This window comes from Amycolatopsis sp. NPDC041971 (assembly GCF_055588925.1).
In genome coordinates this window covers 133,027-189,120 of record NZ_JBVJCE010000013.1, presented here as the reverse complement: position 1 = coordinate 189,120, position 56,094 = coordinate 133,027, and the positions used below count along the sequence as shown (strand labels likewise).

At 69.2% G+C, this 56,094-nt stretch carries 53 protein-coding genes (1 of these 53 only partly in view); 23 read left to right on the top strand and 30 right to left on the bottom strand.

Annotated elements, in window-relative coordinates; genetic code table 11:
• From ACZ6DT_RS25270 to ACZ6DT_RS25260, 3 genes are all read right to left on the bottom strand, one after another.
• On the bottom strand, window positions 1–339 hold the 5' portion of the coding sequence (locus tag ACZ6DT_RS25270) for a GtrA family protein (RefSeq protein WP_465599505.1). It extends 198 nt beyond the left edge of the window; only the first 339 of its 537 coding nucleotides appear in the window; it begins with the start codon at window positions 337–339; its stop codon lies off the left edge, out of view.
• Window positions 340–501: 162 nt separating this feature from the next.
• A complete protein-coding gene (locus tag ACZ6DT_RS25265; RefSeq protein ID WP_465599503.1) occupies window positions 502–1,002 on the bottom strand; it encodes a GtrA family protein in 501 nt (166 codons plus the stop codon).
• 10 nt (window positions 1,003–1,012) lie between these two features.
• Window positions 1,013–3,283: a sigma-70 family RNA polymerase sigma factor gene (locus ACZ6DT_RS25260; protein ID WP_465599501.1), complete on the bottom strand. Its 2,271-nt coding sequence runs from the start codon at window positions 3,281–3,283 to the stop codon at window positions 1,013–1,015.
• Between the two features lie 309 nt (window positions 3,284–3,592).
• Here ACZ6DT_RS25260 and ACZ6DT_RS25255 point away from each other — a divergent pair, with 309 nt between their 5' ends.
• The 5 genes from ACZ6DT_RS25255 (at window position 3,593) to purE (ending at window position 8,810) form a co-directional block, all read left to right on the top strand.
• Window positions 3,593–4,465: a GGDEF domain-containing protein gene (locus ACZ6DT_RS25255; RefSeq protein WP_465599499.1), complete on the top strand. Its 873-nt coding sequence runs from the start codon at window positions 3,593–3,595 to the stop codon at window positions 4,463–4,465.
• Window positions 4,466–4,546: 81 nt separating this feature from the next.
• Window positions 4,547–5,893, top strand: a complete 1,347-nt coding sequence (locus ACZ6DT_RS25250; protein ID WP_465599497.1) for a glycosyltransferase 87 family protein — start codon at window positions 4,547–4,549, stop codon at window positions 5,891–5,893.
• Window positions 5,868–7,073 carry a glycosyltransferase 87 family protein gene (locus ACZ6DT_RS25245; RefSeq protein WP_465599495.1) on the top strand — a complete coding sequence of 402 codons (1,206 nt, stop codon included), beginning with the start codon at window positions 5,868–5,870 and terminating at the stop codon, window positions 7,071–7,073. The genes ACZ6DT_RS25250 and ACZ6DT_RS25245 overlap by 26 nt, the downstream gene beginning before the upstream one ends.
• A gap of 44 nt (window positions 7,074–7,117) precedes the next feature.
• The gene (locus ACZ6DT_RS25240) at window positions 7,118–8,302 is read left to right on the top strand and encodes a 5-(carboxyamino)imidazole ribonucleotide synthase (RefSeq protein ID WP_465599494.1); all 1,185 of its coding nucleotides are present in this window, start codon (window positions 7,118–7,120) and stop codon (window positions 8,300–8,302) included.
• A gap of 10 nt (window positions 8,303–8,312) precedes the next feature.
• The gene (gene purE, locus ACZ6DT_RS25235; RefSeq protein ID WP_465599492.1) at window positions 8,313–8,810 is read left to right on the top strand and encodes a 5-(carboxyamino)imidazole ribonucleotide mutase; all 498 of its coding nucleotides are present in this window, start codon (window positions 8,313–8,315) and stop codon (window positions 8,808–8,810) included.
• 70 nt (window positions 8,811–8,880) lie between these two features.
• On the opposite strand, the gene ACZ6DT_RS25230 is transcribed toward purE, so the two are convergent.
• Window positions 8,881–10,530 carry a class I adenylate-forming enzyme family protein gene (locus ACZ6DT_RS25230; protein ID WP_465599490.1) on the bottom strand — a complete coding sequence of 550 codons (1,650 nt, stop codon included), beginning with the start codon at window positions 10,528–10,530 and terminating at the stop codon, window positions 8,881–8,883.
• 105 nt (window positions 10,531–10,635) lie between these two features.
• Between ACZ6DT_RS25230 and ACZ6DT_RS25225 the strand changes: the two genes are divergently transcribed.
• The 3 genes from ACZ6DT_RS25225 (at window position 10,636) to ACZ6DT_RS25215 (ending at window position 13,229) form a co-directional block, all read left to right on the top strand.
• The gene (locus ACZ6DT_RS25225; RefSeq protein ID WP_465599488.1) at window positions 10,636–11,808 is read left to right on the top strand and encodes an acyl-CoA dehydrogenase family protein; all 1,173 of its coding nucleotides are present in this window, start codon (window positions 10,636–10,638) and stop codon (window positions 11,806–11,808) included.
• A 169-nt stretch (window positions 11,809–11,977) separates the two neighbouring features.
• A complete protein-coding gene (locus tag ACZ6DT_RS25220) occupies window positions 11,978–12,406 on the top strand; it encodes a hypothetical protein (protein ID WP_465599486.1) in 429 nt (142 codons plus the stop codon).
• Between the two features lie 397 nt (window positions 12,407–12,803).
• The gene (locus ACZ6DT_RS25215; protein WP_465599484.1) at window positions 12,804–13,229 is read left to right on the top strand and encodes a DoxX family protein; all 426 of its coding nucleotides are present in this window, start codon (window positions 12,804–12,806) and stop codon (window positions 13,227–13,229) included.
• Window positions 13,230–13,291: 62 nt separating this feature from the next.
• Here ACZ6DT_RS25215 and ACZ6DT_RS25210 read toward each other — a convergent pair whose 3' ends face one another.
• The 3 genes from ACZ6DT_RS25210 to ACZ6DT_RS25200 form a co-directional block, all read right to left on the bottom strand.
• Window positions 13,292–13,999, bottom strand: a complete 708-nt coding sequence (locus ACZ6DT_RS25210; protein WP_465599482.1) for a TIGR03089 family protein — start codon at window positions 13,997–13,999, stop codon at window positions 13,292–13,294.
• A gap of 10 nt (window positions 14,000–14,009) precedes the next feature.
• A complete protein-coding gene (locus ACZ6DT_RS25205; protein ID WP_465599480.1) occupies window positions 14,010–15,335 on the bottom strand; it encodes an LCP family protein in 1,326 nt (441 codons plus the stop codon).
• Window positions 15,336–15,424: 89 nt separating this feature from the next.
• Window positions 15,425–16,957: an LCP family protein gene (locus ACZ6DT_RS25200; protein ID WP_465599478.1), complete on the bottom strand. Its 1,533-nt coding sequence runs from the start codon at window positions 16,955–16,957 to the stop codon at window positions 15,425–15,427.
• A gap of 151 nt (window positions 16,958–17,108) precedes the next feature.
• Between ACZ6DT_RS25200 and rfbB the strand changes: the two genes are divergently transcribed.
• Together rfbB and rfbD are read left to right on the top strand one after the other, a co-directional pair.
• Window positions 17,109–18,092, top strand: a complete 984-nt coding sequence (gene rfbB / locus ACZ6DT_RS25195) for a dTDP-glucose 4,6-dehydratase (RefSeq protein ID WP_465599476.1) — start codon at window positions 17,109–17,111, stop codon at window positions 18,090–18,092.
• Window positions 18,093–18,096: 4 nt separating this feature from the next.
• Window positions 18,097–18,969, top strand: a complete 873-nt coding sequence (gene rfbD, locus ACZ6DT_RS25190; RefSeq protein ID WP_465599474.1) for a dTDP-4-dehydrorhamnose reductase — start codon at window positions 18,097–18,099, stop codon at window positions 18,967–18,969.
• A gap of 345 nt (window positions 18,970–19,314) precedes the next feature.
• Here the strand turns inward: rfbD and ACZ6DT_RS25185 are convergent, their stop codons facing one another.
• From ACZ6DT_RS25185 to ACZ6DT_RS25175, 3 genes are all read right to left on the bottom strand, one after another.
• Window positions 19,315–20,403 (bottom strand): glycosyltransferase family 4 protein, encoded by a 1,089-nt coding sequence (locus ACZ6DT_RS25185; RefSeq protein WP_465599472.1) that lies wholly within the window; start codon window positions 20,401–20,403, stop codon window positions 19,315–19,317.
• Window positions 20,396–22,909 carry a glycosyltransferase gene (locus ACZ6DT_RS25180; protein ID WP_465599471.1) on the bottom strand — a complete coding sequence of 838 codons (2,514 nt, stop codon included), beginning with the start codon at window positions 22,907–22,909 and terminating at the stop codon, window positions 20,396–20,398. The genes ACZ6DT_RS25185 and ACZ6DT_RS25180 overlap by 8 nt, the downstream gene beginning before the upstream one ends.
• A gap of 128 nt (window positions 22,910–23,037) precedes the next feature.
• A complete protein-coding gene (locus ACZ6DT_RS25175; RefSeq protein WP_465599469.1) occupies window positions 23,038–23,949 on the bottom strand; it encodes a glycosyltransferase family 2 protein in 912 nt (303 codons plus the stop codon).
• Between the two features lie 19 nt (window positions 23,950–23,968).
• On the opposite strand from ACZ6DT_RS25175, the gene ACZ6DT_RS25170 reads away from it, so the two are divergent.
• The 3 genes from ACZ6DT_RS25170 to ACZ6DT_RS25160 all read left to right on the top strand — a co-directional run bounded on the left by ACZ6DT_RS25170 (window position 23,969) and on the right by ACZ6DT_RS25160 (window position 27,245).
• Entirely contained in the window at window positions 23,969–25,057 is a 1,089-nt protein-coding gene (locus ACZ6DT_RS25170; protein ID WP_465599662.1) for a glycosyltransferase family 4 protein, read from the top strand.
• A 37-nt stretch (window positions 25,058–25,094) separates the two neighbouring features.
• Complete coding sequence (locus tag ACZ6DT_RS25165) at window positions 25,095–26,231, top strand: glycosyltransferase family 4 protein (protein ID WP_465599660.1); 1,137 nt, start codon at window positions 25,095–25,097, stop codon at window positions 26,229–26,231.
• A gap of 150 nt (window positions 26,232–26,381) precedes the next feature.
• A complete protein-coding gene (locus ACZ6DT_RS25160; RefSeq protein WP_465599467.1) occupies window positions 26,382–27,245 on the top strand; it encodes a glycosyltransferase family 2 protein in 864 nt (287 codons plus the stop codon).
• Between the two features lie 208 nt (window positions 27,246–27,453).
• Here the strand turns inward: ACZ6DT_RS25160 and ACZ6DT_RS25155 are convergent, their stop codons facing one another.
• The 3 genes from ACZ6DT_RS25155 to ACZ6DT_RS25145 form a co-directional block, all read right to left on the bottom strand.
• A complete protein-coding gene (locus ACZ6DT_RS25155; RefSeq protein WP_465599465.1) occupies window positions 27,454–27,579 on the bottom strand; it encodes a hypothetical protein in 126 nt (41 codons plus the stop codon).
• 77 nt (window positions 27,580–27,656) lie between these two features.
• On the bottom strand, window positions 27,657–28,154 hold the full coding sequence (locus tag ACZ6DT_RS25150) for a hypothetical protein (protein WP_465599463.1): 498 nt from the start codon (window positions 28,152–28,154) through the stop codon (window positions 27,657–27,659).
• Between the two features lie 148 nt (window positions 28,155–28,302).
• Window positions 28,303–28,755 (bottom strand): adenylyltransferase/cytidyltransferase family protein, encoded by a 453-nt coding sequence (locus tag ACZ6DT_RS25145; RefSeq protein WP_465599461.1) that lies wholly within the window; start codon window positions 28,753–28,755, stop codon window positions 28,303–28,305.
• 74 nt (window positions 28,756–28,829) lie between these two features.
• Here ACZ6DT_RS25145 and ACZ6DT_RS25140 point away from each other — a divergent pair, with 74 nt between their 5' ends.
• Window positions 28,830–29,726 carry a DNA-3-methyladenine glycosylase family protein gene (locus ACZ6DT_RS25140; protein ID WP_465599459.1) on the top strand — a complete coding sequence of 299 codons (897 nt, stop codon included), beginning with the start codon at window positions 28,830–28,832 and terminating at the stop codon, window positions 29,724–29,726.
• A 40-nt stretch (window positions 29,727–29,766) separates the two neighbouring features.
• On the opposite strand, the gene ACZ6DT_RS25135 is transcribed toward ACZ6DT_RS25140, so the two are convergent.
• The 7 genes from ACZ6DT_RS25135 to ACZ6DT_RS25105 all read right to left on the bottom strand — a co-directional run bounded on the left by ACZ6DT_RS25135 (window position 29,767) and on the right by ACZ6DT_RS25105 (window position 34,941).
• Complete coding sequence (locus ACZ6DT_RS25135; protein ID WP_465599457.1) at window positions 29,767–29,952, bottom strand: hypothetical protein; 186 nt, start codon at window positions 29,950–29,952, stop codon at window positions 29,767–29,769.
• Between the two features lie 183 nt (window positions 29,953–30,135).
• Complete coding sequence (locus tag ACZ6DT_RS25130) at window positions 30,136–30,486, bottom strand: GntR family transcriptional regulator (protein WP_465599455.1); 351 nt, start codon at window positions 30,484–30,486, stop codon at window positions 30,136–30,138.
• A gap of 21 nt (window positions 30,487–30,507) precedes the next feature.
• Entirely contained in the window at window positions 30,508–31,254 is a 747-nt protein-coding gene (locus ACZ6DT_RS25125) for a hypothetical protein (RefSeq protein ID WP_465599453.1), read from the bottom strand.
• Window positions 31,255–31,285: 31 nt separating this feature from the next.
• Entirely contained in the window at window positions 31,286–31,831 is a 546-nt protein-coding gene (locus ACZ6DT_RS25120; protein WP_465599451.1) for an NUDIX hydrolase, read from the bottom strand.
• A complete protein-coding gene (locus ACZ6DT_RS25115; protein ID WP_465599658.1) occupies window positions 31,828–33,165 on the bottom strand; it encodes a coenzyme F420-0:L-glutamate ligase in 1,338 nt (445 codons plus the stop codon). Before ACZ6DT_RS25115 ends, ACZ6DT_RS25120 begins: the two co-directional genes overlap by 4 nt.
• Before the next feature lie 37 nt (window positions 33,166–33,202).
• Window positions 33,203–34,210: a 2-phospho-L-lactate transferase gene (cofD, locus tag ACZ6DT_RS25110; protein ID WP_465599449.1), complete on the bottom strand. Its 1,008-nt coding sequence runs from the start codon at window positions 34,208–34,210 to the stop codon at window positions 33,203–33,205.
• The gene (locus ACZ6DT_RS25105) at window positions 34,207–34,941 is read right to left on the bottom strand and encodes a GNAT family N-acetyltransferase (protein ID WP_465599656.1); all 735 of its coding nucleotides are present in this window, start codon (window positions 34,939–34,941) and stop codon (window positions 34,207–34,209) included. Before ACZ6DT_RS25105 ends, cofD begins: the two co-directional genes overlap by 4 nt.
• 53 nt (window positions 34,942–34,994) lie before the next feature.
• Here ACZ6DT_RS25105 and ACZ6DT_RS25100 point away from each other — a divergent pair, with 53 nt between their 5' ends.
• The 3 genes from ACZ6DT_RS25100 to dapC all read left to right on the top strand — a co-directional run bounded on the left by ACZ6DT_RS25100 (window position 34,995) and on the right by dapC (window position 36,705).
• On the top strand, window positions 34,995–35,186 hold the full coding sequence (locus ACZ6DT_RS25100) for a hypothetical protein (RefSeq protein ID WP_465599447.1): 192 nt from the start codon (window positions 34,995–34,997) through the stop codon (window positions 35,184–35,186).
• A gap of 110 nt (window positions 35,187–35,296) precedes the next feature.
• Entirely contained in the window at window positions 35,297–35,617 is a 321-nt protein-coding gene (gene fdxA / locus ACZ6DT_RS25095) for a ferredoxin (RefSeq protein ID WP_007031860.1), read from the top strand.
• Window positions 35,614–36,705, top strand: coding sequence for a succinyldiaminopimelate transaminase (gene dapC / locus ACZ6DT_RS25090; RefSeq protein WP_465599444.1), 1,092 nt, complete (start codon window positions 35,614–35,616; stop codon window positions 36,703–36,705). Before fdxA ends, dapC begins: the two co-directional genes overlap by 4 nt.
• A 76-nt stretch (window positions 36,706–36,781) precedes the next feature.
• Here dapC and ACZ6DT_RS25085 read toward each other — a convergent pair whose 3' ends face one another.
• Window positions 36,782–37,390: a TetR/AcrR family transcriptional regulator gene (locus ACZ6DT_RS25085; protein WP_465599442.1), complete on the bottom strand. Its 609-nt coding sequence runs from the start codon at window positions 37,388–37,390 to the stop codon at window positions 36,782–36,784.
• 80 nt (window positions 37,391–37,470) lie between these two features.
• Here ACZ6DT_RS25085 and ACZ6DT_RS25080 point away from each other — a divergent pair, with 80 nt between their 5' ends.
• Window positions 37,471–38,874: an FAD-dependent monooxygenase gene (locus ACZ6DT_RS25080; RefSeq protein WP_465599440.1), complete on the top strand. Its 1,404-nt coding sequence runs from the start codon at window positions 37,471–37,473 to the stop codon at window positions 38,872–38,874.
• Here the strand turns inward: ACZ6DT_RS25080 and ACZ6DT_RS25075 are convergent.
• The 3 genes from ACZ6DT_RS25075 to ACZ6DT_RS25065 all read right to left on the bottom strand — a co-directional run bounded on the left by ACZ6DT_RS25075 (window position 38,850) and on the right by ACZ6DT_RS25065 (window position 41,343).
• Complete coding sequence (locus tag ACZ6DT_RS25075; protein ID WP_465599438.1) at window positions 38,850–39,821, bottom strand: CHAD domain-containing protein; 972 nt, start codon at window positions 39,819–39,821, stop codon at window positions 38,850–38,852. The two genes, ACZ6DT_RS25080 and ACZ6DT_RS25075, sit on opposite strands and share 25 nt — an antisense overlap.
• A gap of 117 nt (window positions 39,822–39,938) precedes the next feature.
• Complete coding sequence (dapD, locus tag ACZ6DT_RS25070) at window positions 39,939–40,925, bottom strand: 2,3,4,5-tetrahydropyridine-2,6-dicarboxylate N-succinyltransferase (RefSeq protein WP_465599436.1); 987 nt, start codon at window positions 40,923–40,925, stop codon at window positions 39,939–39,941.
• A 28-nt stretch (window positions 40,926–40,953) separates the two neighbouring features.
• Window positions 40,954–41,343: a hypothetical protein gene (locus ACZ6DT_RS25065; protein WP_465599434.1), complete on the bottom strand. Its 390-nt coding sequence runs from the start codon at window positions 41,341–41,343 to the stop codon at window positions 40,954–40,956.
• A gap of 48 nt (window positions 41,344–41,391) precedes the next feature.
• Here ACZ6DT_RS25065 and dapE point away from each other — a divergent pair, with 48 nt between their 5' ends.
• Window positions 41,392–42,465: a succinyl-diaminopimelate desuccinylase gene (gene dapE / locus ACZ6DT_RS25060; RefSeq protein WP_465599432.1), complete on the top strand. Its 1,074-nt coding sequence runs from the start codon at window positions 41,392–41,394 to the stop codon at window positions 42,463–42,465.
• Here the strand turns inward: dapE and ACZ6DT_RS25055 are convergent.
• A complete protein-coding gene (locus ACZ6DT_RS25055; RefSeq protein ID WP_465599430.1) occupies window positions 42,458–43,345 on the bottom strand; it encodes an aminoglycoside phosphotransferase family protein in 888 nt (295 codons plus the stop codon). The two genes, dapE and ACZ6DT_RS25055, sit on opposite strands and share 8 nt — an antisense overlap.
• Window positions 43,342–44,595, bottom strand: coding sequence for a helix-turn-helix domain-containing protein (locus ACZ6DT_RS25050; RefSeq protein ID WP_465599428.1), 1,254 nt, complete (start codon window positions 44,593–44,595; stop codon window positions 43,342–43,344). The genes ACZ6DT_RS25055 and ACZ6DT_RS25050 overlap by 4 nt, the downstream gene beginning before the upstream one ends.
• A gap of 111 nt (window positions 44,596–44,706) precedes the next feature.
• On the opposite strand from ACZ6DT_RS25050, the gene ACZ6DT_RS25045 reads away from it, so the two are divergent.
• On the top strand, window positions 44,707–45,534 hold the full coding sequence (locus ACZ6DT_RS25045; protein WP_465599426.1) for a DUF3152 domain-containing protein: 828 nt from the start codon (window positions 44,707–44,709) through the stop codon (window positions 45,532–45,534).
• Window positions 45,535–45,640: 106 nt separating this feature from the next.
• On the opposite strand, the gene ACZ6DT_RS25040 is transcribed toward ACZ6DT_RS25045, so the two are convergent.
• The 4 genes from ACZ6DT_RS25040 to ACZ6DT_RS25025 all read right to left on the bottom strand — a co-directional run bounded on the left by ACZ6DT_RS25040 (window position 45,641) and on the right by ACZ6DT_RS25025 (window position 52,430).
• Window positions 45,641–46,696, bottom strand: a complete 1,056-nt coding sequence (locus ACZ6DT_RS25040) for a chitinase (protein ID WP_465599424.1) — start codon at window positions 46,694–46,696, stop codon at window positions 45,641–45,643.
• A gap of 203 nt (window positions 46,697–46,899) precedes the next feature.
• Window positions 46,900–48,489, bottom strand: coding sequence for a M28 family peptidase (locus ACZ6DT_RS25035; protein ID WP_465599422.1), 1,590 nt, complete (start codon window positions 48,487–48,489; stop codon window positions 46,900–46,902).
• Window positions 48,490–48,574: 85 nt separating this feature from the next.
• Window positions 48,575–50,839, bottom strand: coding sequence for a M4 family metallopeptidase (locus ACZ6DT_RS25030; RefSeq protein ID WP_465599420.1), 2,265 nt, complete (start codon window positions 50,837–50,839; stop codon window positions 48,575–48,577).
• Window positions 50,840–51,116: 277 nt separating this feature from the next.
• On the bottom strand, window positions 51,117–52,430 hold the full coding sequence (locus tag ACZ6DT_RS25025; protein ID WP_465599418.1) for a helix-turn-helix domain-containing protein: 1,314 nt from the start codon (window positions 52,428–52,430) through the stop codon (window positions 51,117–51,119).
• 183 nt (window positions 52,431–52,613) lie between these two features.
• Between ACZ6DT_RS25025 and ACZ6DT_RS25020 the strand changes: the two genes are divergently transcribed.
• The 3 genes from ACZ6DT_RS25020 to ACZ6DT_RS25010 all read left to right on the top strand — a co-directional run bounded on the left by ACZ6DT_RS25020 (window position 52,614) and on the right by ACZ6DT_RS25010 (window position 55,951).
• Entirely contained in the window at window positions 52,614–54,476 is a 1,863-nt protein-coding gene (locus ACZ6DT_RS25020) for a glycoside hydrolase family 9 protein (protein ID WP_465599416.1), read from the top strand.
• A gap of 111 nt (window positions 54,477–54,587) precedes the next feature.
• Window positions 54,588–55,373 (top strand): LOG family protein, encoded by a 786-nt coding sequence (locus tag ACZ6DT_RS25015; RefSeq protein WP_465599414.1) that lies wholly within the window; start codon window positions 54,588–54,590, stop codon window positions 55,371–55,373.
• Window positions 55,373–55,951: an LOG family protein gene (locus ACZ6DT_RS25010; RefSeq protein ID WP_465599412.1), complete on the top strand. Its 579-nt coding sequence runs from the start codon at window positions 55,373–55,375 to the stop codon at window positions 55,949–55,951. The genes ACZ6DT_RS25015 and ACZ6DT_RS25010 overlap by 1 nt, the downstream gene beginning before the upstream one ends.
• Window positions 55,952–56,094 lie beyond the last annotated feature (143 nt).

Sequence of the window (56,094 nt, the reverse complement as noted above, 5' to 3'; positions counted from 1 at the left end):
GCGCGACGTGTAGAGCGGGATGAGGTTGACCACCACGGCGATCCCGCTGATCACGAAGAAGAGCGCCGCCTCGTGATGCCGCTCGCGGCCGCCGCGGGTCCGGAAGGACCACTCGCTGTTCAGGATGTACGACACGATCGTCGCGACGATGATCGCGATCGCCTTCGCCGTGGTCGGCTTCGACTCCAGCACGCTGAGTTTCAGCAGGTACCAGACGCCGTTGTCGACGAGGAACGTCGTGCCGCCCACGATCGCGAACTTCAACAGCTCACGGTGCTTGATCAGCACGGATCGGAACGGCTCGGGCGTCCTCGAAAGGACGGATTCGACCACGGTCACCGGATCAGTCTAATTCGCTCGGCCCGTGGAATGGGCCGGGAGGGGATGGACAGTGCGTTATATGACGCTTTGGGCGGTTGAGAGAACGGCCGATCCGTCCTTCTCGCTCACGCGGTCTGAGCTGCGAAAAGGGAGCAAGGGACCTTTGCTGTCGCGTGCCGTTCAGGCGGCCGGGTCGTCGGGGATGTCGGCAATCTCCGGTCCGCCGCCCCGCAGCAGTCGCGGCCGCGCGTCGGCCTCCGGGAAGACCCACTTCTTGAACGACCACCAGCGGAACACCGTGCCGAGCAGGGTCCCGATGAGCACACCGCTGACGAAGTCGGCGATTTCCTGGGTCAGCAGCCCGACGTGTGGCTGCTCCAGGTCGAACACGTACCGCGAAACCAGCTGAGGAAGCGCGTTGAGGCCGAGCGCGATCGCGCTGAGCAGGAAGAAAAGGGCCGCTTCGTGGGCTCGCTCACGGCCGCCACGGGTGCGAAAGGACCATTCACGGTTCGCGACGTACGAAAAAACGGTCGCCACCAGCGCCCCGATGATCAGCGCGGTCACCGGTTTGTCGGTCAGCACGGTGAACTTCAGCCCGTAGGTGATCGTCATCGTGATGACGAAACTCGCGCCCCCGACCAGGACGAACCGCAGCAGTTCGCGATGCTTCCCCCGCATGCGGGCGACGCTACTGGAAAATACGGTCGGCCACCCCGTTGGGTCGCGTGGACGGCTTCGTCTTGCCGGGCCGCGGTGGCGCGCTCGTGGTCGTGGTCGGCTCCGCGGGGGCGGGCTGGTGCCTCGCGGGCTCCGAAGGCGTCGCTGACGGCGAAGGCTTCTTCGACGGCGAAGGCCGCCCTGGCCGCTCCGGCTTCGTCGTCTCCGGTGTGCCCGAGGGCTTCGAAATGACCGAAGGCAGCGAAGGCACCGTGGTCGGCGGAAGCAGCGCGTTGTCGTCACACCAGTGGTGCCAGCAGCCGAAGTGGACCGCGACCGGCTCCGCTTTGGCAACGCCGAGGGTGGCGTTCACCGTCACCGGGACGTTTTCCGCCGGGCGGCCCTTCAACCGGACCAGCAGGCTCACCTGACGTCCAGGGGTCAGCGAGCCGCGCGAAGTGCACGACGCGCCTTCGCCGGTCGGGGTGCACCGGATGCCGTACACGCTCCAGGCGCTGAGCACGCGGTGGTCGAGAGTGACCGTGACCGGCTTCGTCGTCTTGCCCGTGTTCGTCACACGGATCCTCATCAGTGGATGGGGGTTCCACGGGAACGCCGACAGCCCGTCGCTCTCGGCACTCAGGTCGACGCCGTCCGGCGGCGCGGGCACCTTGACCTTCACCAAGACCGACACCTTGATCCGCGCGCCCGCCGTCACCGAACCGGTCACCACGCTGTCGTCCAGGGCGGTTTCGTCGGCGAGCAGCCGGAACGTCAGTACCGCGGACTGTCCCGGTTCGAGGCCGATGCCGGTCCGGCAGGTCACCGTGCCGGTGCCGCCGGGGCAGTTCACCGCGATCGGAGCGGGCGCCTGCTGCCGGAAGCCGTCGACACCCATCGCGCCACCGCCGGCGGCGGGAACGGCCCGCACGCCCTTCGGCAGGTTCAGCGAGACCGCCACGGGCTCGGACTTCGATCCACCGTCGTTGCGCACGGTGATCGGCAGGTTGGTCTCCTCGTCGGGTCGGAGCTCGACACCACCGGCCGGGGACGACGCCGTCATCACCGGAGGCGCCGGGATCACCGGTGAAGGCGGGGGCGGCTCGGCGGGCGTCGGAGTCGGGGCCGGAGCGGGCGCCGGGGGTGTGGCCGAAGGCGCCGGAGGCGGCACCTGCTGCGCGGGCGGCACGGGCTGCTGAGCCGGCGGCACGGGCTGCTGCGCGGGCGGGACGGCCGGAGGCGCCGCGGGCGGGACCGCGGGGGCGGGAGCGGGTGCGACGACGGCGGGCGGCGGGACGGCCGCGGCGGCCGGTATCTCCTGCGTCCCGCCACCGTTGGCGAGCGCCACGGTGACCGCGGCGACGATGGCCGCGCCCGATCCGGCCACTCCGGCGAACTGGCGCGGTCCGGACGCGGCGGCACCGGCGGCGCCGCCCGAACTCGAACCCGCGGCGGCGGCCGTCGCGGCCGCGGTGACCGCGCCCGCCTTGCCGGCACCGGTCGACGCCAAGTAACCGAGGGCCGCGCCACCGAGCACGATCGGCGCGATGATCCCGCGCAGACCGGTGTTGACGTCGGCCAGTTCCGCGGCCAGCGCGCGGCAGTTCTCACATTCGTCCAGATGGCTCTCCACCTGGGCACGTTCGCGTTTGGACAACCCGTCGCGGGTCCACGCGCCGAGTTTGTCCGCACTCGCCCGGCAGCGTTCGGCGGAGTTCTCGGCCAGGTGGACCTGAAGATAAGCCTGACGCAGACCTTCACGCGCGCGGTAAGCGAGCGCGGAGACACCGTTCGCGGTCAGCCCCAGCAGCGGCGCGACCTCGGCGGGTGTCTGCCCTTCGATCTCGGTGTGCCACAGCACCGCCTGCCACCGCTCGGGCAGCCGGGCGAACGCCTTCGCGGCGAGCGTGCGCTCGAGCCCGGCGACGGCGGTGTCGGAGAAGGGGACCGTCAGCGCTTCGCCGACGGCACCGCCGACGTCGGACATGTCCTCGTTCAGGTCGACGCGCTTGTCCTTACGCGTCTTGTCGTAGGCGGTGTGCCGGAGCGCGGTCAGCAGGTACGCGCGGAACGCGGCGTCGGGGCCTTTGCCGACGCGCAGCGTGTCCAGCACCTTCGCGAAGGCTTCCGAAACGAGGTCGTCGGCTTCGGAACTCGAACGGGCGAGCTGGCGGGCGAGGTTGTGCGCCGCGCCGGAGTGGCGCTCGTAAAGGGTTCCGTAGGACGCGATCTTCCCGTCACGCACCTCGGCGATCAGCTCGGCGTCACTCTTACCGGAGAGATCGGCGGGAACGGTGGACACGGGGCTCCTTCATCTGCTGGTTCGGCGGGTCTACTGTCTTAAACGCCCGAACCCGCTCAGTGTGACGGACTGGGCGACGCACGTCACCTCGCGGTCCCTCCGATGACCCGGAGAGCGCAACAGCTTCACCCGGCCTGGGTCGGATTTGATCCTCGCGCGCAGCGCGTCCTTTGAGGGCGGCGGCGGGGGCATGGATGGAGAGTTTGGAAAGATCCTTGGAAAACGCCGTCACGCCCGGCGTGGACCGGCGTCCCCACCGTGAAGCGATCGCAAGATCGAAAAGATCGGAACGGAAAGGGGCGGTGGGCAGTGGACGTACCGGCCACCGGTGCGCCGTCCGGGGGATCCGACGGGCCACCCGCCTGGAACCGGTTCGAACGAGATCGCACGCTCCGCGCACTGCGGGCCCGCTGGCGGACGGCCAGCCTGGCCGCGGGCTGGCGTTTCCCCAGTGACTGGGGCCTCCCCGAGGTCGACGCCGTCTGCGCCGCGGTGATCAAGAACGGCCGCGTCGCTCCCACCGAGGTGGCGGAGACCGCCCTCGCCGGGCTGGGCCGGGCACGGGCCGCCGCGGGTGCCGGGCTGGCCGAAACCCTCGCGGATCTCGCGGCGTTGCACGCCGTGCTCGCCGATCCGGACGCGGTCGACGGCTTCCTCGAACCGGATGTCGACTCCACCCCCTCCCGGTTACTACGGGTGACGGCGCTGGCGTGGGCGGACGTCGCGACCGATCAGCTGGTGAACACCGAGGTCACCGAACCGCTCACCGGACTGCCCACGGCCGCGTACCTGAGGACCCGGTTGGGTGAGCTGTACCGCCAGGCCCGGCGTGACGAGCGGTCGGTCGCGGAGGCGCACACGCTGCTCGTGGTCTCGATGGACTTCAGCTCGGTCGCGGGCTGGCCCCGGTTGACCGGGATGATCCTGGTCGCGGACGCCTTGAGGCAGGTGTTCGACGGCGGGGAGAGCGTCGCCTCGATCGGGCCGTCCGTCGCGGGCGTGCTCGTACCGAAGGACGTGCGGCTCGCTTCGTCCGGCGTCGCGCTGCGAAGGGCGCTCAACGAGCGGCTTTCGGTGGACGCGCAGCTGCGGGACACCGGCCGCCCGCAGATCTCGGCCGTCCGGCTCCCGGCGACCTACGATCTGGCGTGTGACCTCCTCGGTGGCCTCGCGCGCTCCTGAAGCGGGGTAGCGTAAGACGTTCTCCAGGTCACGGCCGACCCAGTCGAGGTGGCACGACCCGGTTCATGATTTCCTGTTTGCGTGACCCGGACTGTTTCCGCCGACGCCAACGGCGACGTTTCGGCGAGCCGCCCGCAGCATCGTCTCTCGCTGCGGAAGTCGCTCGCCCGCTTGTCCGTCCGGCCGAGATCGATCCTCATCCTGTCGGTGATCCCGCTGGTCGCGATCGGTTTCGGGATCTGGGGCTGGCAGCACGAATGGGTGCTGGGCGTGGACAGCGCGGTCTACCGCGCCGGCGCCGAGACGCTGTTGAACGGCGATCCGCTGTACGACGCGAACACGCTTCCGGTGGAGCCGTGGTGGGCGCTGTTGCCGTTCACCTACCCGCCGACGGCCGCGCTGCTGTTCATCCCGCTCGCGCTGGTCCCGACTCAGGTCGCCTGGGGGCTCCTGACCGCGGTTTCGCTGCTCGCGCTGGCGCTGTGCGTCCGCATCGCCATCGGCGCGCTGCCGAAGCCCACGACCGACGGCCCCCGCTGGTGGGCCTCGCCCGCCCGGTCGACGATCGCGTTCTTCCTGGTCTTCCTCGGCCTCGAGCCGGTGTGGCGCACGGTCTTCCTCGGCCAGATCAACATCATCCTGATGGCGCTGGTGATGCTCGACATCCTGGTCATCGGGGCGAGGGGCAGCCGCTGGGGCGGCGTGCTCGTCGGCGTCGCGGCCGCGGTCAAGCTCACCCCGATCGTGTTCCTGGGGCATCTCTTCATCACCGGCCGCCGGATGGACGCCATCCGCGGGCTCGTCACCTTCGTCGTGATGCAGGGCCTGATGTTCTTGATCATCCCGCACGACGCGGCCCGGTACTGGACCTACACGCTGCCCGACACCGGCCGCATCGGCCCGGTGCACTGGGCGGGCAACCAGTCGCTGAACGCGCTGATGAACCGCTTCACCGAACTCGCGCCCTGGGCGTCGAAAGCGGCGATGGGGATCGGCGCGCTGCTCGCGATCCCGGCGATCTGGCTGGTGCTGCGCTTCCACCGCAAGGGCCAAGCGCTCGCGGCGATGCTCGTGACGGCGTTCTGGATCCTGCTGATCTCGCCGATTTCCTGGACGCATCACTGGGTGTGGGTGGCCCCGCTGGTCGTCCTGCTGGTTTCGCGGCTGCCGAAGACCACGCCCGCCACCGCGTGGAAACGCTGGCTGGGCACCTTCGCGGTGTTCTTCGTCTTCATCAGCTGTGTCCTGCTGATCCTGCCGAACGGCCGGAATGTCGAGCTGCACTGGCAGGTGTGGCAGAACATCCTCGGCAGCGCGTACATCTTCATGCCGCTCGTGCTGGCGCTCGCACTCGCCGGGCGCTGGTGGTACTTGCGGCGGAAGCGGAGCGACGACGACAAGCATGTTGAAGTCACGGCCGGCGGCTGAACCCCGGATCGTCGGGGTCACGCTGGCGGGTGCGCTCGCACTGGCGATGCTCGCGCTGGGCGTCGTCGCCTGGCTCGGGGAATGGCACCTCGGCGCGGACAGCGCCGTCTACCGCGCCGGTGCCCTCACCCTGCTGAAGGGTGAACCGCTCTACACCCGCGAGGCGCTGACGACGCTGCCGCCGTGGGTGTTGCTGCCGTTCACCTACACCCCGGCCGCCGCGCCGCTGTTCCTGCCGCTCGCGATCGTCCCCGCCGGGCTGACCTGGGGTGTCGTCGGCGCGCTCTCCCTGGTCTGTCTGAGCGTCGTGATCTCCGTGGTCGCCCGCGCCTGCGGCGCCCCCATCACCCGGTGGTGGGTGCTGCCGCTGGCCACGGCGGGCGCGCTGGCGCTGGAACCGGTCTGGAAGACGCTTTTCCTCGGGCAGATCAACCTCATCCTGATGGCGTTGATCGTCCTCGACGTCCTGGTGCTCTCGGCCCGTGGTTCGCGCTGGGCCGGGGTGCTGATCGGGATCTCGGCCGCGATCAAGCTGACGCCGCTGATCTTCGTGCCGCATCTGCTGTTCACCGGCCGCTGGAAGGACGCGCTGCGGGCGCTCGGCACGTTCGTCGCACTCGAAGCCGTGATGTTCGCGGTGATTCCCGGTGACGCCGTCCGGTTCTGGACGAAGTCCGCGACCGACCCCAGCCGGGTCGGCTCCGTACACTGGATCTTCAACCAGTCACTCAACGGACTGGTGAACCGCGCTTCGGAACTCGCGCCGTGGTCGCTGACCGTGGCCATCGCGATCGCCGCCGTCCTCGCCGTCCCCGCCGTCTGGCTGGTCGTGCGCCTGCATCGCCGCGGCGATCCCGTCGGCGCGCTGCTGGTGACCGCGTTCTACGGGCTGTTGCTCTCGCCGGTGTCCTGGTCACACCACTGGGTGTGGACGGTGCCGCTGCTCGTCCTGCTCGTCGTCCGCCGAGCGTGGGTTCCGGCCGCGGGTGTCGCGGTGCTGTTCGCGAGCGGCGTGATCATGTTCGTGCCCAACGGCGGGGACACCGAGTTCGGCTGGGGAATGGGCTGGTCGCTGCTCGGCAACGGCTACGTCCTCACCGCTGCGATCGCCATCACAGGCCTGGCCGTCCGGGAGCTGCGACGCGGGTCCGCCCAGGTCGTGGCCGTGGCGGCCAAGTAATCTCATCCGCGGAATCGGCTTTTGAGCGGGAGTGTGCGGCAGTAGTGGACAAACGAACCGGTCTTCCGATCGTGGGCATGGTGGGCGGCGGACAGCTGGCCAGGATGACCCACCAGGCGGCGATCTCCCTCGGCCAGTCCCTGCGCGTGCTGGCCGCCGGGGAGAACGAATCCGCCGGCCTCGTCGCGGGTGAGGTCGTGCACGGCCACCACACCGACCTCGAAGCGCTGCGCTCGTTCGCCGCCGAGGTCGACGTGCTGACCTTCGACCACGAGCACGTTCCCGGCGAGCACCTGCTGACGCTCGCGATGGAAGGCGTCACCATCCGGCCCGATCCGGCCGCGTTGTCGATGGCGCAGAACAAGCTCGTCATGCGCGAGATGATGGCCGGACTGGGGATCCCCGGCCCCGCGTTCGCCGAAGTGTCCTTTGTGGACGACGTGATCACCTTCGGCGACAAGCACTCCTGGCCGGTCGTGCTCAAGGCTTCGCAGGGCGGCTACGACGGCCGCGGCGTCTGGATGCTCGACACCGCACAGCACGCCCGCGAGACCGTCCCCGAACTGCTCGACGCCGGAACTCCGCTGCTGGTCGAGGAAAAGGTCGTCATGCGGCGCGAACTGTCCGCGCTCGTGGCCCGGTCCCCGTTCGGGCAGGGCGCGGCGTGGCCGGTGGTGGAAACCGTGCAGTCCGGCGGGATCAACACCGAGGTGCTCGCCCCGGCGCCGGGGCTGAGCCTCCAGCGCACGCAGGAGGCGCAGGACCTGGCGCTGCGGATCGCCGCGACGCTGAACGTGACCGGCCTGCTCGCCGTCGAGCTGTTCGAGACCGACGAAGGCCTGCTGGTCAACGAACTCGCCATGCGCCCGCACAACTCCGGACACTGGACCCAGGACGGTTCGAAGACGTCGCAGTTCGAGCAGCACCTGCGTGCCGTGCTCGACTACCCGCTCGGCGTGACCGACCTGATCGCCCCGGCCTGTGTGATGGCGAACGTCCTCGGTGCCCCCGAGGCGCCAGGGATGGGACCGGACGAACGGCTGCACCACCTGTTCGCGCGGTACCCGGACATCCGCGTCCACCTGTACGGGAAGGGTGAGCGTCCCGGCCGCAAACTCGGCCACGTCAACCTCGTCGGCGAACGCATGGAGGAGCTGCGCGACCGCGCGCTGCTCGCCGCGCACTGGCTTTCCCACGCCGTCTGGCTCGACGGCCACGAAATTCACTAGGAGAATCAGTATGGCGCCGCAGGTTGGCCTGATCATGGGCAGCGACTCGGACTGGCCGACGATGGAAGCGGCCGGGCAGGCGCTGGCCGAGTTCGGCGTCGAATACGAGGTCGGTGTCTACTCGGCGCACCGCACTCCGCAGCGGATGCTCGACTACGCGACGTCGGCCGCTTCGCGCGGTGTGCGCGTGATCATCGCGGGCGCCGGCGGGGCCGCGCATCTGCCGGGCATGGTCGCGTCGGCGACGGTGCTGCCGGTGATCGGGGTGCCGGTGCCGCTGAAGTACCTCGACGGTATGGACTCGCTGCTCTCGATCGTCCAGATGCCCGCCGGTGTCCCCGTCGCGACGGTCTCCGTCGGCGGCGCACGCAACGCGGGCCTGCTCGCGGTGCGCATCCTCGCCGCGTCCGACGAGGGCTTGCAGACGAAGATGGCCCGCTTCCAGGCGGATCTGGAACAGCTGGTGCTCGACAAGGACGCCGCACTGCGCAAACGCGTCGAAGGCTGACCGCGTTTCGTCCTCTGAATGCGGTAGTTCGACGACGAACCACCGCATTCAGAGGACGAAACGCGTGGCGTCAGTCGGCGAGTCGCTTCCGCAGCTCTCGTTTGAGCACCTTCCCGGCGGCCGAGACCGGGATCTGGTCGACGAAGTGGATCGCGCGCAGCCGCTTGTACGGCAGGACACGAGCGCCGACGGCCTCCAGGAGTTGCTCGGCGGTGACGTTCTCGTCGCTGCGCACCACGAACGCGACCGGCAGCTCGCCGACCTCGGTGTCCGGTTCGCCGACGACGGCCGCCGCGGACACGCCGGGCAGGGTGATCAGCAGCTCTTCGAGTTCACGCGGAAAGACGTTGTACCCCTTGTACAGCAGCATGTCCTTTTTGCGATCCACAATGGACAGATAACCGTCCTCGTCGAGGATGCCGATGTCGCCGGTGTGCAGCCAGCCGTCGACGAGCGCGGCCGCCGTCTCCTCGGGGCGGTTGCGATAGCCGGTCATCACCTGCGGGCCGCGCAGGCAGACCTCGCCGCTTTTCCCGGCGGGTAACGGATCCTCGCCGCCCTCGGCCGCGACGATCTTGATCTCGGTGTCCGGGAGCGGAAGGCCGACCGAGCCGACCTTCCGGGTGGCGGAGCGATACGACGGCGCGATGACGGCGCCCATGGTGACCTCGGTGAGGCCGTAGCCCTCGGTGATGATCACGCCGGGGAAGCGGTTCTGCAGGGCGCGGATCATCTCGTGGTTCATCGGCGCCGCACCGGAACCGATGGTCAGTACCGAAGACAGGTCGGCCGTGTGAAAATCGGGGCAGGCGAGCAAGGCGGCGAACAGCGCGGGCGCCCCGCCGATGGTGGTGACCCGCAGCAGTTCGGCGTCGGCCACGTACGCGGCCGGGTCGAAGCGGTCGTGCAGGACGACCGTGCCGCCGTCGAGCAGCGGGACGTTGAGCGCGGCGATAGTGCCCATGGCGTGGAACCACGGCGTCAGATTGAGGGCGATCCCGGTGCCGATCCTGGACGGCCATTCGTCCGGGCCGCCGAGCTGGTCGACGATCACCTCTCCCGAGTCGTCGAGGGCGGGGATCGCGCCCAGCCGCCGGCAGGAACTCTGCAAACTGTTGACCACGACGTTCCGATGCGGCAGACAGACGCCCTTCGATCGTCCGGTGGTGCCGCCGGTGTACGCCAGGTGGGCGAGGTCGCGGTAGATGTCGATCTCGACGTCCGGCCGCTCGTCGGAGTGACCGGCGTGGAACACCGTGAACTCGACTTCGTTCTCGCTCACTTCCTCGGGCGGGTGAACGACGATGCTCAGCCGGACCGCTGTCCGGTCACGGACCGCGGCGAGCACGCGCGCGACCGGGCCGACGGTGACGGCGGCGACCGCTCCGGCGTCGGCCAGCTGGAAGGCGAGGTCCTCGGGCGGCAGCAGGGGGTTCGCCGGGCTGAAGGTGGCACCCGCGAGCAGCGTGCCGTAGTAGGCGATCGGGTACGCCAGGCAGTTCGGCAGGTGAAGGGCCACGACGTCGCCCCGGCCGACGCCTTCCGCGCGCAGGGCGTTCGCGAACCGGCAGGCCGCGCTGTACGTCTCGGCGAAGGTGAGGCTCTGGTCTCCGTAGGCGAAGGCGGTTCTGGCGCCCCAGCGAGCAGCGGCGCCGACCAGCACCGAGCCGGCCGGGACCTGGGGATAGTCCAGCGACCGGGGGAACGGGGTGAGCTGCATCACTCGAACGTACGGACTTTGCGGTCAAAGACACAAGCGCTCTCGATGTCGCACGATGTGAACGAGCGCTAACATCGGTCGAACTCCCAAACGCGCTTAGAAGAGGTGACGAAGGTGTCTGAGGGCCCGGGTCTGTACCAGCTTGCCGAAGAGCACGAGGAGCTGCGGGCCGCGGTGCGTGCCCTCGCGGAGAAGGAGATCGAGCCCTACGCGGCCGAGGTCGACGAGGACGAGCGCTACCCGATCGAGGCGTACAACGCGCTGGTCAAGTCGGGTTTCAACGCCGTCCACATCAGCGAAGCCTACGACGGCCAGGGCGCGGACGCCATCGGTGCCTGCATCGTGATCGAAGAGGTCGCGCGCGTCGACGCGTCGGCGTCGCTGATCCCGGCCGTCAACAAGCTGGGCACCCAGCCGATCATCATTTCGGCGTCGGAAGACCTCAAGAAGCTCGTGCTGCCGTCGATCGCCTCCGGCGAGACGTCGGCGTCGTACGCCCTCTCGGAGCGCGAAGCCGGCTCGGACACCGCCTCGATGCGCACCCGCGCGAAGCTCGACGGCGACCACTGGGTGCTCAACGGCACCAAGTGCTGGATCACCAACGCGGGTGAATCGTCCTGGTACACCGTGATGGCGGTGACCGACCCCAACGCCGAGAAGAAGGCCAACGGCATTTCCGCGTTCGTCGTGCACAAGGACGACCCCGGCTTCACCGTCGGCTCGAAGGAGCGGAAGCTCGGCATCAAGGGCTCGCCGACCCGCGAGATCCACTTCGAGAACTGCACCATTCCGGCCGACCGCATCATCGGCGAACCCGGCACCGGCCTGAAGACCGCGCTGCGCACCCTCGACCACACCCGCCCGACCATCGGCGCGCAGGCACTGGGCATCGCACAGGGCGCACTCGACGCGTCGATCGCGTACGTCAAGGAGCGCAAGCAGTTCGGCAAGTCGATCTCGGAGTTCCAGGGCGTCCAGTTCATGCTGGCCGACATGGGCATCAAGATCGAAGCCGCCCGGAACCTCGTCTACGCCTCCGCCGCGGCGACCGAACGCGGCGACAAGCGCGGCGGCTACATGGCCGCGGCCGCGAAGGCGTACGCGTCGGACATCGCGATGTCGGTGACGACCGACGCCGTGCAGCTCTTCGGCGGCGCGGGCTACACGCGCGACTTCCCGGTGGAGCGCATGATGCGCGACGCGAAGATCACCCAGATCTACGAAGGCACCAACCAGATCCAGCGCATGGTCATGGCGCGCGCCCTGCTCAAGGGCTGACGTCTCGAGTACATGAAGGCCCCCTTCCTTGCGCCTGACGCAAGGAAGGGGGCCTTCATGTACTTCCGGGTTCGCGATCGGGTGACGAAATGCGCAGGTGAGATCGCCTCTCGGTGAAATGCTTCACGGAAGTACGGCGATCATGGCCGCACGCTGTCACTCTCGAAGGATGTTCTGGTTCGCTCCGGTGTCGTGGACACCGCACGACGAGGCCGAGCTGGTCGCCGGTTGGCGGTTGTGGCTCGAACTCGGGGATCGGATGTGGCCGTCGGCCGCGTGGGACGGGACGGCGGCCGACGTCGTCAAGCCGCTGCGCGAGCTGGTCGCGGCGTGCGATGACATCGAGACGGGGTACCGCGAGGTTGTCGACGAACCGTCGGAGGAGTTCATCCGGATCATCCAGTTCCTCGTGTGGACCGTGAGCACGGTGATCGAACTGTGGGCAGACGACGAGGTCCCGCTCGACGCCGAGCGGACAGCGTTGCTGCACAGCGATCTGGCCGGGTTCGCCGAGCAGGCCGAGCGGGTGCTTGAGGTGTTGGCCGTCAGCGGGGGCTGGAGGGGGCTGGCCGCGGAACATCGGCGGACGGGTCGCTGAGCGATTCCAGTCTTTCGACACACGCGAACCGCGAGCCCGCCAGGTGTTTGGTCGGCAGGTGGTCCAGCGAGAGCAGGGGTGCCGTACGTGCCCTTGAGGGCGCGATGGAAGTTCAAAGCCCGGATGAAGCGCGACCCCGTGAACTCGGTGCTCCAGCTCACCCAGTAGAGCCGTCCGGGTCCGAGCACAGGCCGGTCAGCCGTTCCTCCGTCACCGAAGAGATTCTGTCGTGCGGGGGATAACGTTCGCGGCCTTCCGCAGAGGACATGCCGCCGACCGGGGTCCGCTTCCTGTCGGGTACCTGTCGATCACGCTCCGGAGGTGCCATCGGAAGCGCCCGGTGCCTTACCGTGATCCGGGTAAGTTGAATTTTCACCGACCAGAAAGCTGATACCCGATGTTCGCTCGTTTCAAGGATGTCGCCCTCCTCCTCGGCCGGATCGGTGTCGGTGTGGTCTTCCTCGCACACGGCCTGCAGAAGTGGGAAAACGGAATCGACGGGACCGCGAAGTTCTTCGAACAGACCGGAATCCCGCTGCCGACGCTCGCGGCGATCTTCGCGATCGCGGTGGAGATCGTGGGCGCGATCTTGTTCATCGTCGGTTTCCTGACGCCGCTGGTGGGCCTCGGCTTCGTCGTGGTCTCCGTCGGTGCGCTGCTCTCGGTGCACCTCGACAACGGCCTCACCGGCCAGGGCGGTTACGAACTCGTCCTCGTCCTGGCGGTCGCCGGGCTCGCGCTCGGCTTCAACGCCGGCAAGCTGTCGATCGACCACGTGCTCTTCGGGCGCAAGCGTGAGGCGAAGCAGCTCCAGGACGCCTGACTCCGGTTGCCATGAAGGGACCTTTCCTCGCGAATTCGCCAGGAAGGTCCCTTCATGGCACGTCAGGAGGGGAGATCCGCGGTCGTCCGCTCGGCTTCGCGCCGGGAAGCGAGTTTGGCCGGATCCGCGTCGGTGACCTGGACCAGATGTGCGCCGGCCGCGAGCGGCGTCAGGAATCCCGAGAGAATCCCTTCCTCGCCAGTCCATTCCACAGTGGACAGAACGCGGTCCGCCGCGGACAAGCCCGCCGAGGAAGCGCGGGAACGAGCTTCGGCGAGGGCTTCATCCACAGTGGACGAACCCAGCGCGGGAGTGTCACCGGGCACGGGGAACAGCGAGCTGAACCGGTCACCCGCGAGCCTGGCTTCGGTCAGGTAGTCCAAAGCCCCGTCGGGTACGGAACCGGCGGGCAGCCCGAGACCCATCGGGTGCAGCGAGACGACGGCCGTCGCGGACGCGTCGGAACCGCCACCCGGCGCGACGAACGCCACGCGCGCGCCGGCGGTCTCCGTCACCACCCTGGCGCCGCACCACCAGGCGCCCAGCAGGACGCCGGCGGTCTGCCAATGCGACGGCAGCACGACGGCGACCTGGTCTCCCGGTTCGACGTCGAACTCGTCGACCAGCCAGTTCGCCGTCTTGGCGGCCCAGTTCACCGTGGTCGCCACGGACAGTTCGACCCGGCTGCCCTGCTTGTCGTCGTAGTGCGTGATCAGCGGTTTCGCGGGCGACCCGAGCAGGGGTCGCAGCAGCAGTTCGGTGAGGCTCACGTCCCCAACGCTAGTTCACGCAGGGAACACTCGACGCGGCGAGCAGTGGAGCCGCACCGGGGGCCCCGCCCCCACCGCTCCGGCCCACCAGGCCGGACACGAAGGTCCGCACGGCGGCGGGGTCGATCTCGACGATGCTCTGGCTGTCCGCGCTGCGGCCGTTGATGTTCACCACCGGGATGGTCGTGAAGGTCAGGTCGCCGGACGCGATCCCCTTCGCCTGCTGCGCGAACTCCAGCAGGTCCAGCCCTTCGTCCAGGACGATCGACCGGCGCACGACGTCCATCAGGCCCGCCATCGTCGACGGACTGGTCAGCGTGCCCGCCGAGAGCACCTGGTTCAGCGCCGAGGACAGGAACGTCTGCTGCCGCACGATGCGGTCGAGATCGCCACGCGGCAGGTTCTTCCGCTGCCGCACGAACGAAAGTGCCTCGCCACCCGACACGGTCTGTTCGCCGCGCCGGAAGTTCGCGCCGGAGTCCTTGTCCTCGGTGGAGTGGTTCAGGCAGACCTTGACGCCGCCCAGCGCCTCGGTCAGCAGGTAGAACCCGAGCAGGTTGACCTCGGCGTAGTGGTCGATGCGGATCTTCGTCAGGTCCTGAACGGTCTGGACCAGTGCCTTGCGGCCTTCCTGATCGGAATCGCGTTCGAGTTTCGCCTGATCGGCTTCGCCGCGGTGCGCGTTCGCGTAGTCGGCCTTCGCGGCGCCGTATGCCGAGTTGATCTTGCCTGGACCGCGGCCGGGGATCTCGGTCCAGGTGTCACGCGGGATCGAGACACCGGACGGCTTCCCGCCGTTCTTCGGGATGCGCAGGATGATGATGGTGTCGGTGTTGACGCCCGGCTTCTCCTCGGTGCGGAGTTGTTTGAGCACCTTGAGCGGCAGCGGATTGCCCTGCGCGTCGGTCCGCGCGTCGCTGCCGACGAGGAGGATGTCGTTCGCGCCGTCGTCGGCGGGCGGTGCGGCGGGATCGTCGGACTTGCTGAGGGCGTTCGTCGTGGGGACGTTGTTCTGCAACTGGTCCTTGGTGACGTACGCGTAGCCAGTCGTGCCGAGGGCGAGCAGCGACACGAGGCCGAGCGCGATCCGGCGGGTGATCCGGCCGGCGCGGCGCAGCGGCCGCTCGGGCACGGCGAGCACACCCGAGACGGATTCGTCTTCGTCGTCGGCCGGGGCGGTCGGCTGGGGGAGCGTCGGATTCCGCGGATACGGCGTCGGGACGAACCGGGGCTCTTCGTCACTCTCGGTGTCCGATTTGGTGTCCTCTTCGGACTTCGGCTCTTCGTCGTCCAACTGCTCAGAACGTTCGTTGACGCCCTTGTCCTCGTCGCCCATCCCTGGTCACCTCCCCTGGCGCTGCCACTCGTCCGATCGTAGGAGAAGGCTAGGCCACCGTGAGGTCGGCCACGCTCAGTACCCGGGCATTAATTGACGCAGGGCACATTGCCCGCGACGATCGGCGTCGTGGTGGGAGCAGGCGGAGCGCTGGAGGGCGGCTGAGCCGGCTTCGAGGGGGGCGACGGCTTCGACGGGGCCGTGGTCGGGGTCGCGCCCTTGAAGTCCTTACCGAGCAGCACTCGCATTTTGCCGGGTGCGACGTCGCGGTCCGCCTCGGCCTGCACCGTGGTGCCGAAGACCTGCTTGATCAGGGCCAGCGCGGCTTCGTCGCCCGGCGCGTGCCGGATGGCCGTCGAGTTGCGGATGCTGAGCTTCGTGTCGGGCGCGAGTTTGAAACCCTTGCTCTGCAAGAAATTCCGGGCCTCGGTGGCCAGCGTGGGGGCGCCGGATCCGTCGAAGAGCTCGACTGTCACCGCCTCCGCGCCCGGCAGGGTGGCCGGGGTCGAGGTGGGTGCGGTTTCGCCGTCGGCGGTGAGGCGGCTGACTTCGGCCTGCACCTGCGCCGGGTCCACCCGGAGCACGGCGGCACCGCCGATGATCGCGTCGCCCTGGGTCGGGATCGTGTGGAACTCGACGTTCCCGCTGCTCAGCCCGCGCATCTGCGCGGCGAACTCCGGCAGATCCCAGCCCGCCGACAGCACGACCGACTTCTTCACCGCGTCGATCAGGCCCGCGATCTTCGCCGGGTTGATCAGGACGTCCGACGAGAGCACCTTGTTCGCCAGCCCCGACAGGAAGGCCTGCTGTCGCGCGATCCGGTCGAGGTCGCCGTTCTGCAGGTCGTAGCGCTGCCGGACGAACGCGAGCGCCTGGACGCCCTCGACGGTCGATCTCCCGGCGGGCAGGTCCACGCCGGATTTCTTCTCCTTGACCGCGTTGTTGAGGCAGACCTCGACGCCGCCGATCGCCTTGGTGATCTCGTAGAAGCTCGACAGATTCACCTCGGCGTACCGGTCGATCATCTTCGGTTTGCCGATGAACTTCTCCAGCGTCGCGATCAGGTTCTTGCGGCCGGCGTCCTTGGCCTTGGCGTCGACGTCCTTGAGGTCGGAGTTGCCCTGCTGCTGCAGCGTCTTCGACGTGTCGTTGTAGGCGTACACGTACGCGCTGTTGAGCTTGTGCTTGCCGAAACCGCCGGTGATCTCGACCCAGGAGTCGCGGGGGAAGGAGATCGCGACCGCCTTCTTACCGTTCTGGGGGATGTGCACCAGGATCATCGTGTCGGTCTGGCGCTCGCCGTCCGAAATTCCGGCGTGCAGCATGTCGAGGACCTCGCGCGGGAGCGGGTTTCCCTGCGCGTCGGTGCGGCTGTCCTGCCCGACGAGCAGGATGTCGATCGCGCCGTCCAGCGGTTTCGCCGGCGGGTGACCGTTGTCCTCGAAGATGTTCGTGGTCGCGAAACCCCGCGAAGGGTCGCCGATGAACTGCCAGCCCCACCAGCTCAGCGCCAGGATCGTGATCGAGACCAGGCTGAACACGACCTTCACCCCACGGCGGGCGACCATGAAGACACCGCCGTCACGGCGCGCCGGAATGGGTGGCCCGGGCCACTCGGTCACGTGCGGTCCTCCACGAATCTCCCCAGGGCACCCGCGTGCCTCGCCGACAACTCTACTGACCTCCGTGTTAGACGTCCGTAGGCTGGTGAAAGGTTGTCCCGGTCGTGACACACTCGGCCGGTCAGGGAAGTCGTAAAGGGAGGATCGCGGCATGCGAGTGCTGGTCACCGGGGGTGCCGGGTTCATCGGTTCGCATTACGTCCGGCAGGTGCTGACAGGGGCGTACCCGAGCCTGGCCGACGCCGAACTGATCGTGCTCGACAAGCTGACCTACGCGGGCAACGAAGCGAACCTGGAGCCGGTGCACGAGAACCCTCGATACCGCTTCGAGAAGGGCGACATCTGCGACGCCGCCCTGGTCAGCCAGCTGATGCGGGGCATCGACCTGGTCGTCCACTTCGCCGCCGAGTCCCATGTGGACCGTTCGATCACCGGGGCGGCCGACTTCGTGCTGACCAACGTGCTCGGCACGCAGACCCTGTTGCAGGCCGCGCTCGAGGCCGAGGTCGGAAAGTTCGTCCACGTGTCCACCGACGAGGTGTACGGCTCGATCGACGAGGGATCCTGGGCCGAAGACCACGCCCTGGAGCCGAATTCGCCGTACTCGGCGTCGAAGGCGTCCTCCGATCTGCTGGCACGTTCCTTCTTCCGTACGCACGGGTTACCTGTCTGTGTCACGAGGTGCTCGAACAACTACGGTCCGTACCAATTCCCGGAGAAGGTCATCCCGCTCTTCGTGACCAACCTGCTCGACGGCAAGAAGGTCCCGCTCTACGGCGACGGGCTCAACGTGCGTGACTGGCTGCACGTGGATGATCACTGCCGCGGCATCCAGCTCGTCGCCGACGGCGGAAGGCCGGGCGAGGTCTACAACATCGGCGGTGGCACGGAACTGACGAATCGCGAGCTGACCGAGCGGCTGCTGACCGCGGTCGGCGCCGGCTGGGAGAGTGTCGAGCCCGTCGAGGACCGCAAGGGACACGATCGCCGGTACTCGGTCGACATCACCAAGATCTCGCGGGAACTCGGTTACACGCCGCGGAAGTCCTTTGAGGACGGTCTGGCCGACACGGTCGCCTGGTACGGCGGAAACCGAGCGTGGTGGGAGCCGCTGAAGAACCGTGTGGGAGCCTGACGAAGTGCTGAGCATTCTCGTACCGGGCGGATCCGGTCAGCTGGGGCAGGACATCGCGGCACTGGCGGCGGACGCTTCGGCGCCGCCGTCGTCGGAGCTGGACGTGTGCGACGCCGGCCAGGTCGTCGCCGCGGTGGCCGACCTGGCCGACCGGGCGCGGGCGGCGGGCAAGTCACCGGTGGTGATCAACGCGGCCGCCTACACCGCGGTGGACGCGGCGGAAACCGATGAGGCGCGGGCGTTCGCGGTGAACGCCGACGGCCCCCGCGTGCTCGCCGCGGCGTGCTCGTCGCGCGGGGTTCCGCTCATCCACGTGTCCACGGACTACGTTTTCGCCGGTGACGCGACTTCACCGTACGAGACCGGTGATCTGCTGGGACCGCTCAACGCCTACGGCCGGACGAAAGCGGCGGGCGAGGACGCGCTTCTCGGGTCGGGCGCCCGGTCTTGGATCGTGCGGACGTCCTGGGTGTACGGCAAGACCGGGTCGAACTTCGTGAAGACCATGGCGCGCCTGGAAAAGGAACGCGACGAACTGTCCGTAGTGGACGATCAGACCGGTTCACCGACCTGGTCCCGCGATCTCGCCGCCGGACTGCTGGAACTGGCCGGTCGCGTTGCCGTCGGCGAAGGACCCTCGCAACGGGTTCTGCACTGCACGGGCGGCGGATCGACGACGTGGTGCGGTTTCGCGCGCGCGATCTTCACGGAACTCGGCGCGGACCCCGCGCGGGTGAAGCCCTGTACGACGGCGGAATTCCCGCGTCCCGCGGCGCGTCCGGCGTACGGGGTGCTGTCGAACGCGTCGTGGCGCGAGGCCGGTCTCACGCCGCTTCGGGACTGGTCTGACGCGCTCAAGGCTTACTTCGCCTCCTGAGCTGCTTCGCCCTTTGACGCTGCTTCATTTCTGGACACGTTGAGTTCGCCGCCCAATCACTCGAGTTCCGTCTCTGATCACGCGAGTTCGCCATCTGATCACGCGAGTCGCGCGGCCAGGCACGCGAGTTCGCCGCCCAGTCGCGTGAGCCCGCCCTGCCGAGCGCGGGTAGGTCGGGCATGGATGGCGATCACGCGTGATTGGGGCGCGAACTCGCGTGATCAGGGAGCGATCTCGCGTGATTGGGGGCGGAACACGGTCCCGACGTCGCTAGCGGCGCTAGGAAAGCTAGCGATACTAAAGGTCCCTTGCTTCGCTCTGGAGTGGCGCGTGGGACTGCTGTGGTCAGTGTTTCGTACTGGCCCGGCGGTACGCGGCGACGGTGAGGTCGGCGCAAGCGCGCCAGGTGAAATTCGCGACGTGGGCGCGGCGCGCGGCCGAGGTGGCGACGGCGTGCGGGTCGCTGACGGCGATCCGCAGCGCCTCCGCTAGTCCGTCGACGTCTTCGTAGGGGACCAGGCTCGCGCAGTTCCCCGCGACCTCGCGCAGCGCCGGGATGTCCGTGCACACCACGGGCACGTCCGACGCCATCGCTTCCAGCACCGGGAGCCCGAAGCCCTCGTCGCGCGACGGCAGCACCAGGGCGCTGGCCCCGGCGACGACCCGCCGAAGGTTCACGTCCGACAGGTAACCCACGTGTCGCGAACGAGGGCCCACGGCGAACGAACCGGGACCGACGAACACCAGCTCCGGCAGATCCGGCGCCGCCTCGTGCGCCTGCTGGAGCCAGTGCAGGCCCTTGCGGGGCCCGGGAGCGCCGGCGAAGAGCAGATACTTGTCCGGAAGACCGAGTTCGTCGCGGCGTTCCTTGTCCGGCGGGCGCGCGGTGAACCAAGCCGGGTTCACGCCGAGCGGGGTGACGATGATCTTGCCGCGGTCCACGTCGAGCCGTTCGGCGACCTGGTCCGCGACGGCGTTGGTGGGGGTGCAGATCGCGTCGGCGAGCCGGGCGCCGCGCCGGACCAGGCGCGGTAGTTCGTGATCGCTCGGCGCGAGTTCCCCAGGAGCGTCCAAAAAGGCCAGATCGTGGATGGTCACCACGCCCGCCGCGCGGAACCGGCCGGGCAGCACGAAGTTGGTGCCGTGCACGACATCCGTCGGCCCGGCGAACAGTTCCACCGGCGGCAGTTGCGAACGCAGCCACGCCTTCCGCAGCAACCGCGCCGCCACCGGCATGCCGCGAGCGCGGACGCCGTGCGGGAGCACGTGCCGCAGCCGTCGCCAGCCGCGCAACGTGAACGCGACCGCGCGAGTGTCCACTTCGGACATCGACGCGAGCTCTTCGGACAGCGCGACCGTGTACCGGCCGATACCCGTCCTGGCACCGAGAAGCGGGGTCCCGTCGAGCAGGACGCGCAAGGGGCGGTCAGCCACGGCCGAGCCTCTGCTTGGCGACCTTGACCACGCGGCCGCCGACGCGCCGCACGAGTTCCTTCGGGCCGCCGTCGGCGAGGTACTCGCGGATCAGGTCGACGTCGCGGCGCACCATTTCCTTGCCCCGCACCGGCGCCGTGACCACGAGGTCCGCCGAGCCCGGCAGCCGGTCCGCGGCGGGCCGTGGGTTCCGGCAGAACTCCACCAACGGTTTCAGCGCCTCCGGCCAGGCGTAACGCCGGGCGACGGCGGCCATCCGCTCGACGCAGCCCGCGGCGAATTCCTCGTCGTACAACGCCTTTTCCAGGGCGTCGGCCAGCGCGTCCACGTCCTCGGCGGGGACGACGACGCCGAGCCGTTCCTCGCGGACCAGGTCGGCGAACGAGTCGCCGTCCGTGGTGACGATCGGCAGCCCGGCCCACAGGTAGTCCAGCACCCGGGTGCGGAAGGCGAACGTCGTCTCGACATGCTCGTAATGCGTGGTGACGCCGCAATTCGCGTCGAGCAGCCAGTTCTGGCGCTCCTCGTACGGCACCCACTGCTGGTTGAAGAACACGTGCTTGCCGGTGAGCCCGAGCGTGTCGGAAAGCAGCATCGTGCGCGCGCCGATGTCCATCTCGGTGACCTCGGGGTTGGGATGCTTCATCCCGAGGAACACCAGGCGGACGTCGCCGCGACGCTGCCGCAACCGCTCGATCGCCCGGACCAGCGTGAGCGGGTCGAACCAGCTGTAGACCCCGCCCGCCCACAGTACGACGTGATCGGTCTCGCCGATTCCGTCCAAAGTGGACCGAAGGCCGGGACCGGTGCGGACCGGCGCGCTGGGGGAGAGGCCGAACGGGACGATGGAGAGCAGCGATTGGGTGGTCGGGTCCGCGTCGTACAGCCGAGGTGAGAGCCTGCCCATCGCCGCGAGGTGGCCCAGCCAGAAGTGGCGCTGACGCTCCGAGGCGCACAGGAAGAAGTCTCCGCGTTCCATCTGCGCGTCGAGAACCTTCGTGACCCCGATGAGGTCGAGAGCGCGTTTGTCGTCGGGGACGCCCTTGCCCTGTTCGAGCAGTTCCAGGTGCATCGGATCGTACAGGTCCGCGACCACGATCTTGTGCGCGTACTGCTTCTTGAGCGAAGGCGCGAGTTCCAGCACGTGACCCTGCAGAACGATGATGTCGGCCCAGGCGATCGGGGCCTCCAGCTCGCGCCGGGTCGCCGCGCTGACCCGGAACGGCGCGGGCGGCGGATCGGCGAGGGGGTTGACCGTCACCAGGTGGACGTCGTGTTCGGCGGCCAGGGTCGCGGAGATGTTCCACGCGCGGATCGCCGGGCCCGCCATCCGTTCGGTGATCGCGTCGCCGGTGATCACCACGATCTTGCGGCGCTGCCCGAAGAGCGCGTCGATGCCGAACGTCTCGACCAGGATGTCGTGCGCGGCGAGATAGCGCGGCAGCGGATACGCGGGCTCCAACGCCTTGCGCAGCAAGGGAAGCAGGTCGGCGTCGGTGCGGACGCGAGCGGCCTGCTCGGCGGCACGCGACTCGGCCAGCGACGGCAGCAGCTCGACGAACTGGTCGATCGCCAGCACACCGGCCAACGTCGTCCTCGGCACTTCGACCGGACCGGTTTCGGCCGGGCCGGCGCCCTGGGCGAGATCGAACCGGGTGGCGTCGAGGTCTCCGCGAGCGGTCGCCCGGCGGACGGCCAGTGCCAACGCGGCGGGCAGGGCACGCGAAAGTGTCTCGTCGGAGAGGTTCTTGTACAGCGCGGCCAAGGCATTGCGTTCCAGCAGGAACGTCTCGCGGCCGGAGTCGGGGGCGTCCACTGTGGACATGGTGGCGTGGTGCTTGTGGTAGGTCAGCGACTCCGGCACGTAGCGCACGCGCCAGCCGCGCAGGTTGAGCCGCCAGCCGAGGTCGACGTCCTCGTAGAACATGAAGAACCGCTCGTCGAACCCGCCGAGTTCGGCGAACACCCCGGCGCGGACGAACATCGCCGAACCGGTCGCGAACAGGACGTCCTTGGCGACCTCGTGTTCGGCGGCGGGAACGTCGGACAGGGGGCTGCCCGCGTGGCGTTTGTAACCCATGCCGAACCAGGTCAGGCCCGCGTCGACGAAGTCGGTGCCGGTGCCGTCCCAGTCGAGGACCTTGCTGGCCACCGCGGCGACCGTCGGCTGTGCGCGCAGTTCGGCGACGGCCGCGCCCACCCAGCCGGGAGCCGGGCGGGCATCGTTGTTGAGGAAGGCGAGCACAGTGCCTGTCGCGTGCTTCGCGCCGAGGTTGCAGCCGCCCGCGAAACCGGAGTTCACCGGGGACTCGACGAGCTTGACGCCCGGCGCGGCGGCCTTGATCTCGGCGACGTCGGAGCCGCCGGAGGCGTTGTCGACGCAGATGACCTCGAGGTTCGGGTAATCGTGTTCGGCGAGTGCGTGCAGGCAGGTGACGGTGTCGGCGGCTCCCCGGTAGTTCACCACGATGACCGAGACGACCGGTTGCGTTTCCCCCTGCGCCAAAGCCGTACTCCCTGCTCTCGATTGAGCCCGCGACCGCATCGCCACCACGAAGCGGGGCCTTCGGCCGGGGCGGGCTCCCGCGAGGGCCCTTTTCGGACTCAACCTACAACTCCGTCTTTTGTCAGAGCTTAAATGCCCGCCCACGCGTCCCAGACCGCGCCTCGGCCGAGTGTCGCGCGTCGCCCGATGGCCCGCCGCTCGAGCAGCGTGCGCGGCAGGCGGGCGGCGACGGCACCCAGCACCCGGCACCGCAGGCCCGGACGGAAGTTCGGCGCCGCCGGTTTCCCTCGAAGGGGGAGTATCGCGGTCAGGGCGGCGAACTTCAGCAGCTGCCGGATGGCCACCTGCCTCGGCGCACACCGGAGGAGGGTCAGCAGACGGTTGCGTTCATTCCACAGGTGGAACCGGACCGAACCCGGTCGAGTGCTCGCGCCATGCCGATGGGTGACCTCGGCTTCGGCACCGACGACGTCCCAGCCCGCCAGCCGGAGCCGCCACGCGGTGTCGGTGTCCTCGTAGTAGCAGAAATAGGACGCCGGGACGCCGCCGACGGAGCGGAGCGCCTCGACGTTCAGCACGGCCGCGCCCCCGCAGAAACCGAAGACCTCGTCGGCGGGTTCCGGCAGGTCGGCACCGTGACCGTCGGCGGTCAGGCGGACGCCGGTGGACTGGACGGTCCCGTCGGCCAGCGTCAGCCGGGCGCTCACGGCGGCGGCGAGCGGAGCTTTGGCGAGGGTGTCTTCGCAGGTCGCGAGCCAGTCAGGGGTCGGCGCGGCGTCGTCGTTCAGCCACGCCATCAGCGGGGTGTCCAGTTTGTCCAGTGCGGCGGCCATGGCACCCGCGTAACCGGTGTTGCGCCGCAGCCGGAGCACCTCGGGCTTCGACGGATGGGCGGCGAGCAGGGCGGCCGTCCCGTCGTCGGAGGCGTTGTCGACGACCAGGGTGCGATGCGGGCGGGACTGCGCGGCGAGGGCGTCGAGGCAGGCGGTGATGTGCGCGGCGCCGCGCCAGGTGACCACGACGACGGTGGTGCTGGTCATGCCAGAGAGAATAGAGACCATGCCCGAACTGGTCGTGCTCGCCGAGCAGCTGCTGGCGCCGGTCCCCGGCGGGACCGGCCGCTACACCGGTGAGTTGCTGAGGGCGCTCGCCGAGACCGCGCCGACAGGCTGGACGGTGTCGAGCGTGGTGGCACGGCATGCCGACATCGAGGCGGCGGTCGTCGAGGGTGTCGAAGGTCCGCGCGTGCTGCCGATCCCGCCCCGCGCGCTGATCGCCGCTTGGCAGCTGGGCCTGCCGTGGTGGCCGGGCGGCGACGCGATCCACGCGCCGACGCCGCTCGCGCCCGCCCGCGTGCCGAAGGGGCGGACGCTGTCGGTCGCGGTGCACGACACCGTGCCGTGGACGCATCCCGAGACGTTGACCCCGCGTGGCGTGGCGTGGCACAAGGCGATGATCGCGCGGGCCGCGGGGCGGGCGACGGCGCTGACCGTGCCCACGCAAGCGATTGCGGACGAGCTCACCGGGCTGGTGCCGGTCTCGGCTCCGCCGCACGTGATTCCGCACGGCGTCCGGCCGCACGCCGCGTTCGCCGAGGTCGCGGTGCCCGAGCGGTACGTGCTCGCGATCGGGACGATCGAGCCGCGCAAGGGCATCGACGTGCTGATCGACGCCGCCGGCCGGATCGGGGTGCCGCTGGTGCTGGCCGGTCAGCCGGGCTGGGGCGGGATCGACCCGGTGGCGTTGGCGCGTGAGCACGGCGCCGACGTCCGGCTGCTGGGGAAGGTGAGCGACGCGGAACTGGCGTTCGCGTTGCGGGGCGCGTCGGTGCTGGCGATGCCGAGCCGGGCGGAGGGTTTCGGGTTACCGCTGATCGAGGCGATGGCGGCGGGGGTGCCGGTGGTGCACTCGGACGTCCCCGCCCTGGTCGAGGTGGCCGGGGGAGCGGGCGTCACTGTCCCCGTCGGCGAGGCGCAAGCGCTTGCGGACGCCCTGCGGGACGTACTCGACCACCCCGAGCGTGCGGCAGCGCTGCGTGACAGAGGTCTCAGCCGTTCGAGTGACTTCACCTGGCAGCGCGCCGCTTCGGCCGTTTGGCGCCTTCACCAGCGCGATCAGTTTTTCGGTTCGTCACCGCGCGGCCGGTGAGCCGCCGTACCCTCCTAGGGTGACCGATGACCCTCGCGTGCTGATCGACGCGACCGCCGTCCCCGCGGACCGGGGTGGCGTCGGACGTTACGTGGATTCGCTGGTCGCGGCGCTGGACGAGGACGGCGCGCGGATCACCGTCGTCTGCCAGCCGCGGGACGCGGTGCTGTACGACTGGCTGGCGCCCGGCGCGCGGATCGTGCCCACCTCGCCGTCGACTTCGACCAGGACGGCCCGGCTGACCTGGGAGCAGGCGACCCTGCCCCGGCTGGTCCGGCGGCTCGCCGCCGACGTCGTCCACTCTCCGCACTACACGATGCCGCTGGCCAGCCCGGCCGCTTCGGTGGTGACGCTGCACGACGCGACCTTCTTCACCGACGCCGTCCTGCACTCTTCGGTGAAAGCGCGCTTCTTCCGCGCCTGGACCGCGACGGCGCTTCGCCGCGCGACGCTGTGCGTCGTGCCGAGCATCGCGACGGCGGCCGAACTCGAGCGCGTCGGCCAGGTGCGGACGGCCGAGCTGGAGATCATCCACCACGGCGTCGAACCGGATCGATTCCATCCGCCCTCCCCCGCCGAGATCGAAGCTGCGCGAAAGGCTGTCGGACTCGGGAAGACCCCGTACGTCGCCTTCCTCGGCGCGCTCGAACCGCGCAAGAACGTGCCCGCGCTGATCCGCGGCTTCGCGCACGCCGTGATCGGCAGGCCGAACCCGCCGGCGCTGGTGCTGGCCGGACAACCGGGCTGGGACTCGCAAGTCGAACGCGCACTCGACGCCGTACCGCATCGGCTGCGGGTGATCCGGGCCGGATACCTGCCGTTCGACACGCTCGCCGGTTTCCTCGGCGGCTCCGAACTGGTCGCGTACCCGAGCCTCGGCGAGGGTTTCGGGCTGCCGGTGCTGGAGGCGATGGCGTGCGGCGCGGCCGTGCTCACGACCCGGCGGCTTTCGCTGCCGGAGGTCGGCGGGGACGCGGTCGCCTACTGCGGGGTCGGCGCCGGAGACGTCGCGGCGGCCATCTCGGAGCTGCTCGACGCCCCCGCGAGACGGGCCGAGCTGGCCGAAGCCGCGCTGCGTCGGGCGAAGGAGTTCTCGTGGGCGACGACCGCGGAGCGGCACCGGGAGGCCTACGCGAAGGCTTGGCACCGGCATGCGCAGCGGCGGGCAGGCTGAGGCTCACCGCCTGTAGCCGCTACCGCTCGCCGCGCGGATGTCCCCAATGCCACATGGGCAGCGTGCCTCGGCAGGGAGCAAGGGACCTTTGCTCTCGCCCCGGGGTGGGTGCGGCGCGGTCGCGTTCGGTGACGGGTGGACAATGGCCCCGTGACTGAGCACCCCAGCTACGGCGACGGGATCGCCGTCGTGACCGTGACGTACTTCCCCGGCGAAACCCTCGAAAAATTCCTCGACACGCTCGAGAAGGCGACGGATCGGGACGTCCAGGTCGTCGTCGCCGACAACGCCTCCACGGACGGCGCCCCGGAGAAGGCCGCCCGCAGGGAGAACGTCAAGTTGCTCAGCATCGGCGAGAACGTCGGCTACGGCACGGCCGCCAACCGGGGTGTCGCGGAACTCGACGACAGCTACGGCTGGGTCGTCGTGGTGAACCCGGACCTCGAATGGGAACCCGGTTCGCTCGACGCGCTGCTGGAAGTAGCCGAACGCTGGCCGCGCGGTGGCGCGTTCGGACCGCTCATCCACGACCTCGACGGCACGGTCTACCCGTCGGCCCGGCTGCTGCCGTCGTTCGGCCGCGGGATCGGGCACGCGGCGTTCGGCAAGATCTGGCCGGGCAATCCGTGGACGCGGCAGTACCGGCAGGAGACCGGCACCCTGGTCGAGCGCACGGCGGGCTGGCTTTCCGGGTCCTGCCAGCTGATCCGCCGCGAGGCCTTCGACTCGGTCGACGGATTCGACACGCGCTACTTCATGTACTTCGAGGACGTCGACCTCGGTGACCGGCTGACCCGCGCCGGCTGGCTGAACGTGTACGCCCCTTCGTCGAGCGTCATGCACATCGGCGGGCATTCGACTTCGCAGGCTTCGGAGAAGATGCTGCGCGCGCACCACGAAAGTGCGTACCGCTACCTCGCGGACCGTCACCGCGGCCTCCTGTGGAAGCCGGTCATGCTCGCGGTGAAAGCCGGTCTCGCGTTGCGGCTCAAGCTCGAAACACGCCGGAAGTAGTCGTTCCGGGCATCGGAACTCACGCGACTCCGTTCTCCGCCGTCGTGCCGGTACCGAACGCGCCGGACGTCCGGTACGACACCGCGGGAGCGGGTCACGCACACGTCCGGGGTCGCCGCCGAAGAAGCGGGCGAGAGCTACAGGGCGCTGTGGTCGACAAACCGGTGTACCCGGTAGCGGACACCCGCGACTATTTACCCAATTTCGCTTACCGGGCACCGAAATTCGCGCCAGGCGAGGGCTGCCGGTACTGCAATTCGCTGTCCAACGCCGCGTACGGCGGGAGCGCGGCGATCAAGGAGATCGATCGGGTGATCCGGGCCTCCTGAGGCATGCCCCCGGATGCTATGAACGGTCCGTTACTTGCAAATTTTGCAAGTAACGGACCGTTCATAGCACGCGCGTGAGGGGCTAGATGCCGTCCAGACGGCGCGAAAGGTTCGACCGCCCCGAAGGGTTCTGCTTCACCGTCGGCACCAGGCCGCCGACCTCGTTCTCGACGGTCTCCGGCTCCGGCCGCTCGATCAGCGGGCTCTGCACCGGAGCGGCGGGCGGCCGCCGGGTGAGCGGAGTCGTCGCCTGCGGCAGCGGCCTGGTCGGCTGCATGCCGGGACGGCGGGGATACGGCTGCGGCTGAGTCGACCCTTCGCCCCGCGCCGGCGGCAGGTCCAGCCGCGTCGTCGGCTCGGGTCCCGCGAGCGGGTGATCGTTTTCGGCGATCAGCGAAGCCGGTAGCTGAGTGGTGGTGTCCGGGTCCGATGACCGGTCGATTTCGGCGACCACCGATCGGGGGATCTGCTGAGTGTTCGCGGAGTCCATCGGAGACGTCGCGTTGTCCGGTGTCACGACGAAGGCTCCACGCGCGCTTGCGCGTGCGAGCAAGGCGTCCGCCCGAGCACGGGGGTCCATTCCCCTAGGCCTCCCGACTGACCTGGGGCCCTCTGGGTTCAGGGCCGACTGTGTGTTGCCTAGGGTATGCCCTAGGAGTGGCCGCCGTCAGCAGACCCGCGAACGTCGTCCGACAAAGTTGGCAGGCACCTGGCCGGCCGCAAGGAACTCAGGCTTCCATGTCCGAAAGGATCCGGGTGCTCGAGTCCGCCTTGTCCGTGCCGCCGATGCCGTAGAGCAATGTGATGTCGTTGCGGGCCCCGGCCTCGATCTCGTCGGCGGGGAGCTCGTCGACGCTGCGCCTGTCGCCGCCGTTGCAGAACTCGAGTTCCGTGTCGGGGTACGCCGCGCGGATCAGGTCGAACGATTCGTTGATACCCGGCCCCTGCTCGACGGCGACGTACACGTCGTCGACGATGCGCAGCGCGCGGACGATCCGGGCCCGGATGTCCTCGGTCTGGATCACCCTGCCCTTCTTGAGGACTTGCTGGTGATCGTTGTTGACGATGACGATCAGGTAGCCGGACCGTGCCTGCGCGGCTTCGAACAGGTCGAGATGGCCCTGGTGGAGCGGGTTGAAGTACCCGCTGACGATCGAGGCCTTCGCCGGTCGCTCGGTCATCGTCGGTGTCCTCCATAGGCTTACGGTTTCAGGTGGCCCGCTCACCCTAGCCGAGTGCCAGGTAGTTTCATCGTGTGCTGTTCCGTCCTGGGTTCCCGCTCGATCTGGACACGGTCCTGGGTCCGCTGAGCCGTGGATCACGGTCGCCCAACCTCGTCCGCACCGAAGCCGGGGTCACCTGGCTGGCCGCCAACACCGCGGACGGCGCGGGCACGCTCGCGCTGCTGCGGCGCGCCGACGGCGAGATCGAGGCGGAGGCCTGGGGGCCCGGCGCGGACAGGCTGCTCGACGGCGTCCCGGCGATGTTGGGCGCGCACGACGACGACACCGACTTCGTCGCGCACCACGACGTCGTCGCGTCGGCGCGGCGCCGGAACCCGGGACTGCGTCTCGGCTCGACCGGCCGGGTGTGGGACGCGCTGGTGCTCGCCGTGCTGGAGCAGAAGGTGACCAGCGTCGAGGCACTGCGGTCGTGGGGCGAATTGTGCCGCTGGTTCGGGGAGCAGGCGCCTGGGCCGGGCCCGGCACGGCTGCGTGTGCCGCCGACACCCGTCGCCATCCGATCCATTGTGGACTGGGAATGGCATCGCGCCGGGGTGGACGTGAAACGGCGGACGACGCTGATCGCCGCGGCGCGCCTCGCTCCCCGGCTGGAGAGGGCAGTCGAACTGAAGGGTGCCGAAGGCCGGGCCTGGCTGCGGAAGGTGCCCGGGATCGGCGTGTGGACCGCGGCGGAGATCGCGCAGCGTGCCTGGGGGGACCCGGACGCGGTGAGCTTCGGCGACTACAACATCCCGTCGATGGTCGGGCACGCGCTCGTCGGCGCGAAACTCGACGACGTGGGGATGTCCGAGGTGCTGGCGCCGTATTCGCCGCAGCGGCAGCGCGCGGTGCGCTACCTGTCGACGGCCGGATTCCGGCGCCCGAGGTTCGGGCCGAAGATCGAACTCCGCGACTACCGCGCCATGTGATCGCCGCGTTCAGTCCTCTGAACGCGGTCGACTCAGAGCGTCAGTTGCCCCAGCCCTGCGGCGGGTAGGGCTGCTGCTGGCTCGGCTGCTGCGGCGGCTGCTGCGGGTACTGGTGGTAGGGGAGCGCGGGCGGCTGCTTCGTGTTCGATTTCACGAGGAAGTACACCCCGACCCCGATCCCGGCCAGGACCAGGACGCCGACCATCACTACCAAGAGAAAGACCATGCTGAGAGACTAACCGGGGCCGCGTCACCAGCCCGGTGGCGGCTGCTGCGGAGGTTGGCCGGGGTACTGCCGCGGCGGTTACTGAGGCGGGTAAGGCGGCGGCTTCGGCTTGTCGAGCGTCTCGATCAAGAAGAAGACGCCCACACCCACGGTGCCCTCTCGTTCGCTCCCGCGGAGGGTAGGTCAGCCCAGCGCCGCGTCGACGATCGCCTTGGCCTCGTCGCGGCCGAGACCCAGCTTCCTGGTCAGCGTGGCGTAGTCGACGGCCGCCTGCCTCGCGCGTTCGCGGGTTTCGTCGCCGACGGCGCTGACGAACGTCCCCGCCCGGCCGCGGGTCTCGATCAGGCCCGCTTCTTCCAGTTCGCGGTAGGCCTTGGCGACCGTGTTCGGGGCGATGCCGAGGTCTTCGGCGAGTTTCCGCACGGTCGGGAGTTTCGTCCCGACGGGGAGGCTGCCGTCGTTGATCCGCCCCGCGTAGGCGGTGCGGACCTGCTCGAAGGGCGGGACCGAGGAGTTCGGGTCGACCCTGACCATGCGGTTCTCTCCCTGCTGGAACTACTGACGAGGCGGAACGACCTGGGTCCGATCGCCACCGGGTACGACCTGGGTGGCGTCACCGGCGCCACCGGGCACGACCTGCGTGCGGTCACCGCCGCCCGCCGGGGAGACGACCTGCGTCCGGTCGGCGCCCGCGGGCGACACGACCTGGGTGCGGTCGGCGCCGGCGTCCGCCTGCTGACGCGGGGAGACGACCTGCGTGCGGTCCGCGCCGCCGTCGACCGGCGGTCCGGCCTGCGGAGGAGGCGGCGGGAAACCGGGGGCGGGCGGTGCGGCGATCGGAGGCTGCGACATGGCGAACGGGTTGTGCGCCGGGACGCCGGGCGGCGGCGCGAAACCCGCGGGCGGCGGAGCGAAACCCGCGGGCGGCGGCGCGAAACCTGCGTGTGGCGGCGCGAAACCCGCCGGAGCGGGGGCAGGCGGCGGCGGGAAACCGGGCGCCTGGCCGTAACCGGGCTGAGGCGGCGGGAAACCGGGCTGCTGCTGCCAGTTGCCCTGCGGGGCGGGGCCACCGGCGGGCGGGGGCGGCGGGAAACCCGGAGCCGGGCCGCCACCGCCGAAGTTCGGGTTCTGGGGGAAGGCCATCGGCGGCTTCTTCGCCTGGTTGACCTTCACGATGATCACCACGATCACGATGAGGATGACGATGATCGCCAAGATCAGCAGAAACCAGCCGAAGCCGTCACCGTCACCGCTGCTGTGGACCCGGACCCGGTCGAGGTATGGCGTCAGCGCCGTCAGCATTGATTCCCCCTTCAGGACGTCAGCCGACACCCTAACGGCCGGACGCGACCGGCACGGCGGCTTCCATCAGTTCGGCGAGATCTTCCGATCCTTTCGGCAGGGAAGCCACCGGCCACCAACGAAGATCGTCCGATTCGTCACTTTGGACCGGTTGCGCGCCCCGGGGCGCGCGCACCACGAAACGTACGTCGAAATGCCGGGTCGGCACACCGAGCGAGCAGGTGATCGGGTGGACGTCGAGATGCACCGGGGCCGGGTCGATCACCAGGTCGTCGATACCGGATTCCTCGCGTGCCTCACGAAGGGCGGCGTCCGCGAGCGTCGCGTCGCCGGGTTCGCAATGCCCGCCGAGCTGCAACCAGCGCCCGACTCGCGGATGCAGGGTGAGCAGCACGTTTTCCGCGTCGGCGTCGAGAAGGACGGCCGACGCGGTGATGTGCCCGGCCGCGCATTCGCGGCGGCAGACGTCGTCGCGGGCGGCGAGAAAGCCGAGATAGGCCTGGCGTAGGGATTCCTGGGCGGCGTCCGCCGGTCGCCAACCGGACAAAGTGGACACGACGTTTTCATGCAGGGTCACAGTTCGAGAAGTCCTTCGCCGGGTTCGCTCGCACCGCGTGCGGGCGGGAGGGTGGCGGGATGCCCGATCGCGACCGCGCCGAGCGGTTCCCAGCGCTCGTCGAAGCCGAGGACGCCGCGCACGACGTCCGCGGCGAAGATGGTCGAACCGATCCAGCACGAGCCGAGGTCTTCGGCGGCGAGCGCGACCAGCAGGCCCTGCACGGCAGCGCCACCGGCGACGGTGAACATCGTGTGCTCACAAGCGTTCCGCCGGTCGTCGCGGTAAGTGTGCGCACCCTCGGCGACGAGGAACGGCACCACGACCTCGGGCGCTCTGTAGAGGATGTCGCCTCGGCTGAGACGCTTCGCGACCTGCTCGGCGGTGAAGTCGTCGCCTTCGAGATCGGCCTCCCACGACGCCTTCATCGCGTCGAGAAGCTTGCGGCGCAAGCCTTTCTCGCGCAGCCAGACGAACCGGACCGGTTTCGTGTGATGCGGCGCGGGCGCCGTCAGCGCCGTCCCGACCGCGCGGCGGAGTACCTCGGGATCGACCGGTTCGTCGGTGAACGACCGGATCGAACGCCGCGCGAGCACGGCTTCCCGGCGGCCCTGCGCGATGGCTTCGTTGGTGCCGAGGCGGAACAGGTCCTCTTCGGTCGGCCGGAGCAGCTTGCGGGCGGTGGACCCGTCGTCGGTCAGCCGCAGGCCGCGGACGACGGCGGCCGGGGTGCCGCCGAGTTTGCCCTTGACCAGATCCGCCGCGGCGGCCAGTTCGTCGGCGATCGCCACCTCGGTGACCGCGAGTTCGTTGCCCTGGCCGTCGATCTCGCCCGCGTACGAATGCAGCACGCGCAGACCGGACGCGCCGATCGCGGCGTCGATCTGCCCGACCCGCCACGCGCGCCCCATGGTGTCGGTGACCACGACGGCGACCTCGACGCCCATCCGTTCGCGCAGCCCGTTCCGCAGCGCGAGCGCGGAAGCGTCCGGATCGGACGGCAGCAGCGCGACCTCTCCGGAGGCCACGTTCGACGCGTCCACCCCGGAGGCGGCCTGCACGATGCCGAGCTTGTTCTCGGTGATCACCGTCCGGTTGATCCGCGCGATCACGCGGACGGACTCCTCCTCGACGAGTTCGCGCCGGGCGGCGTCGCGCTCCTCAGGATCGGCCGGGACGCGGATCAGCATGCCCTCGACCTTGGAGACGATCTTGCTCGTCACGACCAGGACGTCGCCCGAGCGCAGCCAGGGGGCCGCCTCGACGATCGCGCCGGTCAGGTCGTCGCCGGGACGGAACTCCGGCAGGCCTTCGACCGGCAGGATCTCGATCTTCGCGGAAGCGTGATCGTTCAGTCTCTTTTCAGGCAAGGAGAACTCCGGCTGATTCTTGTCAGGCAACAGAAACTCCGGCCAGCTCGAAAGCGGCGCGCACCATGGCCGCCGTAGCGTCCACATCGGACATCAGCAGGGGCACGTCGCGGACCGCGACTCCCGGTACGTCGACGGTCTCACCCTCGGCGACCAGCCAGCCGTCGAGCACGCCGTCGGTGGAGTCCTCACGGGAGCCGTAATGCCGTCCGACGGCCTCGGCCGAGGTCTCCACACCGATCGCGCTCAGGCACGCGTCGGCCATCCCGCGCAACGCCTTCCCGCCGATGATCGGCGAGACACCGACGACCTTGGCGCGTGTCTTCCGCAGCGCGTCGCGGATTCCCGGGACACCGAGTGTCGTGCCCACCGAGACCACCGGATTGGAGGGCGCGAACAGCACGATGTCGGCGCCCGCGATCGCGTCGAGCACACCCGGCGCCGGCTTGGCCTCCTCGGCACCGACGGCGATGATCGAATGCGCCTTCGGCTCGGCGCGGTAGCGCACCCACCACTCCTGGAAGTGGATCGCCTTGCGCTGGTCCTCGGCCGGGTCCGAGTCGGGGTCGTCGATCACGACATGCGTTTCGACCCGGTCGTCCGACATCGGCAGCAGGCGCACGCCCGGCTGCCAGCGGTCGCACAGCGCCTCGGTGACCTGCGAGAGCGGATAGCCCGCGCGCAGCATCCGCGAACGGATCAGATGCGTCGCGATGTCCTTGTCGCCCAAGCCGAACCAGGTCGGCTCGGCGCCATAGGCGGCGAGCTCCTCCTTGACCGTCCAGGTCTCCCCGGAGTGGCCCCAGCCGCGCTCTTCGTCGATCCCCCCGCCGAGGGTGTACATGCAGGTGTCCAGGTCCGGGCAGATGCGCAGACCGTGCATCCACACGTCGTCCCCGGTGTTCACCAGCGCGGTCACCTCATGCGGCGATTCCGGCGCGGAACCGAGCGCGGGCAGACCGAGTGCTTGTTTGACCCCCAGCAGGAAGCGGGCTCCGCCCACTCCGCCGACCAAAATGACGACCTTCACGACGGGCGATCCTCGCACGCCCCCGGAGCCGGGGCCCAGTAGCGGTACCTGTGGTGCTCCGTACAGCCCAGGCTTTCGTACAGTTTCAGCGCGCCGGAATTCGCCACCGCGACCTGCAGCACGACACCGGTGGCGCCCTGAGCTGCCGCCCAGGCACCCGCCGCGTTCATCAGCCCCCGGGCCAGTCCCCGGCGCCGGAACTCCGGCCGTACCGCCAAACGGGCGATGTGCAGCCACTCGCCGACGACGGCGCCGCGGACCGCCCCGGCGGTGACACCGTCGATTTCCACCACCCCGAAGCCGACCTTGCCGGTGCCGAGGACGTGCCGTGGCGCCTCCGCCGGATCCGCGCCGCCCGTCGTCAGTTCCCACCATCCGGACGTCGGTTCGTCGAGAATCACCGCTTCCGCCGAGGTCCCGCGCGAGAGCGGCCCGGTCAGCACGTGAACCTCGTGCGCGGGCCGGTGTTCCACATAGTGGACCCAGCCGCAGGCGGCGATGGCGTCTTCCGAAGACGTGTTCTGGATCACCTGAACGACCGGCGGGATGGCATGATCGTGGGCGAAGTCACAGACCGCCCGCAGGGCTTCTGGCAGCGGTTTTCCCGGGTCACCGATCGCCAGGGCACTGTTGGCCCGGGCGGTGAACCCGTCCGCCCAGCGCAGCCTCCAGTCGCCGATCCGGCGCTCCAGCAGGGGAGTCCAAGCCTGACTACAGGTGAGCTCGAGCATTTCCGCACTGTTCACGGTTAGATTGTGCCAAGGAAGGCAGTGGAGGGACCCCGATGAGCATCGCGCGCAAGGACGACAGGCACAACGAAGACCTGGTCCGCGAGATCTCCGACGGCTTCAACCGGGCATTGGGCGCGGAAAAGGCCGTCGAGAAGGACCCGGAAGCGGCGAAGCCCGCCGCGCCGAAGTTCGTCATCACCGGGGACAGCAGGGCCACTCCGCCGCCGCGCCGGAAAGACCGCTGAAACCCCATACCCGGGGTACGGATAAGGGTGGCCTAAGCGGGCCGGTCGCGCCCGCAGGCGCGTAATGTCCGTTGCCGACTGGTGAAGCAGAGACAAAGCAGGAGTGCGCAGTGACCTACGTGATCGCCGAGCCCTGCGTCGACGTGCTCGACAAGGCGTGTATCGACGAGTGCCCCGTGGATTGCATCTACGAGGGTGACCGCATGCTGTACATCCACCCGGACGAATGCGTCGACTGCGGTGCCTGCGAGCCGGTCTGCCCCGTCGAGGCGATCTACTACGAGGACGACGTCCCCGACGAGTGGAACGCCTACACCAAGGCCAACGTCGACTTCTTCGACGAACTCGGCTCGCCCGGTGGTGCCTCCAAGGTCGGCAAGACCAGCCACGACCCCGCCTTCATCAAGGCTCTTCCCCCGCAGGGCGAATGAGCCGGGTCGCTCTTCCTGATTTCCCCTGGGACTCTCTCGCCGAAGCCAAGGCGAAGGCCCAGGCGCATCCCGGGGGCATCGTCGACCTGTCGATCGGCACGCCGGTGGACCCGGTCCCCGAGAGCATCCGCGCGGCGCTCGCGTCCGTGTCGGAGATCCCGGGGTACCCGACCACGCACGGGATCCCCGAGCTCAGGGCCGCCGCGATCGAAGCGCTTTCGCGGCGGCACGGCGTCGAAGGTGTTCCCGAGGCGGCCGTGCTGCCGACGATCGGTTCGAAGGAACTGGTCGCGTCGCTGCCGAGGCAACTGGGGTTCGGCCCCGGTGACCTCGTCGTCATCCCCGAGGTGGCGTATCCGACCTACGAGGTCGGCGTGCTGCTGGCGGGTGCTTCCCTGCTGCGCGCGGACAGCACTTTCGCGCTCGGCCCGCAGCGGCCTTCGATGCTGTGGATCAACTCGCCGTCCAACCCGACGGGGCGCGTGCTCGGTGTCGATCACCTGCGCAAGGTCGTCGAATGGGCGCGGGAACGCGATGTCGTCGTGGTCTCCGACGAGTGTTATCTGGCGCTGGGCTGGGAAAGCGAGCCCGTGTCGATCCTGCACCCGTCCGTGCACGGCGGCTCCCTCGACGGCCTGCTGGCCGTCCACTCGCTGTCGAAGTCCGCGAACCTCGCCAGCTACCGCGCCGGATTCGTCACCGGTGACCCGAAGCTCGTCGCCGGGCTGCTGGAGATCCGCAAGCACTCCGGGCTGATCGTGCCGCGGCCGGTGCAGGAGGCCATGGTCGCCGCGCTGAAGGACGACGAAGCGCTTGCCGTGCAACGGGAACGCTACGCACGCCGCCGGCTGGTGCTGCGGAAGGCGCTGCTGGACAGCGGTTTCGAGATCTCGCACTCCGAGGCGGGGCTGTATCTCTGGTCCACGCGCGGGGAATCCGCGCTCGACACGGTCGACTGGCTCGCCGATCGCGGCATCCTCGCCGCGCCGGGCACGTTCTACGGGCCGACTGGTGGACGGCACGTCCGGATCGCCCTGACGGCGACGGACGAGCGGATCGACGCGGCCGTGGAGCGGCTCACTTCCTGAGTTCGGCGCGGTTCGTGCGCCTCACCCTGTGCCAGGAACGGACCGTTCCTGGCAAAATTTGCAAGGAACGGACCGTTCATGGCACGTCGCGACCGGTGAAACCCCGGTAGATGAACCGCGTCAGCGCCTCGACGGCTTCCTCCTCGGAGACCGACGACGGGTCCAGCAGCCACGTGTGCGCGAAACCGTTGACCAGTTCGCCCATCATCGCGAGCGAGAGCCGTTCCGACGCCGGGAGTTCCATTCCCGCCGCGGTGATGTACCCGAGGTGGCTGAGGATGTCTTCCGCCTGATCGGCGCCGAAGCGCGCGAAGGTGCGCGCGAAGTCGTCGCTGACCATGGCGGCCTGGCGGAGCGCGAGCATCGTCGCGGCGTTGTCGCGATGGAAGTTCCAGTACTCGCGGACGTGCCAGCGGATGGCCTCCGGGTCGGCGAAATCGGCTTTGTGCTCCGGCGAGGACGCATTCACGTCGCTCGCCGCCGCGAGGTCCGCGAGAAGCGCTTCGAGCAGCTCTTCCTTGCTCGCGAAGTGGTTGTAGAACGAGCCCGCCGCGCGTCCGGCTTCCGTCGTGATGTCGGTGATCTTGGTGTTCAGGTACCCCTTCGCCGCGAAAACGCGCTTCGCCGCGTCCTTGAGCGCGGACTCGGTCTCCGCCGCCTTCTCCTTGCGGCTCGTCGCCGTCATCGGCACCTCCTTGACACGGGAGGTTAGCAACGTCCAGAATGAATATAGATTCACTGAATTGAAATTCATTGGAGGTGAAGATGACCGAGGTACTGATCGCGGGAGCCGGGCCGACCGGGCTCACGCTGGCCATCGACCTCGCGCGCCGCGGCGTCGGCGTGCGGATCGTGGAGAAGGCCGAGACGTTCTTCCAGGGCTCGCGCGGGGACGGTCTGCAACCGCGCACGCTGGAGGTCTTCGAGGACCTCGGCGTACTGGACGCGGTGCTGGCCGCCGGGCAGGCGCCGGTGCCGATGCGGATCCACCTGGGCGGCGAGGTCGTCGGCGAGCGGATGATGGCCGAACTCGCCGACCCGACCCCCGACGTGCCGTATCCGAACGGGCATTTCCTCGGCCAGTCGCGGACCGAAGGGATCCTGCGGGAGCGGCTCGCCGAATTCGGCGTCCAGGTGGAGCTCGGTACGCCGCTCGTCGGTTTCGAGCAGGACGCCGACGGTGTGACGGCCGAGCTGCCCGGCGAGCGGGTGCGGGTCGACCATCTCGTCGGCGCGGACGGCGGGAAGAGCTTCGTGCGCAAGACCCTCGGCATCGCGTTCGAGGGCACCACCGACGAATCGATCCGCATGTTGCTGGGTGATGTCCAGGCGGAGGGGCTCGATCGCGCGTATGGGCACTGGTTCGCGAAGCCCGAGGCCCCGATGTCGGGAATCGGGCTCACGCCGCTGCCCGGCGTGCCGCATTTCCAGTTCGGCGCGCCGCTGGGCGAGGAGGAGGTCGAGGCGTCGCTGGAGACGTTGCAGTCGCGGCTCGACGAGCTGTCCGGCGGCGGGGTCCGGTTGCACGACCTCGCCTGGTCGACGGTGTGGCGGCCCAACATCCGGCTCGCCGCGCGATTCCGGGACGGTCGCGTGTTCCTCGCCGGCGACGCGGCGCACGTCCATCCGCCGACCGGCGGACAGGGGCTCAACACCGGTGTGCAGGACGCGTACAACCTGGGCTGGAAGCTCGCCGACGGTTCACCGGAGCTGCTCGACAGCTACGAGCCAGAGCGGCGCGGGGTCGCCGCGCGGGTGCTGAAGATCAGCACCGAAATCCTCGAGAAGTACAAGGAAGGCTCGGAAGACGCGCACGAGCGCGGCGAGAACACGCGTCAGCTCGACATCGGGTATCGCGGCGGCCCGCTCGCACCCGCGGCCACCGGCCGGATCCGGCCCGGCGACCGCGCCCCGGACGCGCCGCTGAAGGACGCGAACGGCAAGTCCGTCCGGTTGTTCGAGCTGCTGCGCGGTCCGCAGGCGACCGTGCTGGTGTTCGGCGACGGTCCGGCCCCCGAAGGCGCGCGGCGGATCCTGCCCGCGGGCAGCGCACTGTCCGATGTGGACTTCGAGGACGTCGGCGGACATGCCTTCGCCGCGTATGAAGCCGGAAACGGACGGCAGGTACTGATCCGCCCGGACGGCTACGTCCGCGAAATCACCGACTGAGCGGCCTCGTCGACCTCCGCCCAGACGTCGCGCCACACCGTGCGGACCTCGGCGCGGCGCAGCAGTTCCTTCTCCGCGACCCGGCCCGCGATGAAGGCGAGTTCGGTGTCGGTCGTGTCCAAGGCTCCTCGCATGCGATCGGCGGCGACGCAGGCGTCCTGATGATCTCCGAGGACGGTCTGAAAGTTCTTCGTGGCCTTGATCAGCCGCTGGATCCGCTCCGCCTGCTTTTTCTTCGCGGCGGGCTTGGCCATCTCGGCGGCGTAGCGGAGTTTCTTGCCGTAGATGCGAAGGGCGTGAAGGTCGTCGTCCGGGGGATCGGCGGGAAGCGCCTTTACGGCCTTGGCGAGCTTTCGATGCGGCTTCGCGAGACCGGCGACGAGATCCGCGGAGGTGGTTCCGGCTTCGGAAGTGGGTTCTTCGGTGGCGGGCTGCCGGGCGAGACGGCCGATGTCCTGGAGCATCGAGGCATAACGGGGGCTGGCGAGCGCGCGGGTGAGCCGCCGCTTCGCGCCGGTGCGTTCGGTGACGAACTTCGAGACCAGACGGCGCGCGGCGGGCTGGTCGCGCACCTCGAATTCGGCGACGACCTCGCGAAGATGACCGATCAGGACGTCGTAGTCGCGGACCTCACCGAGGGACTGGCCGAGCCAGCCGAGTTCGGCTCGCACGGGTTCGGCGTCCGGGCCGATGAGGCGGCCCGAGAGCTTGAGGACGCTCCGCATGCGGCGCAGCGCGACCCGCATCTGGTGCAGGTCTTCAGGATCGGCGCCGGATTTGGTGCCCGGTTCGTGCGCGAGGAGCGCGCGGATCTCGACGTCGAGTTTGACCCGGACGTGCTTGGCCGCCGGATCGTCCGGCCCGGCTTGCGCGGGGCGGTCACCGAGCCCGAGCGCGGCCGGAGTGGTGGAAGGGACGTTCTTGCGCGGCAGGGTCTCGGCTGTCACAAGATGAATTCTAGGTGAACCGGCAAGCTGGTCCAGGCCGGGAGAGGAGCAAGGGACCTTTGCTATCACTTTCCGGGGGAGAGTGATAGCAAAGGTCCCTTGCTCTCTTTTCGCAGGTCAGTTGGCGTGCAGGGCCGCGTTCAGCTCGATGCCGACGCCGGCGCGCGCGACGACCTCGACGGCACCGGTCCCGGAGTTCCGCCGGAACACCGCGCCCGAGATACCGGACAGCTCCAGCGCCTTCACGACCTTGCCCTCGAAGGTGACCTTCGTGCCGGCCGTGACGTAGAGGCCAGCTTCGACGACCGAGTCGTCGCCGAGCGAGATGCCGACGCCGCCGTTCGCGCCGATCAGGCAGCGCTCGCCGATCGAGATGGTCTCCTTGCCACCGCCGGACAGGGTGCCCATGATCGACGCGCCGCCGCCGACGTCGGAGCCGTCGCCGACCAGGACGCCCGCGGAGATCCGGCCCTCCACCATGGAGGCGCCGAGCGTGCCGGCGTTGAAGTTGACGAAGCCCTCGTGCATGACGGTGGTGCCGTTCGCCAGGTGCGCGCCGAGGCGGGCGCGGTCGGCGTCGGCGATGCGGACGCCGGTGGGCACGACGTAGTCGACCATCCGCGGGAACTTGTCCACGCTGTAGACGGTGACGTTGCCGCGCGCCCGCAGCCGCAGCCGGGTCGCCTCGAAGCCCTCGACGGGGCACGGCCCGTGGTTCGTCCACACGACGTTCGCCAGCAGGCCGAAGATGCCGTCGAGGCTCGCGCCGTGCGGCCGGACCAGACGGTGCGACAGCAGGTGAAGGCGCAGGTAGACGTCGTGCGTGTCACCGGGGGCGTCGGCGAGACGGGCGATGGTAGTGCGGACCGCGACGACCTCGACACCGCGGTCGGTGTCCGGGCCGAGCTGGGCGGCGGCGGCCTCGCCGAGAGCCTCGGAGGCCTCTTCGGTGGTCAGCCGCACCGTGCCGGCCACGCTGTCGGTGTCGTCGATCAGCTTCGGCAGCGGGAACCAGGTGTCCAGCACCGTGCCGTCGGTCGTGACGGTGGCCAGTCCGACGCCGGTGGCGCCGGTCGTTTCGGGGTCAGGGGTCTGCTCACTCACGTCCTGAACGGTAGCCCAGTGACCCGCGTCAACCGCCGACGAGGCTCTTCACACTGGTCAGCGTCGTCGCCATGTCCGCGAGTGCCTGGCCGCACAGACCGCCGGGAGCCGCCTGATCCTGGCAATTCGCGGTGCGGAAGGCGGCGATCGGGCGATCGAGGACGTCGGCGTGCGACGACAGGTCCGGGCGGCGTTTGCGGACGGTCCCCGCGGCACTGGAGAGTTCGGTGACGAACTTCTGGCAGCCCTTGGGCGATTCGGTTCCCGGCGACAGATAGCACCGGTCCGTGGTCAGCGCCTTGAGTTTGATCGGCAGCACGTCCGGCCCGGTGCTCTGGGTCGGCCGGACCTTCACCGGGACTTCGCCCGATCCGCAGCCGCCGAGTACCAGGAGGAGGGCGACCAAGATGGTTCGCATGCGCACTCCTTCACGGTAGCCCCGGGCCCCCGGCGGTACGGTGCGGGCATGCCTTCGCTCGATCTGCACGCCGATCCCGTCGACCTCACCGCCGCGCTGGTGGACATCTTCAGCGTCTCGGAAGAGGAGAAGGTCATCGCGGACGCCGTGCAGGCCGCGCTCCAGGCGCATGCGCCGCATCTCGAGGTGATCCGCAACGGCGACGCGGTCCTCGCGCGTACGAACCTCGGCCGCCCTTCGCGGGTGCTGCTGGCCGGGCATCTCGACACCGTTCCGGTCAACGAGAACCTGCCCGGGCGTCGCGAGGGGACCGGTGACGACGAGATCTTGCACGGTCTGGGCACCGTCGACATGAAGAGTGGCGACGCCGTCTTCCTCCACCTCGCCGCCACCCTCCGCGAGCCGAGGCACGACATCACCTTCGTGTTCTACGACTGCGAAGAGATCGAAGCGACGAAGAACGGCCTCGGCCGCATCGAGCGTGAACTGCCCGAATGGTTGCGGGCCGACCTCGCGATCCTCGGCGAGCCGTCGAACGGCGGGATCGAGGGTGGTTGCCAGGGCACGATGCGGATCGAGATCCGCGTCGACGGCGTCCGGGCGCACACCGCGCGCGGCTGGATGGGCGTCAACGCGATCCACGGGCTCGCCGAACCGCTGCGCAGGCTCGCCGAGTACACGCCGCGGGTGGTCGACATCGACGGCTTGACTTACCGCGAAGGCTTACAGGCCACGAAGATCGGCGGCGGTGTGGCGGGCAACGTCGTGCCGGACGAGGCCGTCCTCACGATCAACCACCGGTTCGCGCCCGACCGCTCGTCCGAGGAAGCCGAGACGCACCTTCGCGAGGTTTTCGAGGGCTACGACGTCAGGGTTGTCGACTTGTCGCCAGGGGCGCTGCCCGGTCTGAGCGCACCGGCGGCGGCCGAACTGGTCGCCGCGGCGGGGGGCAAGGCGGTCGCGAAGCTGGGCTGGACCGACGTCTCGCGCTTCGCGGCTCTCGGGATTCCGGCGGTGAACTTCGGACCCGGTGACCCGACGCTGGCGCACACCCGGCAGGAGAACGTGCGGGCGGGCGAGATCCGGCAGGTCGCTTCGGTGCTGCGCGCGTTCCTCAGCTAGCCAGGGCGAGTAGTTCGTCGAGAGCCTGCTCTGGGCCGCCGTAGGTGAGATGGGCGATCGCGAACATCGGGGCGATCACCCGGCTCCAGGCGTACAACCTGTCCCCGTCGAGCCCGCACGCGTTCGCCAGCACGTGGCAACGGGTCTCGACGCCTTCGTGCCCGGCGCCGCCGACCGCGTGATCGACGGCGTCGAAGCACGGATCACCCACACACGCCTTCGGATCGATCGCGATCAGGCCTCGCGAGCCACCGTCCAAGACGTTGCCGAGGTGCAGGTCGCCGTGGAGCAGTACGACGTTCGCCTGGCTGTCCAGCAATGCCTCGCAGCGCTCGATCGCCCGCTGCCAGGTGTCCGGGCCGATCCTGGCGGCGATGGCCGGTTCGGTGATCCGCTTGCCGATGCGGTCGAAGGACTCCTCGAACCGGCCGCGCAGGCTCCACGGCCAGTCCGCGGGCGGGGTCACGGCGTGCAGGGCGGTGAGCAGTTCGCCCCACCGGCCCGGCAAGGACGACGCCGGCAGGTCCTCGGCCACGGTGCCCGGCCGGATCTCCGCCAGCACCATCGCGCCGGCGTCCGGGTCGGCGGCCAGCACGGCGGGCACCCGGCCCGTCGGCGCGAACACCCGCAGCATTTCGAGCTGTTCGGCCAGCAGCGCGCCATCCGGGCTGAGTTTGAGCACCGCCGGTGTCCCGTCGGTCCATCGGCAGCGCAGGACGACGGACGAGGCGCCACTGTCGAACATCTCGCCGGGCACGAAACCCCATCGGGACGCCAGCCGCGTGGCGAGGGCCGGGACACCGGCGAGCCACCCTTCGGCGGCAGGGCCGAATCGGCCCACCAAGCGGGTGTCGAGATCTTCCAAGTCCACTTCGGTCACTTCGCGACGTCCTCTTCGGCGCCCAGCAGTAGCAGCCCACGCCGCAACAGGTTCGCGGCCTCTTCGAAGCGCCCTTGGTCGAGAAGCAACTCTCCCGCTTTGTCGACCGAAGCGGCCAAGACGCCGCGAGCGTCGCGGAGCGCGGCCACGTCGATGGCGTGCGCGAAGCCCGCTTCGGCTGCTTCGAGGTCTCCGCGGGCCAGAGCCAGCGAGCCCTGCTGGAACGTGAGTGACGCAGAGAGCGGCGAGTCCGCGGGGATGGCTTCGGTTGCTTCGGAGAGTAGCGCGGCGGCGTCGTCGAGACGACCGAGTTCGCGGCAGACGTCGGCGAGTTCCAGAGTGACGGCGTGATCGGGCGCGGCCGCCCTTGACGCGCGAAGGTCCGCGAGAGCGCCTTCGAGGTCGTCGGCGCGACGGACCAGGGCCCGCGCGAACAGGCACCGGGCCAGCACCGGCCGCAGGGCACGCTCGTGGAGCAGATCGTGCAGCACCGACACGGCGGCGACGGCGTCGGCCACCCGCCCTTCACCGAGGTAGGCCTCGGTCAGCCGTCGCTGGTGCTCGGTGAGTTCGGCCAGGATCTCCTCGCCGCCGCGAGCCAGCCGCAGCGCCTCGTTCGCGTGCCGCGCGGCCTGAACGGTCTCGCCGAGGCGGAGGTGTCCCTCGGCGAGATACGCGCGCAGGGTCAGCAGGAGCAGCGGATGCGGATAGCCGTCGAGGCTCGCGTCGAGCGCCGTCCGGAGGAGATGCATCGCGTGATGCGGCTCGCCCCGGCCGAGCAGGACGTTCGCCCGCAGCGCGGCGGCCAGTTCGCGATATGGCGGGATGTCTTCGCCGAGAGCGGCTTCGGCGGCGGCCACGAGCCGCGGCCGGGCGTCGTCTTCGGTGAACCGCGCGAGCCACAGCCAGGCGAGTCCGGCCTGGCGAGCGCGGCCGATCTTCTCGGCCCGCCGAGCCAGCCGTCGCATCTTCGGAGCCGAGCCCTTACCCGCGAGGAACTGCGACGCGGCCGCCGCGACCTCCAGATCGAGCCGGAGGTCGTCACGCGGAGAGGTCACGCCGAGCAGTTCGCCGGTGTCCACCCCGAGTCGCGCGGCGAAATGGCGCAGCGCGTCACCGGACGGCGTCCGCGCACCCGTCTCGACGGACGAAACATAGGCGGCGGTGTAGTGCGGTTCGGCGAGTTCGCGCTGGGTGAGGCCACGTTCGGCGCGCAGCCGCCGCAGCCGTCCGCCGACCTCCTCGCCCATGACCGAGAACCTTACGGGCGAACGTGCCGAAAGGTTGCGCGCGCGATCCCACAACCTCTTCCTGCCCCCGGCCGTACCTCCCCAAGAGACCGAAGAACCACGGGAGGACCGATGACCGTGCGCCGGGCCCTGGTCATCGCCGTCTGCGCCTTGGTGGTGAGCGGTTGCGAAGCTCGTTCGGTCGCCTCTCCCGCCGTGACACCGGTGCCGGTCACCAGCCCGTCGGCAACGTCTTCGTCCGCACCCGAACCCGTGCTGGCGCCACCGTCCGGCGGGATCACCTTCCCGCCGGACGGATCCGGGCAGTGGCTCTTCCCGCTCGGCGAAGGTCCGGTCGCCGGACAGAGCGGAAGACTGCTGCGGTACCGCATCGCCGTCGAAACCGACATCACCGGCGTGAGCCAGGAGGGTTTCGCCCGGACGATCGAGTCCACCTTGGGGGATCCGCGCGGCTGGACCGGCGGCGGGCGATGGCGGTTGCAGCGGGCCGGCCCGGACGGTCCCGTCGATTTCACGCTCTACCTCGCCACCCCGAAGACGCGCGACGTGCTGTGCGGCGGCAGGCCGGACGGCTACACCTCGTGCCGCAAGGGCAACAGCGTCGTGCTCAACGTCGCGCGCTGGGCGGACGGCGTCCCCGGCTACGGCGCGCCGCTGACGGTTTATCGGCAGTACATGGTCACGCACGAGGTCGGGCACCGGCTCGGGCGCGGTCACGAAACCTGCCCGGTCGGGCGCGCTCGCGCCGGTGATGCAGCAGCAGACGCTCGGCCTGCACGGCTGCGCCCCGAATCCGTGGCCCTATCCGGACGGGAAGCAGTACTCCGGACCTTCGGCCGGCTGAGTTCGCCGTTCAATCACGCGAGTTCCGCCTTTGATCACGCGAGTCCCGCGTCTGATCACGCGAGTTCGCCGGTTCCGCACAGCACGCTCGCGTGACTGGTCCGGACGGCTCACGTGATCAGACGCGGGACTCGCGTGATTGAACGGCGAACACGCGTGATTGAACGCGTAACTCGCGTGATCAGATGGACGACTCGAGGGTTCAGCGGCCCTGCAAGGCTTTCACGTTCTGCCCGAAGGTCCAGTTCCGTGAACCGTCCCAGTTGAGCGACCAGGTCATCAGGCCCTTGAGCCCCGGAATGCTGCGGTACGCCTGGGAAACCAGGCTCGGCGACATGTAGCCGCCACCGGCGCCCGCCTGCGCGGGCAGGCCCGGAGCCTGCTTGTCGTAGGGAACGCGAATCGTCTGGCCCTGGATCACCAGGCCCTTGTCGAGGCAGTTGGTCTGCGCGACGAAGCCCTGAACCGTCCCGGCCTGGTACGAATCACCGGAGCAGCCGTACATGCTTCCGTTGTAGTACTGCATGTTCAGCCACCACAGCCTGCCGTTGTCCGCGTACTTCTTGATGATCGGCAGGTACGCGCCCCAGATCGAGCCGTAGACGACACTGCCGCCGGTGACGTACGCGGTCTCGGGTGCCATCGTGAGCCCGAAGTTCGGCGGCATCGCGGCGAGCACGCCGTCGATGATGCGGATGAGGTTCTTCTGCGACGCGGAGAGCGAATTGATGTTCCCGCTGCCGACGAGGCCGGTTTCGATGTCGATGTCGATTCCGTCGAAGTTGTACTTCTTCAGGATCGGCACGATGGTCGCGACGAATTTGTCCGCCACGGTGGCCGAGTTCAGGTCGATACCCGCGGTGGCGCCACCGATCGACATCAGGATCGTCGCGCCAGCGTCCTTGGCGGCGCACATCTCGGCCGGGGTCGCGACCTTCACAGTCGCGTCCATCCCGTCCTCCCATTTGACCGTTCCGTCGGACAGGATGACCGGAAAGGCGGCGTTGAGCACGTTGTATCCGTTGGCCTTGATCCGGGCGTCGGTGATCGGGATCCAGCCGAGCGGCGGGTGGACGCCGTTCGAAGCGCCGTCCCAGTTCTCCCAATAGCCTTGCAGGACCTTGCCCGCGGGCTTCGATTTGACCGCGCAGACCTCGGCGTCCACCGACGCCTGCGCCGGGGTCAGGACGACGAGCGTGGTGACGGCGAGTACCGCCGCGCCGGTGATTGCGAGCAGCCGTGAGACGCGACCGAACATACCCAGCTCCCATCTCGAAAGCGGTTTGAACGAACAGGAAGCGGCCGTTCGGCTCAACATAGGTCGCCGTGCACGAGTGGCGCTACCGACGATCGGGTGGTCTAGACCAGATATCGAAGAGTTGTCCGAAAATCCCGCTAACGCGCGAAGGCCATCTCACGAGGCCGGGTGTCCTCGTGAGATGGCCTTCGCCATTCAGGTGGTCAGACGGTGATGGTCCAGCTGTCGAGCGTGCCGGTGTCCTGCGCGTAGGCGTCGTAGAGCACGAGCGTCCAAGTGCCGGAAGCGGCTTCGTTGGTCACCGGGACCGAGTAGGTCCTGGTACCGAGATCGGTGCAGGGGAGCGAACCGGTGGCCTTGACCGAATACGTGCTGCCGTCGGGGGCCTTCAGGCTGATCCGGACGTCCTCGGAGCAGGTGTGCGTCCCGGTGATCGACACCTTGACCGGCGAGGTCGCCGTACCCGTCGCGCTGGACGTGATCGGGCTGTTGACCGTCGCGTAGTCGTTCAGCGCGTAGTCGGTGCCGTTGGTGAACGTGCGCGCGCCGGCGTTGCCGACGGTGAGCGTGTACTGCACCGTGCGGTCCACCGAGGTCCCGTCACCGGTCACCGTGATCGTGCTGGTGCCGTTGGGAGTGCTCGCCGACGTCGCGATGGTGAGTGTCGAGGAACCACCCGACTGCACCGAAGCGGGGTTGAACGTCGCGGTCGCCCCGGCGGGAAGACCGCTGGCGCTCAGCGAAACCGCTTGCGCCGCACCGGAAGTCGTCGTGGTGTTGACCGTGACGGTCGCCGACTGTCCCGCTTGGACGGTGCCGGAGGCCGGGGACAGGCCGATCGAGAAGTCGGGCCCCGTCGACGCGCCGACGGCGAGCTTCCAGAGCGCGTACGCGATCGCGTCGCTGTTCTTCTCCAGTGGGGTGTCCGGGATGTTGGACAGCGTGTCGCAGGCGCGGTGATAGCAGCTGTCGAACGCCCTTCCGGCGGTACCGCCCCATTTCTGTTGCTGCGCGGCGCTCTTCGTGTACCCGGCACCGGTCGCGAGACCGCCCACCGGGATGCCCGCGCTCTTGAACGACGCGTGGTCCGAACGGCCGTCGCCCTCGGTGTCACCCTCGGTCTGGATGCCGATCGTCCTGAAGTATTCGTCGAACACCGCCCTGACCGAAGCGACGTCGTCATAGACGAAGTAGCCCCAGTTGTCGGAGCCGATCATGTCGAAGTTCAGGTAGGTCTTGATCTTCGTACGCTCGGTCTGCGGCAGGCTGTTGACGTAGAACTTGGAGCCGCGCAGGCCGGACTCCTCGTCGGCCCACCAGCCGAAGCGGACGCGTTTGGCCATGGTGGGGTTCTCGCGGGCCAGGGCCAGCGCGACTTCGAGGATCGAGACCGAACCAGAGCCGTTGTCGTTGATACCCGGGCCGGCGCTCACGCTGTCGAGGTGCGCGCCGAGCATGATGACCTGACTGGCGTCACCCTGCGGCCATTCCGCGATGATGTTCTGGTTCGAACCCGCGCAGCTCGTGCAGGACTGCAAGGTGACGTTGTAGCCGGCGTCGCGCAGCTTCTGGGCCACATAGGACACCGACGCCGGATACCCCGGTCGCCCGGAGGCGCGGTTGCCGCCGTTCTGGTTGGCGATCGTCTGCAACGCGCTCAGGTGCGCCTTGACGTTGGCGAGCGAGATGTCCGGTGCGGCGGCGGCCGTGACCGCTTGCGCGGGCGCCGTGACGACACCCAGTACGGCGGCCATGCCGACGACGGCCGCTCCTATTCGCTTTCCCCACTTCATGCCGGGGTCTTCCTTTCTGGAGGATGGTCCGTGAAGGCCTCCTTGAGGGACTTTGGGTTCCTCAAGGAGGCCGTGGGGGCGGGAGCTAGACGGTGATCGACCAGCTGTCGAGCGTGCCGGTGTCCTGCGCGTAGGCGTCGTAGAGCACGAGGGTCCAAGTGCCGGCGGCGACTTCGTTGGTCACGTTCACCGAGTAGTTCCGGGTGCCCAGATCGGTGCAGGGCAGGGAACCGGTGGCCTTGACCGAATACGTGCTGCCGTCGGGGGCCTTCAGGCTGATCCGGACGTCCTCGGAGCAGGTGTGCGTCCCGGTGACCGTCACCTTCACCGGCGACACCGCGTTACCGGTCGCGGTCGAGGTGATCGGGCTGTTCACCGTGGCGTAGTCGTTCAGCGCGTAATCGTTGCCGTTGCTGAACGTCCGGATGTTGCCACCGGTGCCGACGGTCAGCGTGTACCGCGCGGTGTGCGCGCCGCTGGCCGCGGTACCGGTCACCGTGATGGTGCTGGTGCCGTCAGGGGTGCTCGCCGACGTCGCGATGGTGAGCGTCGAGGAGGTACCGGACTGCACCGAAGCGGGGTTGAACGTCGCGGTCGCCCCGGCCGGGAGGCCACTGGCGCTGAGCGCCACGGACTGCGCCGTGCCGTTGGTGGTCGCGGTGTTCACCGTGACGGTGGCCGATTCGCCCGGCTTGACGGAACCCGACGCCGGGGTGACGCCGACCGAGAAGTCGTTGCCCTGCGGGGTACACGACGTCGGTTCGCCGGTCGCCGCGGTCACGCTGATCGCGTCCCACGCCGCCTTGGTGGTGGTGAACTCGGTGCAGGAACCCGGGTACAGCGCGAGCGCCGCTTCCAGCGTGGCCTTGCGGGCCGCCTTGTGGTTCCAGCTGGAGGTCTTCTTCAGCAGGCCGTTGTAGAAGATCTTCCCGGCCTTCTGGATGCCGATACCGGTGATCGAGGAGTTGTTGCAGGTCGGGCTGGCAGGCTTGCCCACCGGCGCCGTGCCCTCGGCCAGCAGGTAGAACCAGTGATTCTGCGGGCCGGCGGCGGCGTGCACCTCGGTGTTCGGGATGGACGACGAGTAGCAGTCGGGGTTGCCGGAGACCCTGCTCGGCTGGTTCATGTAGCGGATCGGCCCGCGGCCGACCAGGTTCACGCCCTCGCCGACGTCGTAGTCCGGGACGTCCTTGGCGTTGTTGGCGTAGTGCTCGGTGATGGCACCGAAGATGTCACCGGTGGACTCGTTGAGACCGCCGTTCTCGTTGCCGCTGCCCGCGCCGCCCGGCGTGGTCTGGAAGATGGCGTGGCCGTACTCGTGTGCGACGACGTCCATCGGGGTGGCCTGGCGCTGGCTGTCCGAGGAGCGGCCGTAGGTGGTCGAAGAACCGTTCCAGTAGGCGTTGGCCTGGTTGAGGCCGACGTAGGCGGGGAAGCCGCCGCCGTTGCCGTTGATCCCGTTGCGGCCGAGCCATTCGCCCAGCATCTTCCACTCGGTCTGGACGCCGAAGAGCGCGTCGACGCAGGCGGTTTCCAGGTCGGTGCCGGAGCCGTTGCCCCAGTTGTCGTCCGGTCCGCTGAAGGGCGAGCCGTTCTGGCGGGCACAGCTGATGTTGGTGCGCTGCGGGTCGCGCATCGTGTACGTGCCACCGGAGTTCGTCGTATCGATGGTGACGTTGCCGGCGTAGTAGCTGTTCCCGGCGCCCAGCGTGCTGACGTCGTTCGACGTGGTCTTAGCGGCGGCGGGGAAGTTGGACATCTTGACGTCGTCACGGGTTTCGAGAACCGCGCCGGTGGCGCCGTCCACGAACACGTGCAGATTGCTCGGGGACGTCGCCTTGGTCCCGGCGACGACGACCTCGTAGGCGAGCTTGGGCGAGGTCCCCGCCAGCACGACGAGCTTCGGAGCGATGACACTGTCTACTTTGGATAGCCGGCCGCGGGCGACCTCGGTCGCCTTCGCCGCGGTGATCTTGGCCTTGGTGTCGACCGAGATCGCCGCCGTCTCGGCGGCGCTGGTGCCGCGGACGCGCCCGGCGCCGTCGGCGACGACCACCGCGTCCCCGCCGACCACCGGCAGGCCACGGTAGGTTCGTTCGTAAGCGGCGTAGAAAAGTCCTCCGCCACCCGGGGTCAGCCCGACGCGACGGAAGCCTTCCTGTGCCCCCTTCCGCAAGTGGTCCACACCGGCCGCGGCGGCCTGGTCGGCCGCGCTCGCGGCCACCGCGTCGGGGCTCGCGGGTTGGATCGTGGCGGTGGTCGCGTTCGCCGGGGTCGCCGGGAACGTCATGCTCAGGGCAAGGCCGGCGACGGCCGCCAACCCTGTTCTGAGCCCTCGCTGAACGGTCATGGGGAACCTTCCATGGGCAGGACCGTGTACCCGTCAGGCCATCGGCGCGGCGGGGAATGGGACCGGATCGGGTGCACGGCGGGGGACGGGGAGCGTGTCCATTCGGATAACTGGAGTTATCCCGATGGACACGTCGAGTAAAGGAGGCCGGTCACGAGGGCGTCAATGGGCCGGATGGCCTAGCAGAGCGGGTGAAGATCGACATGCGGGGAATGAAATGCCTGTGTAGTAAGAGTTTTCTCGCCATATGCGATATATGGCGACTTTCGTATGGTTTTCAGGCGGCCGGCCCGGAATCGGACATAGCGGCCGCGCGCACGCCACGCCGATAGGCTTCCGCCGCTTCTTCGATGGATCCGCGAGCGCGCAACGTGTCGCCCAAATGCAGCGAGGTGGCGACGAGCGCGCCGCGCAGTTCCGAATTTTCCTGTGCGGTGGCGGCTTCTTCGAGCAACGCGGTCGCCTCCGGCAGATCGCCGCGGGCGCGCGCGATGAGTCCCAGTAACCGGAGAACCTCCGCCCTGGCTTCGATGTCGGGGGATCGATCCAGAAGCGGCCGGATGCCCTCGGCGAGTTCGGCGGCCTCGTCGAGTTCCCCTTGGCGGCGGCGGACGTCGGCGAGTTCGATGGTCGCGCCGAGCACACCTTCCCGCGACCCGGCCTCGGCCAGTAGATCGCGGGCGAGTCGCAGTTCGGCGTGCGCCTCGTCGAGTTTGCCCAGCCGCCGCCACAGGAATCCGCGTGCCCACCGGCTGCGGGCGGCGTCACGGTCGTAGCCGAGTGAGGTGAACAGCCGCAGCGCTCGCGAAAGATCCTTTTCCGCGCGGTCGACCAGTCCGATCTCCTGCCACAGTTGCGCCGCCTGCCGGTGGTACCGCGCGGAGATGTCTTTGCGCCGCGCGGAAACGAGCGCGCGACGCCCTTCTTCAGCGGCCCGCCGGGCGCGGCGGAGCGCGCCCATTTCGATGAGCGGGTGGATCAGCGCGGTCACCAGCGCAAGTTCGGCGTCGGGATCGACGGGTTCCTCGGCGCGGAGTCCGGCGAGCGCTGTTTCGACGAGCGCGACCGCCGCGCCCAGATCACCCGACAGCGCGCGGCAGGCGGCGACACGGTTGACGATCATCGCGCGCAACCGGGGCGACGCGGTGCCGGCGAGTTCCATTGCGTGGGCGAAACCCTTGTCCGCCAACGGAATGTCGTAACGCTGCCACTGGACTTCGCCGAGATAGAACCGCGCGTGGCATTGGACGTCCGGCAGTCGGTACTCCGCCGCTCGTCGTTCCACCCGGGTGAATTCGCGTTCGGCGGCTTCGAGTCCGCCTTTCTGCAACTCGCGATACGCGGTTTCGAGCGCGTCGGTGAGTTCCTCGGCGGCGCCCGGCGGTCTGCCGAAGCGGAGTTCGTCCGCGGTGAGGCCGAGCCGTCGCGCGAGATGGGACAGTACGTCGTCCGAAGGCAGGCGCCTTCCCGATTCGACCTTCGCGAGGAAGCCGCGGTCGTAGCGGGGCTCGGCGAGCTCACGTTGGGTCAGCCCGCGTGCCCGGCGCAACCGCCGGATCCGCGCGCCGAGTGGTTCTGCCCTGGACGGCACGGATCCACGGTAGACGATTTCCCGGCGCGGATCCGGCCGATCTGGACGGATACCCGCCAACAGCGTCCGGATCCGGTGGGTTCCTCTCGGCGAAACGGACATATTGACTGGTGGCGTTCCGGGCGCTAGCGTCCTGCGTCATAAAAAGGAAAGTTTCTTAACTAATTCTGGAGCGGGGCGCCGATGATGGTGAGTTCCTGGTCCCGGGCGGTGGCCGCGGTTTCGGCACTGGTCCTCGGGGGTTTGACGGTTCCGGCGGTTCCGGCCGTCGCCGCGGTACAGGGTGAGGTCCGGGTCGACCAGGTCGGCTACGGCATCACCGAGACCAAGCACGCCTATCTCCTGTCCAGTGCGCCGGGTGCGTTCTCGGTGATCGACGAGCGCGGCCGGACCGTCCATCGTGGACGGACCGGTGCCTCGCTCGGCGCGTGGAACGCGAAGTACCCGGCGGTGTACCGGCTCGACCTGTCGAGGGTCTGGCTGCCGGGCAAGTACCGGATCGAGGTCAGCGGCGAGACCAAGGCGACCTCACCGACGTTCCGGGTGGACACCAAGAACCGGCTCTTCACCCCGCTGGTCCGCGCCACCAACGAGTTCTTCCAGGCGCAGCGCGACGGTGACGACATCGTCCCCGGCCGGCTCGATCGCAAACCCTCGCATCTGGCCGACAAACAGGCCACGGTCTACGACTGGCCGGTGTTCGTCGGCGAGGGTGGCGACGAGATCGCGGAACCGCTCAAGCCGATCGGCGGCCCGATCGACGTCGAAGGCGGCTGGGTCGACGCGGGCGACTTCGTCAAGTTCACCTCGAACACGGCGTACTCGCTGGCGGAATTGGGATACGTGCTCCGTGAGGGTCACGATCCGGTGCTGGCCAAGGAGGTCAAGCTCGGCCTCGACTGGCTCGACAAGATGTGGGACGAGAAGAGCAAGACGCTCTACGCCCAGGTCGGGATCGGGACGGGGAGCGACAAGTTCGGCTTCCTCGGCGACCACGACGTCTGGCGGAACCCGCACGACGACGACCCGCTCGACGTGAAACCCGGTGACCCCAAGTACTTCGTCAAGCACCGGCCGGTGTTCCCGGCGAACCCCGGTGGGTCGGCCCTGAGCCCGAACCTCGCCGGCCGGGTCGCCGCCGCGTTCGCCCTCGGCGCGCAGGTCGAGGCGAGGCGGAACCCGGCGCTGGCAAGGAAGTACCTCGCCGAGGCGGCCTCGGTGTTCGCGCAGGCCAAGACCGAGAACGTCGGCGAACTGGTCACCGCGTTCCCGCACGCGTACTACCCGGAATCGTCCTGGCGGGACGACATGGAACTCGGCGCGACGCAGCTCGCTTTGGCGGGTAAGGCCTTGCGGGATCCGCGATCCGTCGAATGGACGCGACAGGCGGCGCACTGGGCGAAGGCCTACATCGACCTCGAAGAGAAGAGCACGCTCAACCTGTACGACACCAGCGCGCTGGCGCACGCCGAACTGGCGAAGCTCCTGCGGCACGGTGTCCCGGGTGCGGCGCTCGGCCCGAAGGAACTGATCGGCGACCTCCGTCGTCAGCTCGACGAGGGCGTCGCGAGCTCGGCTCAGAGTCCTTTCCGGACGGCCGTCTCGGTCAAGGAGTTCGACGCGGCCAGCAAGAGCTTCGGGTTCGCCGCGACCGAGCGCCTGTACGCGGAGTTGACCGGCGACCGGCACTACGCGGCGTTCGGTTCGCAGCAGCGGAACTTCACCCTCGGCGCCAACGCGTGGGGTGTGTCGCTGGTCGTCGGCGTCGGCACGACGTCGCCGAAATGCCCGCACCACCAGGCGGCCAACCTCGCGGGTGAGGAAAAGGTGCTCTACGGTGCGGTCGTGAACGGACCGAACGGGGCCGAACACTTCGCGGACCTGCCGTTCCCGGCCGGGGCGAAGGAGTGCACGAAACCCTACGACGCGTTCGACACGACCGAGTCCCGCTACACCGACGACCTCGCCTCGTGGCCGAGCAACGAGCCCGCCATCGACTTCACCTCGACGGCCATGCTCGCGTTCGCGCTGACCGGACGTTCCTAGGCGTGTTCGCGGGGCCCGCTTCCCGGCGGGCCCCGCGTTCGCGTACCCGACAACTCCTGTTCGCGGCGATGCCGCCGCTCCGGACGGTGACGACGTCGTAGGCTTGGCGGGGTGAGTGAGACAAGCGAGTTCCCCGACGGCCAATACCCGGAACGTCCGATCGAGCGCCACAAGGGCCCGGTCGTGCTGCGGCGGGATCGCCGTGACCAGGGCAGCACCACCGACGAGCGCCTGCTGGACTCACGGGGGCCGAGCGACTGGGTGCACACCGACCCATGGCGTGTGCTGCGGATCCAGGCGGAGTTCGTCGAGGGTTTCGGCGCGCTGGCCGAAGTGCCGCGCGCGGTGACGGTGTTCGGTTCGGCGCGGACCAAACGGGACCACCCGGAGTACGAACTCGGTCGCAAGATCGGCGGCGCCCTCGCCGAAGCGGGCTTCGCGGTGATGACCGGCGGCGGCCCCGGCGCGATGGAAGCGGTGAACCGCGGCGCCAACGAGGCGGGCGGGTTCTCCGTCGGCCTCGGCATCGAGCTGCCGTTCGAGCAGGGCCTGAACCCGTGGGTCGACCTGGGCGTCAACTTCCGGTACTTCTTCGCCCGCAAGACCATGTTCATCAAGTACTCGCAGGCGTTCATCTGCCTGCCCGGCGGCTTCGGCACACTCGACGAGCTGTTCGAGGCGCTCACCCTGGTGCAGACGAAGAAGGTCACGAAGTTCCCGGTCGTGCTGTTCGGCAGCGACTACTGGGGTGGCCTGCACGACTGGATCGCCAAGACGCTGCTCGCCGAGGGCAAAATCGGCGAGAAGGACCTCGACCTGCTGCACGTCACCGACGACATCGACGACGCCGTGCGTGTCGTCCAGGAGTCGTACCAGGCTTGGGAGGACACCCACTGATGGCGGCGCCGCGCCGGGTTTGCGTCTTCTGCGGCTCTTCGATGGGCTTCGACCCGCGCTATGCCGACGAGGCACGTGCGCTGGGCACGTTGCTGGCCTCCCGCGGGATCGGGCTGGTCTACGGCGGGGCGTCGGTCGGGACCATGGGCGTCGTCGCGGACGCGGCACTGGCCGCGGGCGGCGAGGTGATCGGCGTGATCCCGGAGGCACTGGGCAACGTAGAGATCGCGCACGCCGGCCTGACCGAACTGCACGTCGTCGCCGACATGCACCAGCGGAAGGCGAAAATGGCCGCGCTGTCCGACGGCTTTCTCGCGCTGCCCGGTGGAGCCGGGACGCTGGAGGAGCTGTTCGAGGTGTGGACGTGGGCGCAGCTCGGCCTGCACGAGAAGCCGATCGGGCTGGTCGACGTCGGCGGGTACCACGCGCCGCTGCTGAAGTTCGCCGACCACATGGTGTCGGAGGGCTTCTTGTCGCCGGGGTACCGGGACATGCTCTCGATCGACTCGGACGCTTCGGTGCTTCTGGACAGCTTCGCGGACTACGTACCTCCTCCGCGGCCTAAGTGGGCTAAGTAGGGCTTGGGTCGGGTGGGGGGGGGGGGGGGGGGGGGGGGGGGGGGGGGGGGGGGAAAGAGGGGAGGGGGGGCGGAAAACCTACCCCGCCCCTCCCCACAAGCACCAAAGACGGGAGGCCTTGTCCCTCTCACCCTCCCCTCCCC

Excerpts from the sequence above, each read along its gene's own strand:
- ACZ6DT_RS25265 (WP_465599503.1), bottom strand. The coding sequence starts at position 1,002 with ATGCGGGGGAAGCATCGCGAACTGCTGCGGTTCGTCCTGGTCGGGGGC.
- ACZ6DT_RS25245 (WP_465599495.1), top strand. The coding sequence starts at position 5,868 with ATGTTGAAGTCACGGCCGGCGGCTGAACCCCGGATCGTCGGGGTCACG.
- purE (WP_465599492.1), top strand. The coding sequence starts at position 8,313 with ATGGCGCCGCAGGTTGGCCTGATCATGGGCAGCGACTCGGACTGGCCG.
- ACZ6DT_RS25230 (WP_465599490.1), bottom strand. The coding sequence starts at position 10,530 with ATGCAGCTCACCCCGTTCCCCCGGTCGCTGGACTATCCCCAGGTCCCG.
- ACZ6DT_RS25220 (WP_465599486.1), top strand. The coding sequence starts at position 11,978 with ATGTTCTGGTTCGCTCCGGTGTCGTGGACACCGCACGACGAGGCCGAG.
- ACZ6DT_RS25215 (WP_465599484.1), top strand. The coding sequence starts at position 12,804 with ATGTTCGCTCGTTTCAAGGATGTCGCCCTCCTCCTCGGCCGGATCGGT.
- ACZ6DT_RS25205 (WP_465599480.1), bottom strand. The coding sequence starts at position 15,335 with ATGGGCGACGAGGACAAGGGCGTCAACGAACGTTCTGAGCAGTTGGAC.
- rfbB (WP_465599476.1), top strand. The coding sequence starts at position 17,109 with ATGCGAGTGCTGGTCACCGGGGGTGCCGGGTTCATCGGTTCGCATTAC.
- ACZ6DT_RS25175 (WP_465599469.1), bottom strand. The coding sequence starts at position 23,949 with ATGACCAGCACCACCGTCGTCGTGGTCACCTGGCGCGGCGCCGCGCAC.
- ACZ6DT_RS25170 (WP_465599662.1), top strand. The coding sequence starts at position 23,969 with ATGCCCGAACTGGTCGTGCTCGCCGAGCAGCTGCTGGCGCCGGTCCCC.
- ACZ6DT_RS25155 (WP_465599465.1), bottom strand. The coding sequence starts at position 27,579 with ATGCCTCAGGAGGCCCGGATCACCCGATCGATCTCCTTGATCGCCGCG.
- ACZ6DT_RS25150 (WP_465599463.1), bottom strand. The coding sequence starts at position 28,154 with ATGGACCCCCGTGCTCGGGCGGACGCCTTGCTCGCACGCGCAAGCGCG.
- ACZ6DT_RS25145 (WP_465599461.1), bottom strand. The coding sequence starts at position 28,755 with ATGACCGAGCGACCGGCGAAGGCCTCGATCGTCAGCGGGTACTTCAAC.
- ACZ6DT_RS25135 (WP_465599457.1), bottom strand. The coding sequence starts at position 29,952 with ATGGTCTTTCTCTTGGTAGTGATGGTCGGCGTCCTGGTCCTGGCCGGG.
- ACZ6DT_RS25130 (WP_465599455.1), bottom strand. The coding sequence starts at position 30,486 with ATGGTCAGGGTCGACCCGAACTCCTCGGTCCCGCCCTTCGAGCAGGTC.
- ACZ6DT_RS25125 (WP_465599453.1), bottom strand. The coding sequence starts at position 31,254 with ATGCTGACGGCGCTGACGCCATACCTCGACCGGGTCCGGGTCCACAGC.
- ACZ6DT_RS25105 (WP_465599656.1), bottom strand. The coding sequence starts at position 34,941 with ATGCTCGAGCTCACCTGTAGTCAGGCTTGGACTCCCCTGCTGGAGCGC.
- ACZ6DT_RS25100 (WP_465599447.1), top strand. The coding sequence starts at position 34,995 with ATGAGCATCGCGCGCAAGGACGACAGGCACAACGAAGACCTGGTCCGC.
- dapC (WP_465599444.1), top strand. The coding sequence starts at position 35,614 with ATGAGCCGGGTCGCTCTTCCTGATTTCCCCTGGGACTCTCTCGCCGAA.
- ACZ6DT_RS25085 (WP_465599442.1), bottom strand. The coding sequence starts at position 37,390 with ATGACGGCGACGAGCCGCAAGGAGAAGGCGGCGGAGACCGAGTCCGCG.
- ACZ6DT_RS25080 (WP_465599440.1), top strand. The coding sequence starts at position 37,471 with ATGACCGAGGTACTGATCGCGGGAGCCGGGCCGACCGGGCTCACGCTG.
- ACZ6DT_RS25065 (WP_465599434.1), bottom strand. The coding sequence starts at position 41,343 with ATGCGAACCATCTTGGTCGCCCTCCTCCTGGTACTCGGCGGCTGCGGA.
- dapE (WP_465599432.1), top strand. The coding sequence starts at position 41,392 with ATGCCTTCGCTCGATCTGCACGCCGATCCCGTCGACCTCACCGCCGCG.
- ACZ6DT_RS25050 (WP_465599428.1), bottom strand. The coding sequence starts at position 44,595 with ATGGGCGAGGAGGTCGGCGGACGGCTGCGGCGGCTGCGCGCCGAACGT.
- ACZ6DT_RS25045 (WP_465599426.1), top strand. The coding sequence starts at position 44,707 with ATGACCGTGCGCCGGGCCCTGGTCATCGCCGTCTGCGCCTTGGTGGTG.
- ACZ6DT_RS25040 (WP_465599424.1), bottom strand. The coding sequence starts at position 46,696 with ATGTTCGGTCGCGTCTCACGGCTGCTCGCAATCACCGGCGCGGCGGTA.
- ACZ6DT_RS25035 (WP_465599422.1), bottom strand. The coding sequence starts at position 48,489 with ATGAAGTGGGGAAAGCGAATAGGAGCGGCCGTCGTCGGCATGGCCGCC.
- ACZ6DT_RS25030 (WP_465599420.1), bottom strand. The coding sequence starts at position 50,839 with ATGACCGTTCAGCGAGGGCTCAGAACAGGGTTGGCGGCCGTCGCCGGC.
- ACZ6DT_RS25020 (WP_465599416.1), top strand. The coding sequence starts at position 52,614 with ATGATGGTGAGTTCCTGGTCCCGGGCGGTGGCCGCGGTTTCGGCACTG.
- ACZ6DT_RS25010 (WP_465599412.1), top strand. The coding sequence starts at position 55,373 with ATGGCGGCGCCGCGCCGGGTTTGCGTCTTCTGCGGCTCTTCGATGGGC.